The 54,543-nt window shown below is 57.9% G+C and carries 61 protein-coding genes and 1 pseudogene (1 of these 62 only partly in view); 36 read left to right on the forward strand and 26 right to left on the reverse strand.

Annotation, left to right across the window (positions count from 1 at the left end):
• Nucleotides 1–102 precede the first annotated feature (102 nt).
• On the reverse strand, nt 103–861 hold the full coding sequence (locus tag BM316_RS00330) for a glutathione S-transferase family protein (RefSeq protein WP_090202529.1): 759 nt from the start codon (nt 859–861) through the stop codon (nt 103–105).
• 157 nt (nt 862–1,018) lie between these two features.
• On the opposite strand from BM316_RS00330, the gene mscL reads away from it, so the two are divergent.
• Nucleotides 1,019–1,453: a large conductance mechanosensitive channel protein MscL gene (mscL, locus tag BM316_RS00335; RefSeq protein WP_090207276.1), complete on the forward strand. Its 435-nt coding sequence runs from the start codon at nt 1,019–1,021 to the stop codon at nt 1,451–1,453.
• 88 nt (nt 1,454–1,541) lie between these two features.
• Here the strand turns inward: mscL and ald are convergent, their stop codons facing one another.
• Nucleotides 1,542–2,660, reverse strand: coding sequence for an alanine dehydrogenase (gene ald / locus BM316_RS00340; protein ID WP_090202530.1), 1,119 nt, complete (start codon nt 2,658–2,660; stop codon nt 1,542–1,544).
• 138 nt (nt 2,661–2,798) lie between these two features.
• Here ald and BM316_RS00345 point away from each other — a divergent pair, with 138 nt between their 5' ends.
• From BM316_RS00345 to BM316_RS00355, 3 genes are all read left to right on the forward strand, one after another.
• Nucleotides 2,799–3,263, forward strand: coding sequence for an Lrp/AsnC family transcriptional regulator (locus tag BM316_RS00345; protein WP_090202533.1), 465 nt, complete (start codon nt 2,799–2,801; stop codon nt 3,261–3,263).
• Nucleotides 3,264–3,421: 158 nt separating this feature from the next.
• A complete protein-coding gene (locus tag BM316_RS00350) occupies nt 3,422–4,765 on the forward strand; it encodes a matrixin family metalloprotease (RefSeq protein WP_165606510.1) in 1,344 nt (447 codons plus the stop codon).
• Complete coding sequence (locus tag BM316_RS00355) at nt 4,762–5,559, forward strand: transferrin-binding protein-like solute binding protein (protein WP_090202537.1); 798 nt, start codon at nt 4,762–4,764, stop codon at nt 5,557–5,559. Before BM316_RS00350 ends, BM316_RS00355 begins: the two co-directional genes overlap by 4 nt.
• On the opposite strand, the gene BM316_RS00360 is transcribed toward BM316_RS00355, so the two are convergent.
• The gene (locus tag BM316_RS00360; protein WP_090202539.1) at nt 5,528–6,790 is read right to left on the reverse strand and encodes a Coenzyme F420 hydrogenase/dehydrogenase, beta subunit C-terminal domain; all 1,263 of its coding nucleotides are present in this window, start codon (nt 6,788–6,790) and stop codon (nt 5,528–5,530) included. The genes BM316_RS00355 and BM316_RS00360 overlap by 32 nt on opposite strands.
• Before the next feature lie 237 nt (nt 6,791–7,027).
• On the opposite strand from BM316_RS00360, the gene BM316_RS00365 reads away from it, so the two are divergent.
• From BM316_RS00365 to BM316_RS00375, 3 genes and pseudogenes are all read left to right on the forward strand, one after another.
• On the forward strand, nt 7,028–8,050 hold the full coding sequence (locus BM316_RS00365) for an aspartate-semialdehyde dehydrogenase (RefSeq protein WP_090202542.1): 1,023 nt from the start codon (nt 7,028–7,030) through the stop codon (nt 8,048–8,050).
• Nucleotides 8,051–8,349: 299 nt separating this feature from the next.
• A complete protein-coding gene (locus BM316_RS00370) occupies nt 8,350–9,993 on the forward strand; it encodes a DUF4139 domain-containing protein (RefSeq protein ID WP_090202544.1) in 1,644 nt (547 codons plus the stop codon).
• A 22-nt stretch (nt 9,994–10,015) separates the two neighbouring features.
• Nucleotides 10,016–10,452, forward strand: a pseudogene (locus BM316_RS00375) (c-type cytochrome).
• Between the two features lie 108 nt (nt 10,453–10,560).
• Here BM316_RS00375 and BM316_RS00380 read toward each other — a convergent pair.
• Complete coding sequence (locus BM316_RS00380; protein WP_090202547.1) at nt 10,561–12,207, reverse strand: electron transfer flavoprotein-ubiquinone oxidoreductase; 1,647 nt, start codon at nt 12,205–12,207, stop codon at nt 10,561–10,563.
• Nucleotides 12,208–12,410: 203 nt separating this feature from the next.
• Between BM316_RS00380 and greA the strand changes: the two genes are divergently transcribed.
• The 10 genes from greA to zapE are packed head-to-tail and all read left to right on the forward strand — an operon-like array spanning nt 12,411 to nt 20,678.
• Entirely contained in the window at nt 12,411–12,881 is a 471-nt protein-coding gene (gene greA, locus BM316_RS00385; RefSeq protein ID WP_090207278.1) for a transcription elongation factor GreA, read from the forward strand.
• Between the two features lie 15 nt (nt 12,882–12,896).
• Nucleotides 12,897–13,865 carry a hypothetical protein gene (locus BM316_RS00390; protein ID WP_090202550.1) on the forward strand — a complete coding sequence of 323 codons (969 nt, stop codon included), beginning with the start codon at nt 12,897–12,899 and terminating at the stop codon, nt 13,863–13,865.
• Between the two features lie 3 nt (nt 13,866–13,868).
• Nucleotides 13,869–14,798, forward strand: coding sequence for an AEC family transporter (locus BM316_RS00395; protein WP_090202553.1), 930 nt, complete (start codon nt 13,869–13,871; stop codon nt 14,796–14,798).
• A 39-nt stretch (nt 14,799–14,837) separates the two neighbouring features.
• Nucleotides 14,838–15,665, forward strand: coding sequence for an S-formylglutathione hydrolase (gene fghA, locus BM316_RS00400; protein WP_090202556.1), 828 nt, complete (start codon nt 14,838–14,840; stop codon nt 15,663–15,665).
• Nucleotides 15,662–16,108, forward strand: coding sequence for a YaiI/YqxD family protein (locus BM316_RS00405; protein ID WP_090202558.1), 447 nt, complete (start codon nt 15,662–15,664; stop codon nt 16,106–16,108). Before fghA ends, BM316_RS00405 begins: the two co-directional genes overlap by 4 nt.
• A complete protein-coding gene (locus BM316_RS00410; protein WP_090202561.1) occupies nt 16,105–17,058 on the forward strand; it encodes a DMT family transporter in 954 nt (317 codons plus the stop codon). Before BM316_RS00405 ends, BM316_RS00410 begins: the two co-directional genes overlap by 4 nt.
• Before the next feature lie 9 nt (nt 17,059–17,067).
• Nucleotides 17,068–17,691, forward strand: a complete 624-nt coding sequence (locus tag BM316_RS00415; protein WP_090202564.1) for an HAD family hydrolase — start codon at nt 17,068–17,070, stop codon at nt 17,689–17,691.
• Entirely contained in the window at nt 17,688–18,602 is a 915-nt protein-coding gene (locus BM316_RS00420; RefSeq protein WP_090202567.1) for an ornithine cyclodeaminase family protein, read from the forward strand. The genes BM316_RS00415 and BM316_RS00420 overlap by 4 nt, the downstream gene beginning before the upstream one ends.
• Before the next feature lie 36 nt (nt 18,603–18,638).
• Nucleotides 18,639–19,565, forward strand: coding sequence for an alpha/beta fold hydrolase (locus BM316_RS00425; RefSeq protein WP_090202570.1), 927 nt, complete (start codon nt 18,639–18,641; stop codon nt 19,563–19,565).
• Between the two features lie 51 nt (nt 19,566–19,616).
• Nucleotides 19,617–20,678 (forward strand): cell division protein ZapE, encoded by a 1,062-nt coding sequence (zapE, locus tag BM316_RS00430; protein WP_090202573.1) that lies wholly within the window; start codon nt 19,617–19,619, stop codon nt 20,676–20,678.
• A gap of 12 nt (nt 20,679–20,690) precedes the next feature.
• On the opposite strand, the gene BM316_RS00435 is transcribed toward zapE, so the two are convergent.
• Nucleotides 20,691–21,338 carry a carbonic anhydrase gene (locus BM316_RS00435; RefSeq protein ID WP_090207281.1) on the reverse strand — a complete coding sequence of 216 codons (648 nt, stop codon included), beginning with the start codon at nt 21,336–21,338 and terminating at the stop codon, nt 20,691–20,693.
• A gap of 114 nt (nt 21,339–21,452) precedes the next feature.
• On the opposite strand from BM316_RS00435, the gene BM316_RS00440 reads away from it, so the two are divergent.
• The 3 genes from BM316_RS00440 (at nt 21,453) to BM316_RS00450 (ending at nt 24,173) form a co-directional block, all read left to right on the forward strand.
• Nucleotides 21,453–21,872, forward strand: coding sequence for a hypothetical protein (locus tag BM316_RS00440; protein ID WP_090202576.1), 420 nt, complete (start codon nt 21,453–21,455; stop codon nt 21,870–21,872).
• A gap of 109 nt (nt 21,873–21,981) precedes the next feature.
• The gene (locus BM316_RS00445; RefSeq protein ID WP_090202579.1) at nt 21,982–23,361 is read left to right on the forward strand and encodes a leucyl aminopeptidase family protein; all 1,380 of its coding nucleotides are present in this window, start codon (nt 21,982–21,984) and stop codon (nt 23,359–23,361) included.
• Nucleotides 23,358–24,173, forward strand: a complete 816-nt coding sequence (locus BM316_RS00450; RefSeq protein WP_090202582.1) for a C40 family peptidase — start codon at nt 23,358–23,360, stop codon at nt 24,171–24,173. Before BM316_RS00445 ends, BM316_RS00450 begins: the two co-directional genes overlap by 4 nt.
• A gap of 10 nt (nt 24,174–24,183) precedes the next feature.
• Here the strand turns inward: BM316_RS00450 and BM316_RS00455 are convergent, their stop codons facing one another.
• Nucleotides 24,184–24,519 (reverse strand): DUF2794 domain-containing protein, encoded by a 336-nt coding sequence (locus BM316_RS00455; RefSeq protein ID WP_090202584.1) that lies wholly within the window; start codon nt 24,517–24,519, stop codon nt 24,184–24,186.
• A 216-nt stretch (nt 24,520–24,735) separates the two neighbouring features.
• A complete protein-coding gene (locus tag BM316_RS00460; RefSeq protein WP_090202587.1) occupies nt 24,736–25,008 on the reverse strand; it encodes an I78 family peptidase inhibitor in 273 nt (90 codons plus the stop codon).
• 109 nt (nt 25,009–25,117) lie between these two features.
• On the opposite strand from BM316_RS00460, the gene BM316_RS00465 reads away from it, so the two are divergent.
• The 3 genes from BM316_RS00465 to BM316_RS00475 all read left to right on the forward strand — a co-directional run bounded on the left by BM316_RS00465 (nt 25,118) and on the right by BM316_RS00475 (nt 27,975).
• Nucleotides 25,118–26,230, forward strand: a complete 1,113-nt coding sequence (locus tag BM316_RS00465; RefSeq protein WP_090207283.1) for an S-(hydroxymethyl)glutathione dehydrogenase/class III alcohol dehydrogenase — start codon at nt 25,118–25,120, stop codon at nt 26,228–26,230.
• Between the two features lie 119 nt (nt 26,231–26,349).
• Nucleotides 26,350–27,246 (forward strand): serine hydrolase domain-containing protein, encoded by an 897-nt coding sequence (locus BM316_RS00470; protein WP_131802525.1) that lies wholly within the window; start codon nt 26,350–26,352, stop codon nt 27,244–27,246.
• Nucleotides 27,247–27,975 carry an NYN domain-containing protein gene (locus tag BM316_RS00475; RefSeq protein WP_090202592.1) on the forward strand — a complete coding sequence of 243 codons (729 nt, stop codon included), beginning with the start codon at nt 27,247–27,249 and terminating at the stop codon, nt 27,973–27,975.
• On the opposite strand, the gene BM316_RS00480 is transcribed toward BM316_RS00475, so the two are convergent.
• The 6 genes from BM316_RS00480 to BM316_RS00505 all read right to left on the reverse strand — a co-directional run bounded on the left by BM316_RS00480 (nt 27,972) and on the right by BM316_RS00505 (nt 33,782).
• Nucleotides 27,972–28,589 carry a TetR/AcrR family transcriptional regulator gene (locus BM316_RS00480; protein WP_090207286.1) on the reverse strand — a complete coding sequence of 206 codons (618 nt, stop codon included), beginning with the start codon at nt 28,587–28,589 and terminating at the stop codon, nt 27,972–27,974. The two genes, BM316_RS00475 and BM316_RS00480, sit on opposite strands and share 4 nt — an antisense overlap.
• A gap of 431 nt (nt 28,590–29,020) precedes the next feature.
• Entirely contained in the window at nt 29,021–29,653 is a 633-nt protein-coding gene (locus BM316_RS00485; protein ID WP_090202595.1) for a GNAT family N-acetyltransferase, read from the reverse strand.
• Nucleotides 29,650–31,719, reverse strand: a complete 2,070-nt coding sequence (locus tag BM316_RS00490) for a molybdenum cofactor synthesis domain-containing protein (protein ID WP_207493651.1) — start codon at nt 31,717–31,719, stop codon at nt 29,650–29,652. The genes BM316_RS00485 and BM316_RS00490 overlap by 4 nt, the downstream gene beginning before the upstream one ends.
• Nucleotides 31,720–31,736: 17 nt before the next feature.
• Complete coding sequence (gene mobB, locus BM316_RS00495; RefSeq protein WP_090202600.1) at nt 31,737–32,228, reverse strand: molybdopterin-guanine dinucleotide biosynthesis protein B; 492 nt, start codon at nt 32,226–32,228, stop codon at nt 31,737–31,739.
• Nucleotides 32,225–32,812: a molybdenum cofactor guanylyltransferase MobA gene (gene mobA / locus BM316_RS00500; RefSeq protein ID WP_090207289.1), complete on the reverse strand. Its 588-nt coding sequence runs from the start codon at nt 32,810–32,812 to the stop codon at nt 32,225–32,227. The genes mobB and mobA overlap by 4 nt, the downstream gene beginning before the upstream one ends.
• A gap of 67 nt (nt 32,813–32,879) precedes the next feature.
• A complete protein-coding gene (locus BM316_RS00505) occupies nt 32,880–33,782 on the reverse strand; it encodes a formate dehydrogenase accessory sulfurtransferase FdhD (protein WP_090202602.1) in 903 nt (300 codons plus the stop codon).
• 43 nt (nt 33,783–33,825) lie between these two features.
• Here BM316_RS00505 and BM316_RS00510 point away from each other — a divergent pair, with 43 nt between their 5' ends.
• Nucleotides 33,826–34,548, forward strand: coding sequence for an AzlC family ABC transporter permease (locus BM316_RS00510; protein ID WP_090202604.1), 723 nt, complete (start codon nt 33,826–33,828; stop codon nt 34,546–34,548).
• A complete protein-coding gene (locus tag BM316_RS00515; RefSeq protein ID WP_090202607.1) occupies nt 34,545–34,880 on the forward strand; it encodes a branched-chain amino acid transport AzlD family protein in 336 nt (111 codons plus the stop codon). Before BM316_RS00510 ends, BM316_RS00515 begins: the two co-directional genes overlap by 4 nt.
• Here the strand turns inward: BM316_RS00515 and BM316_RS00520 are convergent.
• The 4 genes from BM316_RS00520 to BM316_RS00535 form a co-directional block, all read right to left on the reverse strand.
• A complete protein-coding gene (locus BM316_RS00520) occupies nt 34,864–35,478 on the reverse strand; it encodes a hypothetical protein (RefSeq protein ID WP_090202610.1) in 615 nt (204 codons plus the stop codon). The two genes, BM316_RS00515 and BM316_RS00520, sit on opposite strands and share 17 nt — an antisense overlap.
• An 8-nt stretch (nt 35,479–35,486) precedes the next feature.
• Nucleotides 35,487–35,621, reverse strand: coding sequence for an aa3-type cytochrome c oxidase subunit IV (locus BM316_RS00525; protein ID WP_090202614.1), 135 nt, complete (start codon nt 35,619–35,621; stop codon nt 35,487–35,489).
• 65 nt (nt 35,622–35,686) lie between these two features.
• A complete protein-coding gene (locus tag BM316_RS00530; protein WP_090202617.1) occupies nt 35,687–36,166 on the reverse strand; it encodes a DUF6173 family protein in 480 nt (159 codons plus the stop codon).
• Nucleotides 36,163–36,624, reverse strand: coding sequence for an Lrp/AsnC family transcriptional regulator (locus BM316_RS00535; protein ID WP_090202620.1), 462 nt, complete (start codon nt 36,622–36,624; stop codon nt 36,163–36,165). Before BM316_RS00535 ends, BM316_RS00530 begins: the two co-directional genes overlap by 4 nt.
• Before the next feature lie 103 nt (nt 36,625–36,727).
• Here BM316_RS00535 and BM316_RS00540 point away from each other — a divergent pair, with 103 nt between their 5' ends.
• A complete protein-coding gene (locus BM316_RS00540) occupies nt 36,728–36,967 on the forward strand; it encodes a DUF6356 family protein (protein WP_090202622.1) in 240 nt (79 codons plus the stop codon).
• 1 nt (nt 36,968) lies between these two features.
• The gene (locus tag BM316_RS00545) at nt 36,969–37,742 is read left to right on the forward strand and encodes a class II glutamine amidotransferase (RefSeq protein ID WP_090202625.1); all 774 of its coding nucleotides are present in this window, start codon (nt 36,969–36,971) and stop codon (nt 37,740–37,742) included.
• An 11-nt stretch (nt 37,743–37,753) separates the two neighbouring features.
• On the opposite strand, the gene BM316_RS00550 is transcribed toward BM316_RS00545, so the two are convergent.
• Complete coding sequence (locus BM316_RS00550; RefSeq protein WP_090202628.1) at nt 37,754–38,791, reverse strand: MBL fold metallo-hydrolase; 1,038 nt, start codon at nt 38,789–38,791, stop codon at nt 37,754–37,756.
• On the reverse strand, nt 38,791–40,494 hold the full coding sequence (locus BM316_RS00555; protein WP_090202633.1) for an acyl-CoA dehydrogenase: 1,704 nt from the start codon (nt 40,492–40,494) through the stop codon (nt 38,791–38,793). The genes BM316_RS00550 and BM316_RS00555 overlap by 1 nt, the downstream gene beginning before the upstream one ends.
• Before the next feature lie 130 nt (nt 40,495–40,624).
• On the opposite strand from BM316_RS00555, the gene BM316_RS00560 reads away from it, so the two are divergent.
• Nucleotides 40,625–41,560, forward strand: coding sequence for an L-threonylcarbamoyladenylate synthase (locus BM316_RS00560; protein WP_242649693.1), 936 nt, complete (start codon nt 40,625–40,627; stop codon nt 41,558–41,560).
• A 10-nt stretch (nt 41,561–41,570) separates the two neighbouring features.
• Here BM316_RS00560 and BM316_RS00565 read toward each other — a convergent pair whose 3' ends face one another.
• The 3 genes from BM316_RS00565 to ubiA are packed head-to-tail and all read right to left on the reverse strand — an operon-like array spanning nt 41,571 to nt 44,780.
• A complete protein-coding gene (locus BM316_RS00565) occupies nt 41,571–41,885 on the reverse strand; it encodes a hypothetical protein (RefSeq protein ID WP_090202638.1) in 315 nt (104 codons plus the stop codon).
• 9 nt (nt 41,886–41,894) lie between these two features.
• Nucleotides 41,895–43,760 (reverse strand): OmpA family protein, encoded by a 1,866-nt coding sequence (locus BM316_RS00570; RefSeq protein WP_090202641.1) that lies wholly within the window; start codon nt 43,758–43,760, stop codon nt 41,895–41,897.
• Nucleotides 43,761–43,814: 54 nt separating this feature from the next.
• Nucleotides 43,815–44,780, reverse strand: a complete 966-nt coding sequence (gene ubiA, locus BM316_RS00575; protein ID WP_090202644.1) for a 4-hydroxybenzoate octaprenyltransferase — start codon at nt 44,778–44,780, stop codon at nt 43,815–43,817.
• A gap of 12 nt (nt 44,781–44,792) precedes the next feature.
• Here ubiA and BM316_RS00580 point away from each other — a divergent pair, with 12 nt between their 5' ends.
• Genes BM316_RS00580 through BM316_RS00595 form a run of 4 tightly spaced genes read left to right on the forward strand, consistent with a single transcriptional unit; the run spans nt 44,793 to nt 48,294 of the window.
• A complete protein-coding gene (locus tag BM316_RS00580; RefSeq protein ID WP_090207291.1) occupies nt 44,793–45,515 on the forward strand; it encodes a 16S rRNA (uracil(1498)-N(3))-methyltransferase in 723 nt (240 codons plus the stop codon).
• Nucleotides 45,512–46,354, forward strand: a complete 843-nt coding sequence (locus BM316_RS00585; protein ID WP_131802526.1) for a GNAT family N-acetyltransferase — start codon at nt 45,512–45,514, stop codon at nt 46,352–46,354. The genes BM316_RS00580 and BM316_RS00585 overlap by 4 nt, the downstream gene beginning before the upstream one ends.
• Nucleotides 46,347–46,865: a hypothetical protein gene (locus tag BM316_RS00590; protein WP_090202648.1), complete on the forward strand. Its 519-nt coding sequence runs from the start codon at nt 46,347–46,349 to the stop codon at nt 46,863–46,865. The genes BM316_RS00585 and BM316_RS00590 overlap by 8 nt, the downstream gene beginning before the upstream one ends.
• Nucleotides 46,866–46,923: 58 nt before the next feature.
• Nucleotides 46,924–48,294, forward strand: a complete 1,371-nt coding sequence (locus tag BM316_RS00595) for a glutamate--cysteine ligase (protein ID WP_090202651.1) — start codon at nt 46,924–46,926, stop codon at nt 48,292–48,294.
• Nucleotides 48,295–48,364: 70 nt separating this feature from the next.
• Here the strand turns inward: BM316_RS00595 and plsY are convergent, their stop codons facing one another.
• From plsY to BM316_RS00615, 4 genes are read right to left on the reverse strand one after another with little or no spacing between them, the layout of a single operon-like run.
• Entirely contained in the window at nt 48,365–48,973 is a 609-nt protein-coding gene (gene plsY, locus BM316_RS00600; protein WP_090202653.1) for a glycerol-3-phosphate 1-O-acyltransferase PlsY, read from the reverse strand.
• On the reverse strand, nt 48,973–50,256 hold the full coding sequence (gene pyrC / locus BM316_RS00605; protein ID WP_090202656.1) for a dihydroorotase: 1,284 nt from the start codon (nt 50,254–50,256) through the stop codon (nt 48,973–48,975). Before pyrC ends, plsY begins: the two co-directional genes overlap by 1 nt.
• Nucleotides 50,257–50,285: 29 nt before the next feature.
• Nucleotides 50,286–50,807, reverse strand: a complete 522-nt coding sequence (locus tag BM316_RS00610; protein ID WP_090202659.1) for a hypothetical protein — start codon at nt 50,805–50,807, stop codon at nt 50,286–50,288.
• Nucleotides 50,807–51,763, reverse strand: coding sequence for an aspartate carbamoyltransferase catalytic subunit (locus BM316_RS00615; protein ID WP_090207294.1), 957 nt, complete (start codon nt 51,761–51,763; stop codon nt 50,807–50,809). Before BM316_RS00615 ends, BM316_RS00610 begins: the two co-directional genes overlap by 1 nt.
• Before the next feature lie 105 nt (nt 51,764–51,868).
• Here BM316_RS00615 and BM316_RS00620 point away from each other — a divergent pair, with 105 nt between their 5' ends.
• From BM316_RS00620 to BM316_RS00635, 4 genes are all read left to right on the forward strand, one after another.
• Nucleotides 51,869–52,672: a uracil-DNA glycosylase gene (locus BM316_RS00620; protein ID WP_090202662.1), complete on the forward strand. Its 804-nt coding sequence runs from the start codon at nt 51,869–51,871 to the stop codon at nt 52,670–52,672.
• Nucleotides 52,672–53,223, forward strand: coding sequence for a hypothetical protein (locus BM316_RS00625; protein WP_090202665.1), 552 nt, complete (start codon nt 52,672–52,674; stop codon nt 53,221–53,223). The genes BM316_RS00620 and BM316_RS00625 overlap by 1 nt, the downstream gene beginning before the upstream one ends.
• Nucleotides 53,224–53,230: 7 nt before the next feature.
• Complete coding sequence (gene moaB / locus BM316_RS00630) at nt 53,231–53,773, forward strand: molybdenum cofactor biosynthesis protein B (RefSeq protein WP_090202668.1); 543 nt, start codon at nt 53,231–53,233, stop codon at nt 53,771–53,773.
• A gap of 73 nt (nt 53,774–53,846) precedes the next feature.
• Nucleotides 53,847–54,543, forward strand: partial view of an efflux RND transporter periplasmic adaptor subunit gene (locus BM316_RS00635; protein ID WP_090202671.1) — the start only. 755 nt of this gene lie beyond the right edge of the window; only the first 697 of its 1,452 coding nucleotides appear in the window; it begins with the start codon at nt 53,847–53,849; its stop codon lies off the right edge, out of view.

The following is a 54,543-nucleotide window of genomic DNA, read 5'->3' on the forward strand; positions in this document are numbered from 1 at the left end:
ATGCAAACCGGAGCGCCAATTGGCGCTCCGGTCAGGATTTCTCAAAGGTTTCTTTGCTGCGTCTTGCGAGAAGGATTCGCAAGATTCGGACCCTGTCGTTGGTCAGGCCGTCTTGCGGGGTTGGGTGGGTGTGCTTGTTGCGTTCGCGGCAGTTTGATGCGCCGCAGAAGGGTCTGGAATGCGCTTCGCCTTTGCGACAGCAGGTCGTGCATAGAAACGTTCAACATACGCAGGCACGTTCTTCAGATCGTAATAACCTACCTCTTCTTTCATGCCGTAAAATTCCAGCGCATTAAGCCAAGGGGCCAGCGCGATGTCTGCAATTGAGAAATCGCCTGCAATCCAGTCCTGACCTTCAAGTGCTTCATCAATGACTGCGAGAAGACGTATGGCTTCGTCGCGGTAGCGATTACGGGGAAGCGGGTCTTCCATCTCTTTTCCGGCAAACTTCCAAAAGAAGCCCATCTGCCCGAACATTGGTCCAACACCACCCATTTGAAACATCAGCCACTGGATGATCTTTGCCTTTTCGTGCGCCGAGTTGCCGAGCAATTTTCCCGACTTTTCGGCGAGGTATATGAGGATAGCTCCGCTTTCAAACAAACCGATGGGTTCACCGTCAGGTCCGTTGGGGTCAATGATTGCCGGGATCTTGTTGTTTGGATTAAGCGACAGGAAAGCATCGCTTTTGACGTCGCTGTCGGACAGAGTCACCAGATGCGGTTCATAGTCCAGTCCCATTTCTTCAAGTGCGATCGAGACTTTAACGCCGTTGGGTGTTGGGAAAGAATAAAGCTGGATCACGGAAGGGTCTTCGGCGGGCCAGCGTTGTGTAATCGGGAAGGCGGAGAGATCAGTCATAGTGTTTGTCCATAAAAATGCTTCTGGGGCTTAAGCTATGATGCCGCAGGCCACAAAAAAGGCGTGCGACTGTGTAAGTTGGACGCTTATAGTGTGCGCAGGCGCGCATAGAGGCATCCGTCCTTGTGCGCGTGTGCGAACACGAATGGGGACAAAAATGATAAACGAATTCAAAACATTTATTGCGAAGGGCAATGTCATGGACATGGCCGTGGGCATTATTATCGGTGCTGCCTTCACGGCGATCGTGACATCGCTTGTCGGTGACTTGATTAATCCGATTATCGGACTTGTGTCCGGTGGTGTCGACTTTACGAACAACTATGCTGTTCTGGCGGGAGACGTCCCGGCAGGTGCAAGTCTTGAGGCCGCGCGAGAGGCAGGCGCGTCAATCTTTGCCTACGGTGCGTTCGTTATGGCCGTCATCAATTTTCTGATCATTGCATTTGTTGTTTTCATGCTGGTGAAAACGGTGAACCGGATCAAGGATCAAGCTGTCGATAAGGGCGAGCCTGTCCCGGAGGCGCCAAAGGGCCCGACCGAGTTGGAAGTCCTTCTGGAGATCAGGGACCAGCTGGCCAAACAAGGCTAGCGGGAACTGCTTTGGTGAAGAAAGGCCCACCCGGAAATGGTGGGCCTTTCTCTTATCGGCGTCCTTTAAAGGCGCGGCTTGCTACTCATCAGCTTTTTAGGGCCAAAGACGGTGAGATGACGTCGATCCCGAGCGCTTTGCCCACAGCGTAGTATGTCAGTTTGCCCGCGTGCACGTTTAAGCCGTTCAGCAGGTGAGGGTCATCCTCACAGGCTTTCCGCCACCCTTTGTCTGCGAGTGCGAGCATGAATGGCATCGTCGCGTTGCCGAGAGCGATGGTAGACGTCCGGGCCACGGCTCCTGGCATGTTTGCGACGCAATAATGCATGATGCCATCAACATCATAGATCGGATCCTGATGCGTTGTGGCGCGTGATGTTTCAAAGCAACCGCCCTGGTCGATTGCCACATCGACGAGTGCCGCGCCGTTTTTCAACTCTGACAGTTGTGCTTTTGAAATCAGCTTTGGTGCAGCCGCTCCGGGGATCAACACCGCCCCGATAATCAGATCGGCTTCTCTGGCAAGCTCGATGGTATTCCCCGCGCTGGCATAGCTCGTCTTGAATTGCTGGCCAAAGGTATCATCGAGATATCTCAAGCGCGGGAGTGAGCGGTCCAGCACGTTGACGTCGGCGCCCATGCCTGCCGCGATCCGTGCGGCATGCGTTCCCACAACGCCGCCACCGATGACCACAACACGAGCAGGGCCAACGCCGGGTACACCGCCCATCAGCACACCGCGTCCGCCATTCGCTTTTTGAAGGGTCCACGCGCCGACTTGGGGCGCGAGCCGCCCTGCCACTTCGGACATAGGTGCAAGCAGCGGCAGCCCACCACGGTCGTCGGTTACGGTTTCATATGCAATGCATGTGGCACCTGAGGCCAAGAGGTCATGTGTTTGATCGGGGTCCGGTGCGAGATGCAGGTAAGTGAACAGGATTTGCCCTTCGCGCAGCATCTTGCGTTCTTTAGGCTGGGGTTCCTTGACTTTGACAATCATGTCGGCAGTGGCAAAAACTTCTGCGGCGTCTGCAGCGATTGACGCGCCAGCAGACTGATAGTCCGCGTCGCTGAAGCCCGCGCCAACACCGGCTTGCGTTTCGATCGTGACTTTGTGGCCGTGGTTGACGGCCTCACGCGTCGCGTTGGGCGTCATGCCCACGCGAAATTCCTGCGGTTTGATCTCTTTTGGGCATCCAATGTGCATGGCAATACTTCTCCTTCTCCCTGAAGGGAGTGTCCTACGCGTTTTATGCAATGTCTTCGGGAATTCTCTTGGATTTCTTGCATCAGAACGGTAGCTTCTTGCGTGTCTGTAGCATTTTTTCGGAAATTATCGCGCAAAATGGATATCGATAGTATCGACCGGCGAATCCTGGAGGTCCTTCAAAAGTCGGGGCGTATGTCCAATGCCGAACTGTCTGAAAAGGCCAATCTTTCGGCGTCAGCATGCCACCGTCGGGTCCAGCGCCTAGAGAAAGAGGGTTACATCCGCGACTACGTGGCCCTGCTTGATCCGCGTAAAGTCGGGCGGCCTACCACAGTTTTTGTCGAGATCACGCTCAGTGGTCAGGCGGATGAGGTTCTTGATGCATTCGAGCGGGCGGTCGCGCGTGTGCCTGATGTATTGGAATGCCACCTGATGGCAGGAACGGCCGATTACCTGCTGAAGGTTGTTGCTGGCGATACAGAAGACTTCGCCCGCATCCATCGTAGATATCTAGCGACACTGCCTGGCGTTGCCCAAATGCAGTCATCCTTTGCGCTCAGAACCGTGCGCAACACAACAGCACTTCCGGTGGATCGTTAGACTGTTCTTCAACATTGCCCTCTAAAGACCTTGCCCAATTGGCAGAGACTCGCCGAACGCGATTTCGCGCCTCTTTCGCCATATTGCATCCATTTTGGAGATGTAATTTAGCAGGAAAGCGCTCGCTTTGCCGGCGGACATAAAAAGGAATGTTCTTTATGTGTATCTTGTGTGGATGCGACGACTGCACGGGTGAGGGGTTCTTGGCCTCTTCCGGTGGCGGTGGCACCAGCACGTCGTACCAGTTGATCACGACCTCCGCGGCAAGCAGTATTCCCAATAGCAACGTCAAATGGGGCCGCGACGTGCTTGGCACTGGCAGCGGTGAAATCACGTGGTCACTGTCATTGGCCGGTTTGCAAATGAGTGGCTATGCAGAGTCGCTTTTTGTCGCTGCTGCCGAGGCGGCGTTTGCGGCATGGGCATCCGTGGCAAATCTGACTTTTACTTACGTAGAAGGTGATGCTGACATTGATGTCGTCACGGCACGCGAAACAGATGAAGGTCTGAGCATTCTTGCCGGTGAAACAGTTGGTGTTGCTTATTATTCGTTCCAGAACGGAGAACGGGCAGGAGACGGCATCGCAGAGATCACCGAGGCCGAGATTTATATGGATCTGGCGCCAGCGTGGTCTCCAAACGGAGAAGAGGGGATTCTCAGCTACTTTGGCGTTCTGCTGCATGAGATTGGTCATACCCTCGGACTGGCCCATGTGAATGACCGCGACCAGATCATGAATACGCCGATCTCGACGAATGCATTAGGCGATGGCGACATCGCCGGGATCAGAGCGCTTTATGGTTTCCGTGAGATCGGGACGGGCGGTAACGACATCCTGACGCTGGCCTTGCAAGGGGCCGGCAACGACTTTCTGGCATTGGGTGGCGATGACCAGATTACCGGAACGTCGATTGCAGACCGGATCTTTGGCGGTGCCGGTGACGATGCGCTGAACGGTGCGGGAGGCAACGATCTTCTTGTCGATACATCCGGCAAAAACACCATTGTCGGTGGCGACGGCGGCGATACCATCATTGGCGGCCTTGGTCAGTTGGACGCCGATGGGCAGGAGGGCGCCGATATCCTGATCGGCGGGATTGGCGATGACACGCTTAACGGTGGCAACGGCAACGATGTTTTGCGGGGTGATCCATCTGGGAGCTATTTTGGCGGCTCGGATCGTCTGACAGGCGGGGCAGGCGATGATCTTCTGGAAGGTGGACGCGGCGCTGATGTCTTCGTTTTCACCTCAGGCAGCGGCTCAGATACCATTGGACGCATAACCGATATTTCGGCAAGCCCCGTAATGGAGGGGCAGGACTTTCTGCCGGGCGTCGATCAAATTGATCTCAGTGCGATTTACACCCCGGGCCAGTTCGACGCGATGTTCAGCCATTGGGCGACATCCTCGGGCGATGCCCTGTTTGACAACGGCGATATCCTGATCCGCGTGATTGGCGTTGCGCATACAGACCTGAGCGCGGGGGATTTCATTTTATGACTGCCGTTTCGTTGAAAAATGCGATCATCCTGTCGGTCTTTGCTATGGCGGCCTGTGGTGGATCGGGGTCCGGCGGAGGTGGCGCAGGTACCGGTGCCATCGGCGTGGATGAAGTCGAGTCGCTGGACTACTCCGACCTTGGTGACCGCGGCGCAGTGGGCACCGCGGCCGTGACATACGTTGTACTTGACGGCGAAATTGCGACGTCTGATGCGGATGCAACGCTTGATTACACGACAGGCCAGATTGCTGGCGGCGCCCTTGATGGTACCTCCCTTGTGACGAGTGACTATGAGAACCCTGCTGATGGTGAATACTCACGCATTATTGCACTAGATGGTGCGGAGACCTTGTTTGGTGCAGGTGGATTGATCACGAGGGTGAGCGATCTGCCGGATGCTGGCACCACGAATTACAACCTCGGTTGGGTCGGACTGACCGCAACAACCGATACAGATGTTTATACGCTCACCGGGGATGCCACCTTTGTCTCGAACTGGACGAACGGTTCGATCCGAGGGGATTTTGACAAGCTATCCGGGACAGATGCGCTTGATCAAAGCGTCAGCGACGTCGGAACGATCACGTTGCTCGTTTCTGGCGCAAGCATCAGTGGCTCATCATTTTCCGGCGGTACGGTCTCGGGCACCGGTACTTTCGCCTCATTGGATGCAGGTAGTGATACCAGCAAGTCCGCAGGTCGGTTTTTCGGGCCAGCGGCTGACGAGATCGGGGGAATCCTCGTCATTGAAGATGCAGACGTTAGTATTCTAGGTGCTTATCAGGCCGACTAGCGGCTTTAGTGTTGTCCGGAATGGCTTCGTTCTCAAGCGTTTCCGGCAACAGCCCATAAGGGGCTGCGAGGTTCCAAACATGGGCGGGGACCATATTCTTCATCTTTGCCGGTTCCTCGCGGCGCAGGTGTAGGATGGTTTCGGCTGCCTTCATCTCAAGCCGCGCACGTGCGAATTCGAGGCCGCGCGGTCCGAAGCGGGGCTGCACCCAGGCGACAATGCCGCGCAGCCAGTCAGGCATGTGGCGCAACGGTAGGCCACCAGCGGCGAGCCGTGTGTTTTCGATAAATCCTTTGACGCCGCCCTGCCGGTTGCCCTTGCTGCCCGGCGGGGCAAGGCGGACTTCGTCGGCAAGGCCTGCCAGAATCTCGGCCCCGCGGTCATTGCGGACGATCAGCCATTGATCGCCCTCGCCCGCCATATAGCCCACGGTGATATCGGCCAGCCGGTTGGTGTAATCGACGCAGGTGCGACAAGTGGTCGGGAAGAAGTCACGCGGCAGGTCCGAGAGCGGCAACCGCAGGAAGGGAATTTCGCGCTTCGTCCCGTCCTCGAAGCGTAGCTCGACGTGATAGTCGGCGCGGAATTCAAGGTAGGTGACGGTCTCCGGCCTATCGGTGAGCCGCGCGAGAAAGCCATGGAAATTGTCAGTCGTCGTGTTGTCCGAGCAGGGCGTGCCGATGACGTAGATCCGTTCGAACCCCAGTTGCGCCTCAAGTGCGCGCAGGGCGTAGATCTGGCATGGGATGCCGATTACTGCGAGCCGTTTGTAGCCCGCCTCACGTGCCGGTTCGAGCAGGGCGAGAAGGGGCGCGTAGCCCATGCGCATCCCGCGTGCCTCGGCCATCTGGGCGGGGTCAGTGATCAGCGCGGGGCGGGGGCGCCATTTGTCGTCTGCGTCGGGGACCATTGTCAGAACCGCATCAACGGCTCCCGTTTCCAGCAGGCGTTCAGCAAGGCGGGTTGTCAGCCCCGTCCATTGTGCGCCTTCGCGCGGTGGGGTGAGGGCCGCGCGGTACATTGTTTGTGCCACGCCGAAATAGGCTTCGTCGCCAGTGGTTTCGGCAGGTCGTCCGTGGATGCTGGCCTCGGCTGAGGGGTAGTCGGGTTTGATGAACTGGCAGGCGGTGCCACAGGCGCTCGGGTCGGCCATGCGCGAGACGCCGCAATCGGTGCAGAGTTTGCGCGGGATTGCGGCGCGTAATCCGGGAGTGATGTTGGAGCCGTCCATGCAGGCAGTCTAGCGGGACATGGGGGTGTGTCTAGTTTTGTTTACATTCTTGCGGTGTGAGCAACCAAAGCACCGCGCCCGCCCCGTGGGGGCGGTTCGGGCGCTCTGCGAGCTTTGCTTGCGCAATGGTCACCAGCTATGCCTTTCACGCCACCCTTCCTTGCATTCGCAGTGCGCCCCTTCCCCTTACCGCGCCCTTTCGCTAAAGGGGCCGCATTGAAACCAAGGAGTCAGCCAATGGGCTATCGAATCGTCGTCGTTGGTGCCACCGGTAACGTGGGCCGCGAAATGCTGAACATCCTCGCCGAACGGGCCTTCCCCGTTGACGAGATTGCCGTACTTGCCAGCCGAAAATCGCTTGGCACAGAAGTCAGCTTTGGCGAGACAACCCTGACGACGAAAGACCTCGACACCTTTGACTTCACCGGCTGGGATATGGCGCTGTTTGCCGTGGGCTCTGAGGCCACGAAAGTCTATGCGCCCAAGGCCGCCAAGGCCGGTTGCGTGGTCATCGATAACTCGTCGCTTTATCGCTACGACGCCGATATCCCTCTGATCGTGCCAGAGGTGAACCCTCAGGCGGTCCACGGCTATGCCAAAAAGAACATCATCGCGAACCCCAACTGCTCGACCGCGCAGATGGTTGTCGCACTCAAGCCCTTGCATGATCGCGCAGCGATCAAGCGCGTCGTTGTGAGCACCTACCAGTCCGTCTCCGGTGCCGGCAAGGAAGGCATTGACGAGCTGTGGGACCAGACCAAGAGCATCTACAACCCCACCGACGACAAGCCGGCCAAGAAGTTCACCAAGCAGATCGCATTCAACGTCATTCCCCACATCGACGTCTTCATGGAAGACGGCTCGACCAAGGAAGAATGGAAGATGGTCGCCGAGACCAAAAAGATCGTCGATCCGTCGATCAAGGTCACAGCGACCTGCGTCCGCGTGCCTGTTTTCGTGGGCCACTCCGAGGCGATCAACATCGAGTTCGAGGACTTTCTTGACGAGGACGAGGCCCGCGACATCCTCCGCGAGGCCCCCGGTGTCATGGTGATCGACAAGCGCGAGAACGGCGGCTACGTCACCCCCGTTGAGTGCGTGGGCGATTTCGCGACCTTCATCAGCCGCATCCGTCAGGACAGCACCATCGAGAACGGCATCAACCTGTGGTGCGTTTCGGACAACCTGCGCAAGGGTGCAGCGCTGAACGCGGTGCAGATTGCGGAGCTCTTGGGCCGTGAGTGCCTGAAGAAGGGCTGAGGCTACAGCTGAAGTAACAGTTTTGAGGGGCGTCCTGCGGGGCGCCCCTTCTGTTTGCGATGAGCGGTGCGGGCGGGAACAGCCCGACCTGGAGGGCTTTGAGCACCTCAGCGATGCGCTGCCATCGCCAAGAAATCGTGCGTCGGTCCTGAGAGCGAGGCTGCAAAACAGCCCTCCTGGGGGAGGTCGGGCTGTGCCCTGCTGCGCCGGGCGATTGGAAGTTATTTTGATGCTTCTCCAAGGATTACCCCACCAGAGGCGTCTTATCTCCAAAGACACCCCTGACAGGAGACATCCCGATGTTCCGCCATTTGCTTTTGACCAGCGCCATAGCACTTGCCGCCCCCGCCTTTGCCGACACCTTCACCGCTGATGCGGATGTAGACGCCGTCACCATTTACCCCGGCCTTGCAGCCGTCACGCGCCAGGTCACGCTGAATGTGCCCGCCGGTCGCCATGAGATCATCGTGCCGGGCCTGCCGCAGGGTCTTTCGACCCAAGGCTTGCGCGTCGCCGCCCCGCAGGGGGCGCAGATTGGTGCGGTTAACCTCGCCTTTGACCGTCTGCCTGTGACGCCTGACATGAGCGCGCCCGAGATCGTCGCCGCCCGCGCTGAGGTGGAACGTCTGGAAGAGGTGCTGCGCGAAAGTGCCGCCCGTATCGCCGAAATCCGTCTGCGCGTGGCTGCGGTAGAAGAACAGATCACATTCCTGCAAAGCCTCGCAAAGGCGCAAGGTGGTGAGGGGTTCGGCTCTGCGGCGGACCTTGCCGCCCTTGCCCGGATGCTGGGGGCCGAGGTGCTGTCTGCCCGTCAGGCTGCCTTTGCCGCCGAGCAAGAGGCACAGGCTGCCGACCGCGCGCGTGCCGATGATATCGAAGCCCTGCGCGATGCCAAACAGGCCTTGGCCGCGCTGGCCACGCCCGATGAGGCGGGCGCGGTCCTGACCTTCACCCTCGCCGTGGAGGTCGCAGGCGAGATCACCATCGACATCACCACGCAGGAGGGCTTTGCCAACTGGCAGCCGCTCTATGACATGCGCCTGACCACGGGCGATGCGCCGCGTCTCGATGTCGACCGCGCCGTCGTGATTTCTCAGGCCAGCGGGCAGGATTGGACCGATGTGCAGCTGACGCTCTCGACCGCGCGTCCGGGCGAGCAGACGGGGCCGAGTGGCGTCTGGCCGATCCTGCGCCGGATCGTGCCCGAGGATGAGATCGGCCGCCTGATGCCCTTGGCAGAAGGGTTGGCGGTGGAATCGCGTGCTTTCTCGGACATGGCGGTTGAGGAATTTGCCGCCGAACCAATGACCGCGCAGGCTGATTTTTCCGGAGCGACAGTGACTTACGTCTACCCCTCGCGCGTGACGATCCGCGACGGTGTCGAGGACCTGCGCCTGCCGCTCGACCGTCTGGATTTTGACGCCGATGTCTGGGCAGAAGCCGTTCCCAGCCGCGACAGCATCGCCTACCGCATGGCGGCATTCACGAACGCCAGTGACGAATTGCTACTGCCCGGGCAGGCGCTGGTCTATGCCGACGGCACAATGCTGGGGTTCAGCCATCTGCCGCTCTTGGCCGCAGGGGCGGAGACGCAGATGGGCTTTGGTCCGCTGGACGCTCTGCGCCTGACGCGCACGATGCCCGAACGGATGGAGGGTGATCGCGGGGTCTTTACCACCACCAATGAACTGCGCGAGCGCGCCACACTGACGGTCGAAAACCTGACCGGTCAGAACTGGGACGTGCTCTTGCGCGATGCGGTTCCATACTCGGAACAGGAGGACCTCGACGTCGAGGTAAACGCCAGCCCCGCAGCGACCCGTCAGGATGTTGAGGGCCAACGCGGTGTCCTGGAATGGGATATGACCCTGCCAGTAGGTGACACAGAGGTGATCACGCTGGACTATACGCTGTCATGGCCAGAGGGGTATGTTCTGCGCTGAGGATCATCACCAGAGGCAGGACATGCAGACGATCGGGATTATTGCAGCCATCGGGGCGCTCGCACTGGGCGCCCCTGCACTCGCGGACCACGAGCTTGAGGGGCGCGATATCGCGCGTGGAGAGGTGCTCTAGCAGGAGAATTGCGCGGCCTGCCATGGCGTAAACCTTGAAGGGCAACCCGACTGGCAGATCCCCAACGCCGATGGCACATTGCCTGCACCGCCCCATGATGTGACAGGGCATACCTGGCACCACGACAATGCGCTGCTGTTCGACTACACGAAATTGGGTGGTCAGGGGGCGCTCGCGGCGCGCGGGATCACCGATTTCAAAAGCGGAATGCCGGCCTTTGACGGAGTGATCTGGATGACGATATCTGGGACGTCCTCGCCTTCATCCGCTCGCGCTGGCCGGAACGGGCGCGGGAGATTCAGGCGAGCCGGAATAGGCCGCACTGACCCGCCTTCACCTTGGTAAAAAACTCCGGGGGGCCGCCGAAGGCGGTGGGGGCAGCGCCCCCCTCTTTCCAGTTTAAGAAAGCCCCCGAAAATCGGGGGCTCTTCTGATCACATGTTCGGGTAATTCGGCCCGTCACCACCTTGTGGCACTGTCCAGGTAATGTTCTGGCTGGGGTCCTTGATGTCGCAAGTCTTGCAGTGGACGCAGTTCTGGAAATTGATCTGGAACTTGGTGTCATCCCCTTCGCCAACAAATTCGTAAACGCCTGCCGGGCAGTAGCGCGCTGATGGGCCTGCATATTTCGGCAGGTTAATGCCGACAGGCACCGACGCATCCTTGAGTTGCAAGTGAGCGGGCTGGCTTTCTTCGTGATTGGTAAAGCTGAAGCTGACGTTGGTCAGCCGGTCAAATGACAGCACACCATCGGGCTTAGGATAATCAATTGGTTTGTGCTTGCTGGCTTCCTCAGTTGCGGCTGCATCTGTTTTCCCATGGCTCAAGGTGCCCAGGACGCCAATTCCGAAGGTATTCATCCACATATCAGCACCGCCAACACCCAACGAGGCGAGCAGGCCGTACTTGGACCACAGCGGCTTGACGTTGCGCACTTTCTTGAGGTCCTTGCCGATTTCACCTTGGCGCACAGCATCGTCATAGCCATCAAGCATGTCACCGCCGCGACCATCGGAAATGGCCTGGGCTGCGGCCTCGGCGGCAGCGATGCCGGACAGCATTGCGTTATGGTTGCCCTTGATGCGGGGCACGTTGACCATACCAGCCGCACAGCCCAGCAGGGCACCACCCGGGAACTCAAGTTGCGGCATGGACTGATAGCCGCCTTCGCTGATAGCGCGCGCGCCGTAGGCGACCCGCTTGCCGCCCTTGAGCAGCTCGGCGACCATCGGATGATGCTTGAACCGCTGGAATTCCATGTATGGGAAAACGTGCGGGTTCTTGTAGTTCAAGTGAACCACAAAGCCGACGTAAACCTGATTGTTCTCAAGATGGTAGATGAACGATCCGCCGCCTGCATTGCTGTCGAGCGGCCAGCCCATCGTGTGCGTGACGGTGCCTTCTCTATGCTTCTCTGGGTCGATCTCCCAGATCTCTTTCATACCCAGACCGTATTTCTGGACGTCCGACTTGGTATCGAGACCGAACTTCGCAATCACCTGTTTGGACAGGGATCCGCGCACGCCTTCGCCAAGGAACACGTACTTCCCGTGAAGCTCCATCCCTGGCTCGTATGATGGTCCTGGTGTGCCATCGGCATTCTTGCCGAATTCGCCAGCAACGACGCCCTTCACCTCTCCATTTTCGCCATAGACGACTTCGGAACAGGCCATCCCGGGGAAAATCTCAACACCCAACTCTTCAGCTTGCTCGGCCATCCAGCGGCAGACATTGCCCATTGAGACGATGTAGTTGCCATGGTTGTTCATCAGCGGGGGCATCAACAGGTTCGGGATCCGCAACTGCCCGGCTTCGCCCAACATGTAGAAGTTGTCTTCCTTTACGGGCACATTGAGCGGCGCGCCTTTTTCCTTCCAGTCAGGGATCAGCGCATTGAGGCCGATGGGATCCAGCACAGCACCTGACAAGATATGCGCGCCGACTTCGGATCCCTTTTCCAGAACCACAACGTTCAGATCCGCATTGATCTGCTTGAGCCGGATGGCGGCAGACAGTCCCGCCGGACCAGCCCCGACGATGACGACGTCATATTCCATTGCTTCGCGTTCGATCTCAGCCATTGGACATCCTTTTGATTTTCAGGGCCAACGCCCCTTTCATTCAGTTGCCGCAAGCGTTACCTCATGGGAAACACGGGGACAATCAGGACACGGCGTCAAAATGCGCAGACGCGACAACGATACGCGCATTGGCCTTGACTTTGTGCGTTCTGCCTCGCGTAAGATCGACCGGCTAACAAGAATAACCCCGGAGGGGCATGACGATGGACAAGATACCTCTGACCCGTGCAGGCTTTGAAAAGCTGGAATCCGAACTCAAGCATCTCAAGTCAGTTGAACGACCTGCCATTATCCGCGCCATTGCCGAAGCGCGTGAACACGGCGATCTGTCTGAGAATGCCGAATATCACTCTGCGAAGGAAAAGCAGTCTTTCATTGAGGGGCGCGTCAAAGAGCTCGAGGGGGTCATTTCACTTGCTGATGTGATCGACCCGTCGAAACTGTCCGGGCCTGTCAAATTCGGCGCGACAGTTGAGGTCGTCGACGAAGACACCGATGAAGAAAAGACATATCAGATCGTCGGCGAATATGAGGCTGATATCGAGGCAGGTAAGTTGAACATGAAGTCGCCTTTGTCGCGCGCCTTGATCGGCAAGGAAGAAGGCGACAGCGTCGAAGTGCGCACTCCGGGCGGCGTACGCTCATACGAGATTTTATCCATCAGTTATAAGTAGAAAGCGCGCGGTTGCATGGCGCTCAACACAGGCCAATCCAGACCGAACGACACCGCTTCATTGTCGGGTGGTGAAAAGGTCGCGTTGGCGGCATGTGTCGCTTGGCTGCTTTTCGTTGTGATTTATTTTTGGCGTTTGCTCACGGCCGAGATGGTTGTGACAGGGCTTTGGCTTGCGTTCGCGACGGCCGCCTTCATGCCGCTCTTGTTTGTTTGGTTGGTGCTCAGCAATGCGCGCGCGGCTCGGATGACCCGCGATGAAATGTTTCGGCTGCAATCTGCTTTGGATGATCTCAGGCAGATTCAACTGGCGCAGCAGGCTGAAAAACCATCTCACGCGACAGCAGAGCCAAATCGCCCTGCTGAGCAGGCTGCACCTGTCAGGACGGAAGCGCCGACAGCAAAGTTCGCGACACGGCGCGAAGTCAGCCGGCTCATAACACCCCGCGCAGCGCCACAGTCACCTGCAGATCAGCCCACGTTGGCACTTGATGTGCCAGAAGATGCGCCGCAGCCACTTGCAGGACCGGACTTGATCCGCGCGTTGAACTTTCCCGATGATGAACGTGACACAGAAGGCTTTGCTGCGCTCAGACGTGCTTTGCGCGACCGACAGGCCCGCCGCCTTGTGCAGGCCAGTCAGGATGTCCTGACCCTGCTATCGCAGGATGGCGTTTACACTGACGACTTTAACCCTGACCCGGTTGCCCCGGACCTTTGGCGGCAGTTTGCCAAGGGCGATCGCGGTAAGGATGTTGATCGGTTGGGCGCAATCAGGGATCGCGATGCGCTTGCGATAGCGGCAGCCCGAATGCGCGAGGACACGATCTTTCGCGATACCGTGCATCATTTTTTGCGGCGTTTTGACGAAATGCTCGTCACATTTGAGGCTCAGGCAACGGACACTGACCTGATTGCCCTCTCCAATACGCGCACCGCTCGCGCGTTCATGTTGTTGGCCCGCGCATCAGGGACATTCGACTGAGCCATGTGGGATATTTTTCTCCAGACCCTGCCATTTTTCATGCTGATTGCCCTCGGCTATGGATCTGGACGAACCGGATTCTTTTCGCCTGAGGCGACGGCCTACCTGACGAAATTTGTTTTCTACTTTGCATTGTCGGCGATGCTCTTCCGGTTCTCGGCCAATCTGTCACTTGCGGATATTCTCGATTGGCCCTTTGTCCTCGCCTATCTCAGTGCCACTGGCGTGGTGTATGTCTTCGCCACCATTGTTGCTTTGCGGCGCGGTGTGCCTGTGACAGAGGCTGCGGTCGAGGCGCAATGCGCCGTCATCGGAAACGTGGGTTTTCTGGGGATACCGATGCTGGTGCTGCTCTTGGGCGAAGCCGCTGTCGGCCCCGTCATGATGGTCTTGGCTGTTGATCTGATCGTCTTTGGCAGTCTGATCGTGATCCTGATCACGGGGGCACGTGATGGCCGAATGTCACCAAAGATCCTTTGGACCGTCGCGGTCGGGCTTTTGAAAAACCCGATGATTGTCTCGATCACGCTCGGTCTGCTCGTTTCCGCCTACAGTCTGCCAATCCCGGTGCCAGTGAACGATTTTCTGACTCTGCTCGGCGCAGCGGCAACACCCGGGGCGCTGTTCGCGATTGGGGCATCGCTTGCCAGCAAATCAGCCGAGCGCGTCGCCGTGGCCGGTTGGCTTTCATTCAATAAGCTGGTGTTGCATCCCGCTGCAGTCGCCGTCGCGGCTCTCTTCCTTTTTGACGTTGATCCTTACGCGGCAGGCGTGATGATCGCCGCAGCGGCGCTGCCTGTCGCCGGCAACGTCTACATCCTTGCCCAGCACTACGGCGTGGCACCCACACGAGTCTCCGCCTCAATCCTAATTTCGACGGCGGTGAGTGTCGTGACCGTCTCACTGGTGATTGCGTGGGTGACAACCTTCTGAAACCGCGCTAGCCGTTGGGGATGACCGAGGGAGGCCGCCATGAAGACCATATCCGAAAACCGCTGTTTTGGGGGCACGCAGGGGGTCTATTCCCATACCTCTGACGTCTGCAGTTGCGACATGACCTTTGGTCTATTTCTGCCTGCGGAGGCCAAGGACGGGCCGGTGCCGGTCCTATGGTATCTCTCCGGTCTGACCTGCACGCATGAGAACGCCATGACCAAGGCGGGCGCACAGGCCTGGGCGGCCGAGCAGGGGATTGCGTTGATCTTTCCTGACACCTCGCCACGTGGCGAAGGCGTCCCGGATGATGAGGCCTATGATCTGGGGCAGGGCGCGGGGTTTTACATTGATGCGACACAAGAGCCTTGGTCGCAGCATTTCAACATGTGGTCCTATGTGGCAGAGGAACTGCCTGCGCTGGTGGCCGAGAATTTCCCCCTCGACATGGACCGGCAGGCGATAACGGGCCATTCAATGGGTGGCCACGGGGCGCTGACCATGGCGATGGCGCTCAAGGGACGGTTCCGCTCGGTTTCAGCCTTTGCCCCGATTTGTCACCCGACCGCCAGCGACTGGGGCCGCAAGCAGTTCGGGGCCTATTGGGGCGATGAGAAGAACTGGAGGCCACATGATGCGACTTTGCTGATGCAGGGTGGCGAGTTTGATGGCCCGATCCTGATTGATACCGGCACAGATGATCAATTCGGCGATTTGTTGGGCACCGAGCACCTTGCGCAGGCAATGGCCGCGCAGCGGCAGGAAGGGCAGATCAGGCTGCAGAAGGGCTACGACCACTCTTACTTCTTTGTGTCCACCTTCATGGAGGATCACATCGCCTTTCATGCCGAGGCGCTCTACGGATGATCTACGTCGATGCCGATGCCTGTCCGGTGAAAGCCGAGGTCGAGCGTGTCGGCACGCGCCATAAGCTGAAGATGTTTATTGTCAGCAACGGCGGGCTGCGGCCCTCGCAGAATCCCTTTGTTGAAACGGTCGTGGTGCCGGATGGCCCTGACGTGGCCGATATGTGGATCGCGGATCGCGCGACCAAGGGTGATGTGGTGGTGACGGGGGATATTCCGCTGGCTGCGAAATGCATTGAGGCCGGCGCGCTGGTGATCAAGCACAATGGCGAGGCGCTGACGCAAGCCAATATTGGCAATGTGCTGGCGACGCGTGATTTGATGGCGGATATGCGCGCTGCTGACCCGTTCCGGCAGGGTGGCGGCAAGCCCTTTTCCAAGGCGGACCGCGCGCGTTTTCTGGATGCGCTGGAACGCGCCGTGCGGCAGGCGGCCAGACCATGAAGCAGATATCGCCCGCCGCATTGGGGGCGCTTTGTGCCACCATCGCGGTGGTGTTCTTTTCCATCAACGATGTGGCGATCAAATTCCTGAGCGGCGGTTACGCGCTGCATCAGGTGGTGCTGATCCGCTCTGTCATCGGGGTCATCATCATCGTCTGCGTGATCGCACCCTTTACAGCAGGTTGGGGGATCGCGCGGACGCAGAAATTGCCTCTGCATATGCTGCGGGGATTATGCGTTGTCTTCGCCAACATGACCTTTTTCCTTGGCCTTGCGGCGATGACCTTGGCCGATGCTGTGGCGATCTTTTTTATCAGCCCGATTGTGATCACCCTCGCCTCAGTGCTGTTTCTTGGCGAAACCGTCGGCCCGCGCCGTTGGGCGGCTATTCTGGTGGGTTTCCTTGGGGTGCTGGTAATGATGCGCCCTGGTACGCAGGCGTTCCAGCTTGCCTCGATCCTGCCGCTGGCGGCGGCGTTCTTTTATGCTGGCATCCACGTTCTGACACGCAAGATGGGCGGGACCGAGAATGCAGCGACAATGGCTTTCTACATTCAGGTGATGTTCATCATCGTGTCGCTGATGTTCTTTGTTGCCGTCGGTGACGGGCGTTTCGGCAATCAGCCCGACCCTTCGCTTGATTTTTTGCTGAGAGCGTGGGTCTGGCCGGAGGTCGCGGACTTCCCTGTCTTCCTGATCGTGGGGATCGGGATTGCCGTGGCAGGCTGGCTGATCTCTCAGGCGTACCGCGTGACCGAGGCCTCGCATGTGGCCCCCTTCGAGTACCTCGCCCTGCCCATGTCGGTGGCATGGGGCATCTTCATCTTCGACGAGTTCCCCGATGGCTGGGATTATCTCGGCATGGCGTTGATCCTTGGCGCGGGTCTGTTCATGATCTGGCGCGACGCGCAGGCCAAACGGGCTCTCTTGCGGCGTCCGCTGCGCAGATAGGGGGTGACTATGCCAAACGTCCAAGCCGTCGTGTTCGATATCGGCAACGTGCTGATCGAATGGCAGCCGGAGCGGTTCTTTGACTCTGTGATCGGCGAGGACCGCCGCCGCGAGATGTTTGCCACGATCGACCTGCACGGCATGAATGACGAAGTGGATCGAGGAGGGACCTTTCACGAGGTGATCGCCGCCACCGCCGACCGCTATCCCGAATGGCGCGACGAAGTGATGATTTGGCACGACCGCTGGATCGAGATGGCGGCCCCAGAAATCCCCCATTCGGTCCGCCTGCTGCGGGCTCTGCGTGCCAAGGGCGTGCCCGTCTTTGCCCTGACCAATTTCGGCATCCAGACCTTTGCTATCGCCGAACCGGTCTATCCATTCCTCAGTGAGTTCGACCGGCGCTATATTTCGGGCCACATGGGGGTGATCAAACCCGAAACCCGTATCTACCAGATGGTCGAATCTGATTGCGGGGTGCCGCCCGAAGGGTTGCTCTTTGCCGATGACCGCATCGACAACCTGCGCGCAGCCGAGGCGCGGGGCTGGCAGACGCATTTGTTCGAAGGTCCACAGGGGTGGGCGGACCGGTTGGTGGCCGAGGGGCTGTTGAGAGAAGGAGAGGCGCAATGACCGTGATGATCCCGTTTGAGGAAGGGCAGAAACATCTCGACTGGATCGCCCTGACCGATGCGCTGGCGGCTGGCCATGACGGACCAAAGGCAGATGTTGCGGATGTGTTTCTCTATGAGGGCGAGAATACGCTGCTCAACCGCTCGGCATGGATTGCGGGGCTGGGGCTGGCGGTGAAATGCGCCACGATCTTTCCCGGCAATAAGGCGCTCGGCATGCCTGCGATCGGGGGCGCGGTGAACCTCTTTTCTGGCAAGGACGGTGTGCTTGAGGCGATCCTTGATTTCCATCTGGTGACCAAGTGGAAGACCGCCGGTGACAGCCTACTGGCCGCGCGCCGACTGGCGCGGCCTGACAGCCGCAACATCCTGATCGTTGGTGCAGGCACCGTGGGTCATTCCCTGCGTGAGGCTTATGGCGCGGCCTTTCCCGATGCGCGGTTCACGGTCTGGAACCGGTCGGCGGCGGGCGCTGAGGCGTTCAAGGCGGCGCACCCCGATGTGGCGATTGCGGATGATCTGGAGGCGGCGGTCAAGGCGGCGGATATCGTGACTTCGGCCACGATGACGACAGAGCCGATCCTGAAGGGTGAATGGTTCCAGCCCGGCCAACATATCGACCTGATTGGTGCCTACCGTCCGGACATGCGTGAAGTCGATGACACGGCCCTGCAGCGCGCCAGTGTTTTTGTCGACAGCCGCGATACCACGGTTGATCATATTGGCGAGTTGAAGATCCCGATTGCTTCGGGCGCTTTTGCCGCCGCTGAAGTGATTGCTGATTTTTACGCGCTTTCGCGTTTCCAGCGTCATAGAACTGACGAAATTACACTGTTCAAGAACGGCGGCGGCGCGCACCTCGATTTGATGACGAGCCGCTACATCCTGGATGCTTTCCGCCGGAACGGATAGGACAATCATCCTTTACGCAAAAGAGGTCGTAGGTTGATGTGGTACTTCCTGTTTCTCGCAGGATTGACGATTGCAGTGATTGCAATCTGGCCCTTCTCGATGGAGCGGCGACGGACTGTGATTGGTCCGACGGAGCGCCACGGCGCCGCCGGTGAGTTCGCGCAGCTTTCTCAGGGTGTCACCCACTATCGATGGATGGGGTCGTCGCGTGGTCCCGTTGCTGTGGTAGTACACGGCTTGGCCACACCGATGGACTCGATGGAATCTGTCGCGGAAGGGCTAGGGACGCTCGGCTATCGCGTGCTGCTTTACGATCTTTACGGTCGCGGACTATCTGACGCGCCAGGTGGATTGCAGGATCGCGCATACTTTCATCGCCAACTTTCGGACCTGCTTGCCTATCACGGGTTGACCGAGGAATTGACCCTTGTCGGCTATTCGATGGGGGGAAGTATCGTGACGGCTTATGCGGCAGAGCATCCGTTTCTCGTCAAACGGGTCATCTTGTTTGCAACCACCGGCCTTGTGGTCAATGAGACCTGGTTTGCGCGGTTTTGCCGAAGAACGCCAATTCTGGGCGACTGGCTCCACGCCTTACTTGCCCAAAGACGGATCGAGCGAGCGATCCCGGAACGCGGACAGACCAAAGAAATTGACAAAGTTCTGCGCGCGCAGAGACGAGAGTTGCATCGGCGAGGCTACCTGCCCGGCATCTTATCGAGCAGACGGGGCATGCTGAGCGAGGTGCAACATTACGAACACACCCAGCTTGGGAAGAAAGGCATTCCGGTCATCGCAATCTGGGCGGAGTCCGACTCGATCATTCCGCTTAGCGCCTTGGGCAAACTTGCGGAATGGAATCGTAATGCGCGGCACGAGGTGGTGCCACATGCTGATCACGCCCTGCCTTATTCTCATGGACGCGAATTGATCGAAGCGCTCCGTGATGCATTACGAAACTAGCCAAACGGCTTCTGTCTTCCCAATGTTGCTGCTGCGCGGTATCCACCGCCCATGACCACCGTCCAACAGGCATATCAAGACGCGATAGATGCGGGCCGACTGCGGGCAGATGATGCCCAGATCGCTGTCCTGCCTGAACTGGAACGCATTCGCGCGGCCTTGCTCGTGCCTGCCAAACGCGGGCTTTTCCGCAAGGCACCCGAACCGGTCAAAGGCCTCTACATGTGGGGCGGGGTCGGGCGCGGAAAATCCATGCTCATGGACCTGATGTATGATCTGGTCGCTGTGCCGAAGCAGCGGCGGCACTTTCACGCCTTTATGCAGTGGGTTCACGCAGAACTCGATCTTGCGCGCAAAAGCGGCGTCGAGGACGCTTTGGCACCGGTTGCGACCAAGCTGGCCGGCGAAGTCAGGTTTCTGGCATTCGACGAAATGCAGATCACCGATATTACCGATGCCATGCTTGTCGGACGACTGTTCGAGGCCCTTTTCGCCGCAGGTGTGACCGTCGTCACGACATCCAACAGGCCGCCTGATGATCTCTATAAGAACGGGTTGAACAGGCAGTTATTCCTACCCTTCATCGCATTGATCAAAGAGCGCATGGTTGTGCATGAGTTGATCAGTCCCACCGACTACCGTCAGGACCGCCTGGCTGGCGAGCAGACATACTTTAGTCCGAATGATCAGACTGCCAGAGCTGCGATAGATGAGATCTGGAACCATCTCAGCAATGGGAAGTCAGAGACCCTCACACTTCATGTCAAAGGCCGAGAGGTCGTTCTGCCACAGTTCCACAATGGCGTTGCGCGCGTAAAATTCTTCGATCTTTGTGGTCGGCCATTGGGGCCGGCGGATTACCTTGCACTTGCCGCTGCCGTCCGGGTTTTGATCCTTGAGGATATCCCGACACTGTCGCGACACAACTTCAACGAAGCCAAGCGGTTTGTGACGTTGATTGACGCGCTTTACGAAGGCAAGGTGCGTTTGATCTGCTCTGCGGCTGCAACGCCGGAGATGCTTTATGTCGAAGGAACTGGCACCTTTGAGTTCGAGCGCACGGCAAGCCGCTTGAGAGAAATGCAATCAGCGGACTGGGCCGGAAAAGACTAGCTTATTCGTGGTCTAAAGCGGTCTGAAGCTGTCGCTGGCGGGGTCGTAGCCCTCCAGCACACCCTCGCCGATGTCGTTCCAAAGCCCGTGGATTGACAGTCGATCAGCCTCGATCGCCGATTTCACGAACGGGAACGTCATCAGGTTCTCAAGCGAAATGACAACGGAGCGTTTCTCCAACTGGCGTTTGCGCTCCTCGTCGGTGCCATCTTCAAGCGCGGCAAAGCCGGGGCGAAGAATATCCATCCAGCGGCCGACGAAGCTTGATGCCTCTTCCAATTCCGGCGCTTTGCCCGAACACATATTGTAACAGCCTTCGACGCCACCACAGCCGGAATGGCCCAGAACAATCAGATGCGCGACCTTCAAGCCGGTGATGGCATACTCGACCGCAGCAGAAGTGCCGTGATGATGCCCGTCGGGATTAAACGGCGGCACAAGGTTTGCGATATTGCGGTGGATAAAGAATTCGCCCTGATCGGCACCGAAAATCGAGGTGACATGCACGCGGCTGTCACAACATGAAATCACCATCGAGCGTGGCTGCTGACCGGCCTCTGCCAAACGATGATACCAACCGCTGTTTTCGGCATAGACGGTCGCTTTCCAGCCCCGATAACGGTTGACCAGATATGAGGGGAGAGGGCGCGCATGCTGCATAGGGTCGTCTTTCGGTCGTTGGCCCATGCTTAGTTTGCATTTTCAGGAATTTCGAGAGGTTTTTCCCGCTGGCATCAACCTTCTGGGAAGTATGTCGCGCTATTGCTGCGCTCTATGTCGAATGTCGTTTATCTCAGCCGTGCCGCTGCTATCACCCAAGACGTGCCGGACGCCAATAAAGCTGTCCCGGCGAGCCGGCATTTTGATTCAGGTCCCATCAGGTCACTTTACGATCAGATGCCGGTCTGTGAGGCAGAGAATCAAATCTGCGATTGCCTCGAACAGATTGCTGCGGATCTAGACCTTTTACAGCAGGGGCTATCGTCTGCGCAGCCAAAGATGATGGAGCAGGCTTCAACCCGGATTGCCTCGCGTGCACGTAAGATCGGCTTATTGGAAGTCGCGCTGAGCGCGGAACATGTCCGCCGATGTGTCGCACAAAGAGACGGCGTCGCAACAGAAGCGACGATTGCCCGACTGGAACGCAGTTTCGATTTTGCCGTCAACGCGGTTTGGACTTTTCGCGGCCTCTGAATTTATTGCCGCTCACGCGAACTTCGCTCTGGCATACGAGCGGGGCTGCACTTGCGGCGGGCGGGGCAGGCGCTAGTGTGGCGATAAATCCCTCACCAGCGGAGCTTTTATGCCACTCGCCTTTGCCGATCCAGCCGATAAGGCCATCCCAATCCATGTCATTGCGTCCGAAGAACTAGATAGCGCATTAGCCAGACTGTCGGATGACGAGAAAGCGTGGGCCAATGCCCAGAATTTTTCAGCAGGTCTCGGCCAGATCATCCTTTGTCCCGGAAAGAGCGGTGAAATTGCGAAGGTGCTGGTCGGTTTTGGCACTAAAGGCGCGCGGGCGCGCGGTCGGTTTCACATGGGAGCGGTTGCGACGAAGCTACCGTCAGGAACTTACCGGATCGCAAACGGGCTTGAAGGCGATGCGCTTGAAGAAGCAGCACTTGCGTGGCTTTTGGCAGGCTACAAATACACCCGATTTTCCGGCCCGGTTTCCGAAGGGGCTAGACTGGTCGCACCCGAAGATGTCGATGCCCAACGGTTAGAGATCATCGCAAATGGCGAAGCCCTGACGCGTGAGCTAATCAACACGCCCGCCTCAGATATGGGGCCATACGAATTGGAAGAAGCCACCCGCGCGCTGGCCAACGAACACGCAGCCGTTGTAAATTCAATTGTGGGCGATGATCTCATCCCGGCGAATTTTCCAATGATCCACACGGTTGGCCGTGCTTCTGACAGGGCGCCACGTTTGCTGGATTTGCGGTGGGGTGACAGCGGTCCGAAACTCACGTTGGTCGGCAAAGGCGTGTGTTTTGATACCGGCGGCCTGAATATCAAGCCCGGCGGGTCAATGGGCCTGATGAAAAAGGATATGGGCGGAGCTGCGACGGTCTTGGGCTTGGCGCATATGATTATGGCGCTCAAACTGCCTCTCCAGCTACGCGTCCTGATTCCGGCTGTCGAAAATAGCATCAATGGCAACGCATTTCGTCCACAAGACATTCTTACCTCGCGCAAAGGATTGACTGTCGAAATCAACAACACTGATGCCGAGGGCCGTCTTGTTCTTGCTGATGCACTGACGCTTTCAGACGAGGACGAGCCTGATCTGGTGGTTTCGATGGCGACCCTGACCGGTGCGGCCCGCGTCGCGGTTGGGCCCGACCTCGCACCTTTCTACACCGATGACGATGCAACCGCTGCGGCGCTCAGCGCCGCCGCCGCCAAAGTCGCCGATCCGGTGTGGCGGATGCCGTTCCATGCGCCCTATGAGGATATGATCGAGCCCGGAATAGCCGATCTGGACAACGCGCCATCAGGTGGAATGGCAGGAAGCATCACGGCGGCCTTGTTCTTGCGCCGCTTTGTGGAAAGCCCTTACGTGCATTTCGACATTTATGGCTGGCAGCCTTCAGCAAAGCCGTCGCGCCCAAAAGGCGGTGTCGGTATGGGTGCGCGCGCACTGCTTGAGGCGCTACCTGCCTTACTCAAGCTCTGATGGACCGCCGTTTGACACCAGCAAACGGGCGCGTTGCTGCGCTGCACCTTGCGGGGGCGGTTGAGGCCGAAAGATACGTGGCCGGGGTGCCGATGTCGGTTGGCGATCCGGTTGTTGATCTTTGTGCAGAACCTGACGGACCGAGGGACAGGCAGCTTCTTCTTGGCACTCGCGTCACAGTTTTTGAAGAACGCCAAGGGTGGTCGTTTGTGCAGGCTGAGGACGACTATGTCGGCTATGTCGCAGCCTCTCACCTGATCCCGGAAGCCACGCCAACCCATTTCGTCGCGACCCTTGCGACACACGCCTACGAGGCCGAGGAGTTCAAGTCGCGCGATGTTCTGCACCTACCCTTTGGTGCGCGTGTCACTGTGGTTAACGAACGACGGCGCTTCTTTGAGACCACCGTTGGTTTCGTTTCCAAAAGCCATCTTCGTCCGCTTGATCGGCCGATGAACGATCCTGTGACTGTGGCACAGATCCATTTTGGTGTGCCTTACCTCTGGGGTGGGAACTCCAGCCGCGGGATTGACTGCTCCGGTCTGGTATCCACTTCGTTCAGGGCATGTGGTTTGCCGTGTCCCGCTGACAGCGACATGCAGCGCGATGGATTGGGTGCTGAGGCACAAACGCCATACGAACGTGGCGATCTGGTGTTCTGGAAAGGTCATGTCGGGCTAATGGTCGACGACGCGACGCTGATCCACGCCAACGCCCATCACATGGCAACCGTCTATGAACCTATTGAAAGGGCGGTTTTGCGGATTGCTGCACAGGGTGACGGGGATGTCATCGCGCACAAACGACTTTAGCAGTCGGGGGTCAGTCAACAGCGCGAATGAGTTTGCGTTCAAGCATGCGCAGGACCTGTCGCAGATCATTGCCGCGTTTCAGGATCTGGCCGTCCATCCCGATCACCGCATATTGGCCCTGTCGGAGGCGCAGCTTTGGACGTTTCTCTATCCTGTAGAGCGGGTTTTCAGCTGTTCGCCGGAACACCGAAAAGACGGCAACGTCCCGAAGATGCGACAATCCGTAGTCGCGCCACTCACCTGCGGCGACCATCCGACCATATAAACCCAGAATCAGATTAAGCTCTTTGCGGTCAAAGGCCGTCTGTGGTGGGGCCTGAAACTGCGACGGAAATTGTGCTGTCATGCATCAAATTTGACGCCTGCCAGTTGAAAATCAAGCCAATTCGTCTGCCTGCCATGCTTCCGCCGCAAAAACACCATGGCCGTGCCGCGCGCCAAGCCAACTGGGAACACATGTCAAAGCGATGCTCAACAGCATAGCGAAAAGCTAAACCCCCGGTGCTGCGGTCAGTAGCCCCCACCCAGTTCGTGGCATCGGGGACCTTCCAAACCAGACCGATCAGCCACATGTGATGCGGGAAATCGCGTTTTCGTCATCAATCATGAAATTGATGCGCTCAGGTCTGAAATCCATCGTGACGGCATCATCAGGTCGAATGACGCGCACCTGTCCAAGGATCAGCACGCGTTCAAGCGCTGTCGCGCCGCGCCCCACAAGGTCGGCATAGGTATTTGCGTTGCAGGTATCGTCCTGCACCTCAGGTGTCGCTGGCAATTGCGGAGCAAGCTCGGCACAGGCGCCAAGCACTAAGACCAAGAGTATGCGCTTCATATCGCTGATTGTTGTGAGTTCCGGTCAGATTACAAGTCCCGAAAACTGCGAGGTTGAAATCACGTCCTGTTTCATTGATCGTCGGATCAACACAAAGGGAGAAGAAATGATGCGTACCCGTGCAGCCGTGGCAATCGAAGCGGGTAAGCCGCTTGAGGTGATGGAAGTCAATCTTGACGGACCGAAGGCCGGAGAGGTTCTGGTCGAGATCAAAGCGACCGGCATCTGCCACACAGATGAGTTCACGCTGTCCGGTGCGGACCCCGAGGGCATGTTCCCTGCGATCCTTGGGCATGAGGGCGCTGGCGTTGTGGTGGAGGTTGGTGAAGGTGTGACAAGCCTGAAGCCCGGCGATCATGTCATTCCGCTCTACACACCAGAGTGCCGGGAGTGCGAATACTGCCTCAACCCCAAGACAAACCTATGCCAGAAGATCCGTAGCACACAGGGCCAAGGTGTGATGCCGGATGGCACGTCACGGTTTTCGATGCTCGATGGCACGCCGATCCTGCACTACATGGGCTGCTCGACATTTGCCAACCACACGGTGCTTCCTGAGATCGCTTTGGCCAAGGTTCGCGACGATGCACCCTTCGACAAGATTTGCTATATCGGTTGCGGTGTTACCACTGGCATTGGCGCGGTGATCAACACTGCCAAGGTCGAGATTGGCAGCCGTGCAATTGTTTTCGGTTTGGGTGGCATCGGCCTGAATGTCATCCAAGGCCTGCGTTTGGCTGGCGCTGATCAGATCGTTGGTGTCGATCTGAACCCCGGCAAAGTCGAGATGGCCAAACATTTCGGCATGACTGATTTCGTCAATCCCGAAGAGGTCGATGGCGATATGGTCGCTCATCTGGTCGAATTGACTGGTGGCGGTGCCGACTACACATTCGATGCGACGGGGAATGTTGACGTGATGCGTACAGCTCTTGAATCCGCCCACAAAGGCTGGGGAGAAAGCATTATCATTGGCGTTGCCCCTGCTGGTGCAGAGATCTCGACGCGACCATTCCAGCTTGTCACTGGGCGTTCGTGGCGCGGAACGGCGTTCGGGGGCGCATCTGGCAGAACCGATGTGCCAAAAATTGTCGATTGGTACATGCAGGGCAAAATCGAGATTGATCCGATGATCACGCACAAACTGAGCCTTGATGAGATCAATAAAGGTTTCGATCTGATGCATGAGGGTAAGTCGATCCGCGCCGTCGTCGAATTTTGAGTGTTGAGAAACTGGATGCGTTGGCCCAGCAGATCGCTGGGCCTTTTGCCTTTTGCGGACTGGCCGCATGCTGTCGCGGCAAAAGGGATTTTGCTATCGCGCATCAATCATTTCTGGATGTGGATCGTTTTCGCATGTTTCGCGTGGCGTCCATCTCGAAGATTGTCATCGGACAGACACTCGCGCAGCTTTGCACGAAACATCGGGTAGCATGGGACAGCGATGTCTCTTCGGTTCTCGGGTGGCCGCTCTGCAATCCTGAGTTCCCTGACATTCCCATCTCGATCGGCGCGCTCGCGGCACATACGGCCGGGCTCGACGATCAAAAGGGCTATCTTTTGCCCCCTGACCAGACACTTCAGGCGTTTTTCACAAGCAACCGTTTCGGAGCGAGACCAAGTGGGACTTATTTTGACTACGCCAATCTTGGCTATCTGGTTCTGGCCGAGGTTATCGAAAAACTTTCCGGGACCGACCTTCCGCAGGCCTGCAGTCATATGATCCCTGACGACGGTGGCTTCAATTGGATCGGAGTGCCTGACACAAGACGCGCAGATGCTTTGCCGACCTTTCGCCACGACGGTGATGGCTTCGCTGCGCAAATCGACGATCCGGCTGTCATGCCACCGCCGGCAGTAAGTGTGGGCCGGTTCTCCCCTCAGGGTGGGTTGCGCCTTTCGTTGGACGGGATGCTGACCTTGGCAGAGGCGCTCCGCGATGCAGACAAAACCGTTCTCTGGCGTGATGCGCAAACGGCGGGCAACGATCTTGGCGGTGTCTTTGAGCAGTACGGTGCGGGGCTGCAAATCTTCCAGAACCCGGCCTTCTATCCGCGCCCGCTGATCGGACATTTCGGCAACGCCTACGGCTTCAAGGGAGGGGTCTGGTATGATGCAAAGGCTGACCTTGCCTTTGCCTATGCGCTCAATGGGTTGGAACTTGGCGACGAAGATGACAGTTTCTCTGAGACCGAGCGAAAGATATTCGCATCGTTTGCCATGATGGGGGATGAATAAATGCCTGACGGACGCATGTTGCTGGCTGTGCTGATTGACGCGGACAATATTCCTGCAAAACACGCCAGCGCGATCATGCGCGAGATCACGACCTACGGCGAACCTGCTCTGCGACGGGTCTATGGTGATTGGTCCAGTTCCTCCCTTTCGGCATGGAAAAAGGAGGTCGTCGAACTTGGTATGGTTGCAAATCAGGAAACGGCGAACACCAAGGGCAAGAATGCCAGCGATATCGGATTGGTGATTGATGCCATGGATATCTTGCATACGGGCCGTTTCGACGGCTTCGTCATTGTGTCGTCCGACAGCGATTTCACCGCGCTTGCCAACCGGCTCAGAGAAGATGGAGTCGAAGTCATTGGGATCGGTGAAGGCAAAGCGCCTGCAAGCCTGCGCAATGTTTGCAATCGGTTCATCCTGATTGAAAATATCATCGGCGAGGAAAAATCGGATAAACCGAAGAAATCAAACAAGAACGAGCAGGCGTCCAATGACCGTCAGCCGCCATCAAAGGCCATCCCGCTTGTGATCAAGGCAATGAATAGCATTGATCCCGAAGGTGAGTGGTACTCCTTGGGTCAGCTTGGCCAATACATCATCCGCGCGCATCCCGACTTTGACCCGCGTACCTATGGCAGCCCCAAACTGAGCGAGTTACTGGTCAAGACCGGCCGTTTTGAGACACAGAAAAAACCGGGGCAAAACCTGCAGGTGCGCCGGCTAGACTAGCTGCCGTAACGGGCCATGAACATCCGCACGGCCCCTTTCGTGACGCGCCGTTTTTCGTCGACAGTAAAGTCATCGGCGATGTTGAACATCATCCGCGGGAAAAGATCAGCTTTGCAAAGTTCCTGAAATTGCTCGGCTGCAAGCGCAACATCGTCAATCTGTAACTCGCCCCGTGCGATCGCCTTTTCCAGATAAGACATCATCCGCTCGCGGACCAATTGCGGTCCACTTTCATAGAATTCGCGCGCAAGCTCGGGAAACCTTTCGCTCTCGCCTACACAGATGCGAAAGATACGCGTGCCAAATTCTGATGTGATGAACGCGACAATCTCGTCAGCAATGGCCTGAAGAACGTCTGCCGCAGGCGCGTCCATGTCGATGGTCTCGATGGCGTGATCAGCTTGTCTGGCACACTCTGTTTTGGCCACTTGCAGGAAAAGAAACCGCTTGTCTGGAAAATAGCTGTAGAGCGTCGCCTTCGACACGCCGGCAGCTTTTGCGATATCATCGACGGATGCGCCCTCAAAACCGTCTGACAGAAAGACCTGTCTGGCACCGGCAAGCACCTGATCAAACTTTCGGCCTCGTTTTGGCTGTGTTGTGCCATCTGGCATCTCAGGTCCTCCGATGGAGTTGATCATAGACCGAGCGGTTCAATTTCAGCAAGGCGATTGCAGCGATGGGGCTGGGAGGGATGAACGCCCCATCGCTGTGACGCCTTGTCTGCCTTGACGTGGCAGACGGGCATTTGCGCGTCTTAGGATCGCGCGATCTGCACACCAGAGGGGAGGACGTTGGTGCGCAGTTTTTCGTCGGAAATTCCGCGAGGATTGACACTTCCGTCATGCGCGAACTGACGGTTCGCGAAACGGCTTCGGGATGTCATCTCAGAGGCATTTCCTGAATATGAACTAAACTGTATAGTTTAGAATGCAAGCCCGAAGCTGAATAATTGTTCAGGGAGGCAGCTACGTCGCCTTGTGCGGTGGTGGCTTTCTCCAAGGTCAATTGAGGATCTGCATCAGCCCTCGGCGATCTCCAGGCGCTACCTTGCTCTTTGCCCGCCACTTCTGTTGCGGGGTTTCTGTTCTGGTTCAGGGTAGATGTCCCTGACCATGGCAGTCGTCGATTTGAACCCGAAAATAAAACGCAGCAAGCCAATCCGCTGGGTTTTAACATCTCGAAACCCCTGCCGCAGATACAGCGATTTCGCACGTGTGTTGGTATCGACCACATCAAGACGCACCTGATGATACCCCCGACGCTTGGCCTCCTGCGTGATCGCATTCAGCAGTGCGGTACCAACACCCTGCCCACGGGCGTCCTCAGCGACAAATAGTCCATCCATCAAAAAGCGTTCGTTTTCGATGTCGTTTTCCAAAGCCGCCAAGAGGCTGGTCCTGAAAGCTGCACTCGCCCAACCATAAATTTGCTTGAGGTCATGGAAAGCTCCACCCACAAGCGCGCCTTTTGACGTCTTGAAGCCCGCAACGCCAATCAGGCGCCCGTCATCATCATGTGCGCAGACCCCATGGTCTTGTCGCATGACTGCGGTGACAAACTGCAACGCAAGATGCTTTGGCCCAAGCGCGAAACCGAGTTTCTCGCCGAACGCATCCCAGTAAAGCCGCGCCGCGGCCTCCCGGTCTTTGTCAGGGATGCCGACAGTGATTTTCATCTACCGAAATCAGCAAACGGGATGTAGCGCACAGGGTCGCCGGGTGCGATTGTTTGCGCAGGCGCAGAGAGGGCGACGAGACCGGTCGCCCACGACAGTCCCGAGACCCGACCTGACCCTTCGGAGGGAAAGACTTCGACGCACCCATTTTGGATGCGGGCGCGAAGGTATTCTGTGCGACCTTCCTTCTTTGATTTTGAAAATTCAGCCGGAAGCAGATAGCCCTCGGGTTTGCGCCAGCCGCCGCCTGCCATGACCCTCAGTGCGGGCGCGCTAAACACCAGCGCGCAGACCATGGCTGCAACCGGATTGCCAGGCAGGCCAAACACGGGGGTTTCATTCCACATGCCAAGCACCAAAGGGCGCCCGGGTTTCATTGCAATCCGCCAGAGGGCGAAGCTGCCTGTGTCCGAAAGCAAGGCCGAGACATGATCCTCGGCCCCAGCTGATGCGCCGCCCGAAGTCAGGATGGCGTCACAAGATCGGGTTGCGTCGTTCAGCATCTCGCGCAAAGCATCCCTGTCGTCTGGCGCGCGTCCCAAAGGGATCACGTCGTGGCCCCACTCGGCCGCCAACGCCGCCAGCATGGGTCCATTTGCGTCAAAAATCTGCGCGTCACGCGCGCTTGCCCCGGGGGGCACAAGTTCGTCTCCTGTTGACAGGACGCCGACGCGCAGTGGCCTGCGGACGGTCACCTGCCCAACTCCGGCAGCAGCAATCATACCGATGTCGCCTGGCGTCAATTTTCGCCCTGCAGCAAGGATTGGCTGGCCAATGGTCATGTCTTCACCAGCGTTACGGGCATTGGCGCCTTTCTTCAGCGGCCCGTAAAAGCGCAGGGTATCTTCATCGACTGTCGTATCTTCCTGAAGGACGACAGTATCGACACCATCAGGCACATTCGCCCCAGTCAGGATGCGTATGGCATGTCCGTCTGGAACTGTTCCCTCATAGGGCACGCCCGCCGCAGAGCGCCCTTGGACGAGCGGGAGTTCATTCAAACCTTCAGGTGCAGGACCGGCAAAGGCATAGCCGTCAACGGCTGCATTCGGGGCAGGGGGATGGGATCGCGCCGCCATGACATCTTCCGCGAGGATCAGACCTGATGCATCAGCAATCGAAACGCTTTGCGTTCCTGTGACAGGATGCAGGTGGGCCTCTAGATGGGCAAGTGCCTCGTCCACAGGCGTCCAGTAGGCACCCTGAGGCATGGCAAAACAGTCGTTTTTCAGGCGTGGTGGTAATTTGTCGAGAGCCTTGCGCAACACCTCGGTTTCTCCTGCGCCAAGGACCCAGCCCTCCGAGGTTGCCTGCACTGCCATCAGATCGGCGGTGGCCTTGCCTGAGAGCGCCGAGAACACACGTGCATAAAGTGAAACTTGGGCTGCGTCCTTGATCTGATGTGGTTCGTCTTGCACCAGATCAGGCAAGAGTGAGAAATAAGTCTCGGCAAGAACGATCTGTGTGTCTGGGGCTTCAAAGGGCCAGACTGAAAGGGCGTCCGTAAACCGCTTTCTCAGTCGCGCAAGCATCGGCAGCCCCATGATGACTTGTCCGCCAACTGCTCCGGCACCCGCTAACTGCCAGGGGGAAAAACTGCCTTTGATCGCAAGATCGGCCGCACGTTTTTCGGGCAGGCCGTGCCCGGCTCTCTGTGTGCCTTTGCGCGGAAGATGAGAAATGTCACGGGGTAGTCCGTTAAACCAGAACGGGCCGACGCCAGGAAACTTGGCGTTGATCTCTCCGGCAAGGTCAAATCTGTTGTTCTTCGTTGGGCTGTCTTCAACTTTTGCCTCAAACCAGTCCCACAGCGCGAGTGTGTCTTCGCGCCCGATGAGTTTCGCTGCGAAACCCTTTGGGTAGGCAAAACAGAGGTCAAAACCGACAAGAACCCGCTCACCGCGCGCACGAAAATCCGTCAGCGTGTCAATCAACCATGCCTCTGCGACCTGGCGGTTGCGTAGATAAACCGGTTCACCGGCTTGCCCGCCAGACCCGATTGCGGCCCAGATTGCATCCTTGACGGGCTTGGGGCCGCGATCGTTACCGCCCGACCAATCGACCATAATGACCTTGTCGAAGTTCAAAGTCCGACCTCGGCAAGTATGAAATCGGCAATGGCTTTTGTGTCGTCGAGGTCAAGAACCGGCTGCTTGGCCTGAATGGTTGTGTCACTGGCAATCGCGCGGATCGTATCGTCTTCAGACCCAATCAAGGGGTGGTTCATCTCGCCGCGGAAGGCTTCGATCTTGGGGTGGCGATCCCTTTTGTAACCTTCGACCAACACCAGATCGACTGGCGCAAGTTGCGCGAGCAGGTCTTCGAGGCTCGCCTCTTCGGCACCGCGCAGTTCGGTCATCAGCGCCCATCGTTTACGCGACGACAATAGCACCTGACTGGCACCGGCCTGCCGATGCCGATAGCTGTCTTTGCCTTCGTGATCGACATCGAAGCTGTGATGCGCGTGTTTGATTGTCGAAACCGTGAAGCCGCGCCCCGCAATTTCGGTCACGAGTCTTTCCATCAATCCGGTCTTGCCGGCGTTCTTATAGCCTGTGACGCCAAAGACTTTCATAGCATCGCCTGTGCTTTTGTGAGGTCGTCAGGAGTATTGACGTTGAAAAACGCGAGATCGTCCGGAAACATTGCCGTGGTTCCACCGTGTTTGTCCGTCCACAGAATCACTTTGCGTAGTCCCTCCGTCAGCGCCTGACGTAAATCGTGTCGCAAGGACACGGGCCATAGGCCGAAGGTCGGGTGGCGTCCGTCTGGTGTCTTGGCAAGGGCAATTTCGCTGCCTGCCTCTTCAGCGGCCAGCTGCAACCGCGGCACCAGATCACAGGGAAAGAACGGTGTGTCAGCTGCCGCAGTGACAATGTCATCCGCCCCTTGTGTTGCAGCCCAGTCAAGACCTGCAAGCACCCCGGATAGCGGGCCTGCAAAACCTTCCACCGTATCGGCAATGACCGGCAGACCCAGATGCGCAAACCGCGCCGGATCGCCGTTGGCGTTGAGCGCCAATCCTGCCACCTGCGGTGATAGCCGTTCCACAACGTGATCAATGATCGTCCTGTCGCCCAAAGACAGGAGCCCCTTGTCACCACCACCCATACGGGTCGCCTGGCCACCGGCCAATATGACGCCAACGGGCTGTTTCACGCGCAGACCTGCGCCAGTTGGTCCGACAGGAGCCTCCGGCGGGAGTATTTTCGGCAAAATGATGGGATCATTGTGCCGCCCCTTTCCGACCCGACTTGCGCGGGTCATCGGCGATTTTTGACGGGTCCGCATCGCGGATCAGGCGATCCTCACCGGAGAGGCAGACAAATCGCTGGCCCTTCATGCGCCCGATCAGCGTCAAACCGACCTGCTGCGCGATCTCGACCCCCCAAGCGGTAAAACCTGATCTGGAGGCCAATACAGGGATCCCCATCATTGATGTTTTGATCACCATCTCCGAGGTCAGCCGTCCGGTGGTGTAGAGAACCTTGTCATCGGCCGGTACCTTTTCAGAAAGCATCCAGCCTGCAATCTTGTCCACGGCGTTATGCCGGCCAACATCTTCCATGTAGACGAGCGGGCGGTCCTGTTGGCACAGAACGGTGCCATGGATCGCGCCAGCCTCAAGATAGAGCGAGGGTGTGCGGTTGATAGTGGCGGCCAATTTGTAAAGATCAGAGGTTCTGACGGATGTCGCAGGAAGGGTGATCCCCTCAAGCCCCTCCATCATGTCACCGAAAACTGTGCCGACGGCGCACCCGCTAGTGCGTGTCTTTTTCTTCAGCTTTTCTTCAAATGTGGTGTGGGTTTTCGTTCTGACCACGACGGTCTCGATTTCTTCGTCGTAATCGACACCAGTAATATCGTCGCCAGCCTTCAGCATGCCCTGATTGCGCAGGAAACCCAGAGCGAGATACTCTGGATAATCACCAATTGTCATGGCTGTCACGATTTCCTGAGCATTGAGGTAGATCGTCAGCGGGCGTTCTTCCACCACATTCAAGGCGACTGTCTTGCCGTCCTGATCGGTGCCCTGAACACCGCGTGTCAGCCTTGACGCATGTGGAGACGGCGCGATGAGATAAGCAGAAGTGTCGTCGATCCGCGCCAATTGTCTTTCTTTCTCCATTTGCGTAAAGCCTGAGGCAACGGTCTCAGGCTAGGGCAAAGCAATGACGGTTTCCACAGCGAAACGACCAGCAAAATCCGCCTATTGGGCAGGTGTGCGCGACGGAACGCCTTTCCTGCTCATGGCTGTGCCATTCGCGACCCTTTTCGGTGTCATTGCCACCGATGCAGGCCTCACTCTGGCGCAGGCGATGGGCTTCACAATCCTTGTGATTGCCGGTGCCGCACAGTTCGCGGCGATCCAGTTGATGGTCGAGAATGCGAGTATTGCCTTCGTCCTATTGGCAGCGCTGGCAGTGAATCTACGGATGGCGATGTATTCGGCGTCACTGGTGCCTTACCTGGGTGCGGCGCCGCTGTGGAAGCGCGCCTGTGTGGCCTATCTCAACTTCGACCAGACCTACATCACATCGATCGCGCGCTATGAGGCAAGGCCCGAGATGAGTGTCGCGGAGCGGGTGCAATACTTTTTCGGGGTGGCGACACCGATCACCCCTTTCTGGTTCGGCATGACATTCGTTGGGATCGTTGCAGGGCAGGCCATTCCGGACGCTTGGGCGCTCGATTTCATTATGCCGATCATGTTCCTTGCGATGGTCGCACCGATGATGAAGTCGCTGGCGCATGTTGCGGCCGCCGCGGTTTCGGTCAGTGTGGGAATTGCGCTGGTGAACATGCCTGCCGGAACTGGCCTTTTGATCGCGGCGGGCGCGGCCATGCTGACCGGTGCTTTGGTGGAAATCTGGCAGGAAAGGCGCACGTCATGACCTACACCGCAGCCGAAATCTGGACGATCATCATCGTGATGGGGATCGGGACCTTTCTGATCCGGTTTTCCTTTCTGGGTCTGATCGGTGACCGGCCCATGCCGCCATTTGTCTTGCGCCTGTTGCGCTATACGCCGGTTGCCGTGTTGCCTGGGATGGTGGCGCCGTTGGTGATCTGGCCAGCCGCAACAGGTGGTATTTTTGATCCTGTTCGCGCATCGGCGGCCATTGCGACCGTTCTGGTCGGCATTTGGACGCGCAACGTTTTGTGGGCGATTTTCGGTGGCGCTGTGACGCTTTACGGATTGATGGGCGTCACTGCCCTTCTCTGAGCATTTCCGAAATCTCGCGTGCCGCGATGGTTTTGTCGTCAGCGTCAAATTCGCGGTACTCCTCGCTTGTGACACCGGGCAATTTACCAAAATCGTCTGACAGACGGTTCGGCCCCCAGGTCTGGCGGATGCTGCCGAAACCGGGAAGCTGCCGCAGCAGGCGGGACGTCACGCGCGCGCAGTTGGCCTGTGCCACGGGGCCAGAGACCAGAGCGAGGTTGAGTGCTTGTTCGGCAACCTCCGGGCGGACCTCGATGGTCTGTCCGATGACATAGTAGCTCACGCGTGCATGAAAACTGATATAGAGCCGCTCAAGCTGCGGGGTCACACCGAAAAGAACGTCATTGCGTTCCGGCATGATCGACTGGCTCCATGATCCTGCCGGATCAAACATCACACGTTGGCTTGCATTGATCAGCAAGGCTGTGTGCGCCCCGTTGCCGGAGCCCACATTCTTCATCGTATAAAGCGTCAGATAAGACCGGCCGGGTTCGCGATAGATCGCCCGTGCGACCACATCGTCGGGCGCCCAGACCTCTTGCGCGCCACAGCCCGCAAGGGCCAGTGGCAGTCCAATAAGAAAGTTGCGGCGCTGCAAGGCTGCTTTTAGGCCGCGATCAGAGCCAGAAAAACGAGAAACACCAGAATACCGATGGTCGCCTTTGTGGTCATGCTCATGAAACCAGCGAAGGTCTTTTCCTGCGTTGTGATATCCATTTCGCCGTGCTTGTGCTCAGCCATCTCATTGCTCCCTCAAAGTGAGAATTTCGGAACCCTTAGACGATTCATATAGCCTTGTCACGCGGTCAGGAGGTCACATCTTCGCTGCGATCCAGTGCCGTGGCGAGCTGGAAGCCGATCCGCTTGGGTTCCGGCTGGTCAATATGCTTTGGGCTGGCAACCAGCGAGACATTCAACTGGCTGACATGCTGGATCAACTGCGTTTTTGCACCTGACTGATTGGTCCCGTAATAGGTGATGATGTCAGGATCATAGTAGCCCAAGCCTTCGATCCTGATGACACCGGTGTCGCTGCCGGTCAGCCCCATCCCGACCTCATGGTCGTTGTCGAGCTGTTTTTCAAAGTTCTGGATGTAAAGGATAATGCGCTCATATGCCCATTGCGCGGGGCTTTTTTTGGTAGCGGGTTCAGCCAGTGCGCGCGGCAGTTGGCCTTGCGTGACAGGTTTTGCGTTCGGGTCGGTGTGGACTTCGCGCGTTTGAGGCAGCGCGTCGTTCTCCATCAGCTCGGCTGACGTGTCGATCGTCATCTTGTCATCTGTCATAGTGGCACCGCGGTTGTTTCCTTGATCTCTTCCATAACGAAACTGGCCGAGATATCCGAGACTGATATCCGTGATGTCAGGCGTTTGTAAAATGCGTCATAGGCAGGAACATCCGCGACGCGGACCCGCAGCACGTAATCAAGGTCCCCTGTCATGCGGTAAGCACCCACGACCTCGGGGAAAAGTTGCAGTGCTGACTGAAAGTCCTTCATCCAGATATCATCATGCTTGCTGGTCCGGATCAGCACCATCGCTGTCAGCGGAACGCCGACACTTGCCGCGTCGACGAGGGCGACCCGCCCTCTTATCACCCCGCGCTCTTCCAGAGCTTTGATCCGCCGCCAGCAGGCGTTTCGTGAAAGATTGACGGTGGCACTCACGTCATCGACCGAGAGGCTGGCATCTTTTTGCAAGATGCTAAGGATTTTGCGGTCTATATCGTCTATATTTTCGGTCATGCATGAGAAATTATCCCAAAATTGTATCTTATGGCAATATCATTTGAGACATTTGTTGTGGCGACTTGGGATATGTTGATCCAAACCAGTAAGGGAGCCACTCATGTCCGATTCAACGCACACACCCGCAGCAAAATCAGTTTTCGCCAGCCTGTTCACCGATCATCCTGCGACAGTGGATGAGACATACTTTCAGCATATGCGCTTTGCTTTGACATTTGCATTCTGGTTGACGGTCGCTGGATTGGCCGCGCTCGTGCACGCGATTATTCCTGCTGCTTGTGAAACCACCGTCAGCCGTATCCTGCGCCGGATGGTCGCCAAGATGGACGCGCGCCACTGATATGTGCCGTATCGCCGCCTATGCGGGCCCTGCTATCCCGCTTGAAAACATCGTTGTCCGTCCAGTGCATTCGTTGCTGGAGCAGAGCCAGCATGCGACCGAGGCCAAACTGGCAGTCAACGGCGACGGCTTCGGCATCAGCTGGTATGATGATCGCGGGGCGCTGGGCCTTTATCGCGATGTGCTGCCTGCCTGGGCGGATGACAACCTGATCAACCTCTGCCGAATGGTACGTTCACCGCTCTTTATTGCGCATATCCGGGCCTCGACCGTGGGAGAGACCACGCGGGTGAATTGCCATCCCTTTGCCTATGGTCGATGGTCATTCTGCCACAATGGCCAGATCCCGCATTTCAGGGTGATCCGCCGTCGTCTGATGGCCGCGCTGCCGGAACATCTGTTTGAACAGATGCGCGGGACCACCGATAGCGAGATGATTTTTCTGACGCTTCTGGCAAACGGGCTAGAAGCTGATCCGGAGCACGCGCTGGCGTTGACGCTAGATCAGATCGGAACAGCAGGTGATGAAGGACCGATCAAGCTGACGTGCGTGTTCTCTGATGGTGAAACGCTCTATGGCTTCAGGCATGCCTCAACTGGGCCCGCGCCAACGCTCTACGTGTCTGAGGTGCTGGAACATGGTGGCCGTGCTGTCGCATCAGAGCCACTTTGCGGAATGGCCCAGCGATGGACCGCCGTGCCGCCGGACACGCTGTGCAAGGTCACGCCGGAGGGTTTCGAGCTTTGCCCTTTGACGGCGGCGCGCGCCGCGTAAGAACACCCTGCCTAAATACGTTGAAAGACATAGGCACCGTTTTCACGCAATGTGCGTGTGACCAGCCCTGCCTGATGAAGGTGGTTCAGGTGCGCGACAGCCTCGACCAATGCCAAACCGTACTCCCCGCGACCGATGTTCCGTTTAAAGAGCGGCAGAAAACAATCTCCTGCGGCTTGCGGTTCTGAAAGATGGTCGAGCAGTCGCGCGAGCGCGCCCTCATGGTTTTCGATCAATTGCCGCAGCCGCGTGGGAAGTCCGGTAAAGGGCAGTTTGTGTCCCGGTAGGATCAGTTGCTGGTCATCTGCGAAAGTGCAGAATTTCTCGCATGACGCGATCCAGTCGCTCACAGGATCAGCGTCGGGCTCGGTTGGGTAAACACCCAGGTTTGGGCTGATCGACGGCAAGAGCTGATCGCCGCCAATGACAAGATTGTCGTCGCGGCTCCAGAAGGTCGCATGTTCCGGCGCGTGACCATTGCCCATGCGGATGTCCCAAGTGCGTCCGCCCATTTTGATGGTGTCGCCCTCGACAAGACGTGTGTAACCCAACGGGAGTGGCGCGACGCAATCAGCAAAGTTGAAGGGGCGCTCCGTTCGCCGTTTTTCAAGCTCGGCAGGGTCCATGCCAGCATGCGTATAAAACGTTATGGCCTCGGCGTTTGGCGCCTCTTGCACATCAAGCGTCAGCATCCGGGCCATGAGCCAACCTGTGCGTGGCATCGCAAGGCTGGCGCCGTTTTGCATGAACCAGCCAGCCAGACCCACGTGATCAGGGTGATGGTGCGTGACGACCACGCGGCCAACTGGTTTGCCAGCGAGCGGCCCGTCAAGCAGTGCCTGCCAGATGCGTTTGGAGGTTTTCGATGCAAAGCCTGTGTCGATCACCGTCCAGCTCTCGCCGTCATCGAGTGCATAGACATTCACATGATCAAGCGCCATTGGAAGTGGCAACCGCATCCAAAGGATACCGCTTGCCACTTCGATCGCTTCGCTGCTGCCGGGCGCATCCGGGAACGGGTAGCGGATGCCCTTAATCTGATCTTTCATCAGGCCGCTAAATCATCCGCGGTAATTGACATCAAGTCCCCTGCGCCTTCTCGGACATGGGCCAGAAGACCGGTGTGCTCAGGCAACATCCGTTTGATGTAGAAGGTCGCGAGGCGCTGGCGTGATGCATCGCCTGCCAGTGCGCTTTTGAGATAGACATAACCACCCAGAACGCGGGCAAAGGCACGCAGGAACGGCACGGCACCGGCAAACCGTTCGTTCAGATCCTGTTGCGCGACAAGCCACTCTGTCGTCTCGCGCAGGTTCTCTGCTGATTGCCAGACCGCACCGGCCAATTCAGGGTGCGTCGCCTTGGCAGCATCAGCGCCCTGTTCGATTTCATCGAGAAGGCGGAACGCGGCCTCGCCGCCGTCCATCAATTTGCGCGCGACCAGATCCATTGCCTGAATGCCGTTTGTGCCTTCGTAGATCGTGGCAACACGCACGTCACGGGCGTATTGGGCGGCACCGGTTTCTTCAATGAAACCCATACCACCGTGAACCTGAATCCCCGTTGCGGAGACTTCGCAGCCCACGTCAGAGCCGAATGCCTTTGAGATCGGCGTCAGGAAAGCGGCACGCGCCTCCCAGACGGCATCGCCAGTGGCAAGTGCCATGTCGATAGCAACCGCATTCATCAGGCAAATCGCGCGTGCCGCGTAGGTGTCGGCCTTCATGGTCGTCAGCATCCGGCGAACATCTGCATGTTCGATAATCGTGCCGCTGCCGCCCGCGCGCCCTTGTTTGCGATCCTGTGCGTATGCCAAGGCGTGCTGGTAGGCACCTTCGGCAACCCCGACGCCCTGTGCTGCCACCCCAAGCCGCGCGTTGTTCATCATCGTAAACATTGCAGCCATGCCGCCATGCTCTGCGCCAACGAGCCAGCCTTTGGCGCCCGCGTATTCCATCACAGCAGTCGGTGAGCCGTGCAGACCCATTTTGTGCTCAAGGCTGACAACGCGCAGGCTGTTGCGTTCGCCGGGGTTTCCGTCGGCATCGGGGATCAGTTTCGGTACCATAAAAAGGCTGATGCCTTTCGTGCCTGCAACGCCATCGGGGAGGCGGGCGAGAACCAGATGACATACGTTTTCTGTGAAATCGTTGTCGGCCCAGCTGATGTAAATCTTCTGGCCGGTGATACTGTAGGTCCCGTCACCGTTCGGTTCGGCTTTTGTGCGCAAGGCACCGACATCTGATCCCGCCTGAGGCTCGGTCAGGTTCATCGTGCCGTTCCATTCGCCAGAGACCATCTTGGGGATGTACAGATCCTTGATCTCGTCAGAGGCGTGGTGCTCCAATGCCTCAATCTGGCCTTGGGTCATCAACGGGCTGAGTTGCAGTGACAGACACGCGCTTGCGATCATTTCGTTGACCGTCGTGGTCAGCGACATTGGCAAACCAAGTCCACCGACCTCTTGGCTGGCAGACATGCCGATCCATCCGCCCTCTGCGATTGCGCGGTAACCGTCAGCAAAACCGGGTGAGGTGCGCACAACACCGTTGTCGAGATACGCGGGATGCAAGTCTCCTTGCCGGTTGAGGGGCGCGAGAACCTCTTCGCACATTTTTCCGGCTTCCGTCAGAATCGCCTGCGTCATGTCTGGTGTTGCTTCGGCAAAACGCTCGGTCGCGGTGACGTCGCTGAAGCCGACCACATGGTCTAGCAAAAACTGGAAATCGCTGACGGGTGCGCGGTAAGGCATTTGGTTTACTCCAAGTGGACCGATTGCTTGGCAAAGCACGGTCCGAGGGCTATGCAACTGTGAACACGGGCCAAACTACCTGCCATGGCCTACCCATCAACTGAAACGCCACGTCATGAGCCAGGATGCGATGAGAACGCTACGACCCGACGATGCGGGACTGGTTGAGGCCGCCGTGATTCTGCGTGATGGTGGGCTTGTTTCGTTTCCGACGGAAACGGTTTACGGACTTGGGGCAGATGCGCGGAATGATCGCGCGGTCGCCGCAATTTATGCAGCTAAAGGCCGGCCCAGTTTCAATCCGTTGATCGTGCATGTTGCAGACTCGGTGGCCGCACAGCGCTTCGTGACGTTCAACGATGCAGCCTTGCGCCTCGCAGGCGCTTTTTGGCCTGGCGCGCTGACCTTGGTGCTTCCGTTGAAGGCAGATGCAGGTATTTCCAAACTGGTCACTGCCGGACTTGAAACGCTGGCCGTCCGCGTCCCGGATCATCCGGTGGCGACCGGACTGCTCGACAGGTTCGGCGGCCCGGTTGCAGCACCGTCGGCGAACCCGTCCGGGCGGGTGAGCCCGACGCAAGCGGGGCATGTTCAGGCAGGTTTGGGCTCGCGGATCGATGCGGTCGTCGATGGCGGCAACTGCGCCGTTGGTGTTGAGTCGACAATCGTGTCCTGTGTGGGTGCGCCAGCCCTTCTGCGTGCGGGCGGTATCCCGGTCGAAGCGATTGAGGCCTGTCTCGGGCAACCGCTTGTCGTGAGCGACGACCCTGAAAGACCGGTCTCGCCAGGACAGCTTGAGTCGCACTACGCACCCCAAGGAAGCGTCAGGCTGAATGTGACCTCGCAAAGGGACGATGAAATATTTTTGGGTTTTGGGCCGATGGAAGCAGACCTCAATCTTTCTGAGGCTGGCGATCTCACGGAGGCGGCAGCAAACCTTTTTGCGTTGCTACATCGTCTGGACGAAATGGGCGCTAGGGCAATCGCAGTTGCACCGATCCCTGACAAAGGATTGGGGCTTGCGATCAACGACCGGCTTCGGCGCGCGGCTGCGCCGCGCCCCTAGCCGATAAGCACTAGGCCTCGTATTTGGCACGCAGTTCCTCTGCGTCCTGCCGTGCTTCACGCAGACCATCCATCGCCGCCCGCAATTCCGCCTCTGTCTGTGCAAGCTGGTTTGTGATTTCCGCCTCGCGCTGTTGCAGATACGTGATGGCTTGATCGCGTGTTTCCTCTGCCTCGTGCAGGGCTTGCGCCATGCGATCAAGTTCGCCGATTTCAGCCTTGGTCACACGGGTAAAGCGGTTCACCAGCCAGCTTGCAAACCAGCCCAGCATGAAAGCGACAAAGAGAATGACTGCCGTCGCGAGGATAAATTCTGATCGGTTCATGGGTCTGCCCTAGTCGCTTTCGGCTTCGGTGTCGGTTTCAGTTTCAGAGGTCTCTTCGCCATCTTCGACTTCAGTGATCAAGCTGAATTCGATGCGGCGGTTCGCCTCGCGGCCCTCTTCGGTGTCATTTGAGGCGATGGGATCCTGTTCGCCAAAGCCTACGGATTCAAATGTGCCAACCGGAACGCGACGCGCGCGCAGGGCGGTCAGCACCGCATCGGCACGGGCCTGAGACAGTTGTTGGTTCATTTCTTCGCGGCCCTGGCTGTCCGTATAGCCAGACACGCGGATTGGCAGGTCGCCACACTCGCGCAGGATCTCTGCAATCGCATCTACGACTGGCTGCGTTGCGGCGGTAAGCTGCGCTGAACCTGGATCGAAAAGGATTTTGTTGGCGTCTTTGACGGCATTGATGCGGCCGATGCATTCCTCCGGCGTCGGCAAGCTGGCAATCGGATCAAGTTCTTCGACATACGTGATGTCGATGTCAAAATCTGCGGCCTGTCCCAGCTTCTGGATCAGAAGGCGCGCGACCTCCGCGCTTGCGTCCGGGTTTCCAGTATTGCCACGCACAGAGAAGCTGGTCGGCTCGACTGAGACCACGCCATTGGAAAGGGCAGACAGAGCTTCGACACCTGCAAGAACGCGGACCGACCAGTTGCTTGGCAAACCTTCTGTCAGGCGTGTGCCCATCGTGATGTTGTCTTGCCCGAATTTTGCCTGCGCGAAGTTCTCAACCACGGTATTTGTGACATCATCGGGAATGCGTCCACGGAGCTGCACCATGCCTTCTGGGCTGAGGGTGGCCGTAAATGACGGGGTCTCATCGCCATCGGCCTCTTGCGCGACGGGCAGTTCGGCGCGCAGCGCGAAGGCATCGGGCAGATCGTTTTCCAAACGCCCGACCGCATTGTCAAAACCGCCCTGATCAGCACCTTCGCGTGCGACGAGCGTTACGTCCGTATCGGAGATCGTCACTGTTCCGCCACCAACGCGTCGCAGGGTATCAATGGACAGTGCAACCGCCTCGCCCCATTGCCGCGACGGCGCCCCGAGCGCGAACACGCAAGGGGCACGGTTCTGGAACCCGGCAGCAGAGGCGGCTTCCATGATGGCGTCGAGCGCCTCAGGCGTATCAACGGCGCAGGCATCAAACCGCGCACCATCTTCGTCAACGATGAACCGCGTCGTGAACGGAGAAATCACTGGTCGTGGCGCCCTGATATCAATCGCTAGGCGAACACCTTCGGGGGTGTTGCGTGCAAGCGCTGTTTCCAGTCGGCGGCGTTCTTCGATGCTATCGGCAATCGCATCGACGATCACGCGTTCCGCATTGACCGAAATTTTGGACTTGTTGAGGGTCTCAAGTGCACGCAACGCGTAATTCAGGGCCACGCGCCAGTTTTGCGGGGCCGGGTAGTTTCCGACTTCAAGAAGGTCCGTGACCGTTCCACCATCCGCGATGTCAGTGATACGGGCGGCCAAGGCCTCACGATCAGTTGAAGCGGGAATGAGGCCGATCAGGGAAACACCTGCGTCATTGCGAAGGATTTCGATGGAAAATTCAGGGGGTGCGATCTGTTCCGAATCGAGGACTGTCAGGTTGTCGATGACACGGCTTGCGTCCACCATTGTTCCCGCAGCCGACATGGCGCGAAAGCGTAAGGCCTCTGTCGGGGCATCGCCTTCGAGGATGACTTGCAGGCCGTCGCCAAGCACATTGGCCCAAGTATAGCCTTGATCGACAAGCGTTTCTTGCACCGCTTCAACAGAGCGTTCTTCGACCTGCTGGACCAAAGACTGGGCTGAGACAAAGGCGAGCGCCCCGGCTGCCGCAAAGACAATTACACGAAGAAATAAAGCAGAGATGCGCATAGTGCTCCGGTGTCAGTTCACGCACTCCATAGGACGAAGGTGTGAAAGGTTCAATCAGACCAGCATAGCCACGGCAAAAAATGGCAAAGGGATGAGGCCGGCGTCGCGGTTTGAACGGAAGATTTTCAGAAGGCTCCTACCGTCGTCCGGATCAAACCGGCCCAGTTGCCACGTCAGATGCCAACCAAGCGCCCAAGGTCCGCCGATTGCGATGACGAGCGACAAGACCGACCTGTCATGCGCGGCCAGAACAACCGCAAGCCCGAAAAGCAGGATTGTCAGCGTCAGGAACAACCGTAGCCATTTACGCGATTCATCGCCAAACAGTCGTGCGGTTGATTTGATTCCGATCAGTGCGTCATCCTCAGCATCCTGATGGGCGTAGATCGTGTCATAGAACAAAGTCCAGGCGATCCCCGCCATATAGAGCACGATGGGAACAGGTCCGATGCTGTTGGTATGGGCCGCCCAAGCCAGTAGCGCGCCCCAGTTAAAGGCTATGCCAAGAAAGACCTGCGGCCACCATGTGAACCGCTTGGCAAAAGGGTAGATTGCGACTGGAAGCAAAGCCAGCACACCCAAAGCGATGGCTGTCGGGTAGAATGTGATCAGGATCAGGAAGGCGAGCAGCGCCTGGATGATCATCCAAAGCACGGCACCGCGCACACTCACCTGTCCTGAAGGTATCGGCCGTGAGCGGGTTCTCGCGACGGCCCCGTCGAATTCGCGATCTGTGATGTCGTTCCATGTGCACCCTGCACCTCGCATCAGGAACGCACCAATGCCGCAGCCGACAATCGTCCAAAGGTCGTGTTGGCTGTAGCTGTCGGTTGCAAGGATCGCCAGTGACAAACCCCAGAGACACGGCACATAGAGCAGCCATGTTCCGATCGGCCTGTCCGCCCGGCTCAGGCGCAGATAGCCGCGTGTGGCTGCCGGAGCATAACGGTCCACCCAATTGTCCGGCGGGGCATCGGCGACACTGCCGATCTGATCTGGCCCTTCGTGATCTTCGGTCATATGGTCCGCTTCATGGCATCCAAGGTTCGGCTTTATGTAGAGCACCCATTGGGGGAAGGGCAATCTGTTCCGCTGACGCGCGAACAGGCGCATTACCTCTTTGGGGTAATGCGGCTCGGCGAGGGCGATGTGATTTCGCTGATCAATTCCCGCGATGGCGAATGGGATGCAAGCGTTGAAAAGGCGGGCAAGAAGGGTGGAATCTTACTGTGTCAGGCGCAGACTGCGCCTCTGCAATTGCCGCCTGACCTGTGGTTTCTTTTTGCGCCGATCCGTAAGGAACGCACGGCCTTCATCGTCGAGAAGGCGGTGGAAATGGGTGCGGCAAAGGTCATGCCTGTGCAGACCGATTTTACCCAGTCTGTAAACCGTGTCCGGCAGGACAAACTGCAGGCCCATGCGGTCGAGGCGGCCGAACAATGTGGCGGAACATTTGTGCCGCCGGTGGATGATCTGGCCAAGCTCTCTGCCGTGCTGAAAGATTGGCCTGCCGACCGGCAAGTCATGTTTTGCGATGAATTGCTGATCGGTGATCCGGTGGCCTTACCTGACTTGCGGGGGCCATGGGCGATCCTGATCGGGCCGGAGGGTGGGTTCTCGCCTGCTGAGCGCGAGATGCTGCGCGGTTTGCCCTTTGCGCATCCCGTCAGCCTTGGTCCACGTATTTTGCGTGCCGATACGGCGGCGGTGGCAGCCTTGACTGTCTGGCAACAGGCGTTGGGGGATTGGACGTGATCGAGGCAACGCCTGAAGATCAAGAGGCGATCGAAGCGTTCCTGACCTCTCGCATCACCACGTCGATGTTTCAGCTTTCCAACCTACGCCGCTACGGGATGGCAGGGGGTCATCCCCGAGCAATGCGGTTTTGGCTGTCGTTCAGGGATGGAAAGATCACAGATGCCTTGGGCGTGAGCCAAGAAGGCATGGTATTTCCCCAGTGTCCTAGCGGCCCATGGGGCGAGGCCGCGGTCGTGCTGGCTGGGCAAACAGTGAAGGGAATGCTCGGAGAAGCGGGTCAGGTCGCGGTGCTCAGGCGTTTCTTGCAATTGAACCCGGATGCCAAGGCATTAGATACGGTCGATCCACTTTTCACATTGCCTTTGAGCGATCTGGTACTGCCTGACATTGCGGGATTTGCGCTTATTCCGATTGGTGCAACCCACCGCGACATTGCTGTGAGCTGGCGGCGTGCCTACATCGAAGAAGTGATGCCGATCCCAGGTGAAGATCCTCAGACAAAGGCGGAAGCTGATATCGCGATGTATATGCAGGGAGAGTCCCACCGTATCTTGCTCAGTGACGGAGCACCTGTTGCGATGACAGGTTTCAATGCTGTCATGGACGAAGCGGTTCAGATCGGCGGCGTGTACACACCCCCTGATCTGCGGTGTCGTGGCTATGCACGACGCGCTGTTGCAATGCATTTGCGCGAAGCGCGGGTCAAAGGCGCGCAGATGAGTGTCTTGTTTGCAGCGTCAGACAACGCCTCACGCGCTTACGAGGCCGTTGGGTTCAGGCGCGCGGGCGATTACGCGGTCCTTGTCTACGAGACGCCTCAGGTGCCCTGTGGCTGATTTCCTGCGCCCTGAGGCCAAGGCGCAGCTTTGGCGGTTTCGCGATGTGATCGCGGGGGCTGGTGTGGCCTCGCTTGGCCTTTACTGGGGGCTGACCCGCTTTGGCATCCTGGGTTGGATCGGGTGGATCATGGTGGCGGTCGGTGTGATCTGGGCATTGGGTGGTGCCCAGCGTGCGCGATTTAGGCAAGGTGACGGCGGACCAGGCGTGGTGCAAATCCGAGAACGTCGCTTTGCATATTTTGGCCCGCTCGACGGTGGCGTGATGGATGTCGATGATCTGACCGTGCTGCAACTTGATCCAACAAGCCATCCGATGCCCAGCTGGATCTTGAGCGGCGTCGGAGGCCAAAGACTGGCAATTCCGGTTAATGCCAAAGGTGCTGAAGAGCTCTTTGATGTGTTTGCTGCGTTGCCAGACATAAAAACGGAAGCCGTGCTTGACGTGCTTTCACGCACACCTGATGCGCGTGTGACGGTATGGCAACGCAATAAGCCACTCTTGCATTGACACCTGCAGTCGGGCAGGTCACCGATAACGTCTTATGACTTCTGCGGAGTAACTTTCCATGTCGATCCCACAGTCCGGCGGCGCGCCTATCGAAGACTACAGCCAGCTGGCCGAGCTTTTGGAAAAGGGCTGCAAGCCGAAAGAGGATTGGCGGATCGGTACCGAGCACGAAAAATTTGGCTACTGTCAGGATTCGCTGCTCCCGCTCCCCTATGAGGGCGAGCGTTCGATCAAAGCGGTGCTTGAAGGTCTCGAAAGCCGGTTCGGTTGGGACCGGATCGAAGAAGAAGGCAAAATCATCGGTCTCAAGAAAGACGGTGCAAATGTCAGCCTTGAACCGGGAGGGGCGCTTGAGCTTTCGGGTGCGCCGCTTGAAACGATCCACCAGACCTGCGACGAGGTGAACACCCACCTTGCCGAAGTGAAAGCGGTTTCTGACGACATCGGCGTCAAGTTTATCGGTTTGGGTGCAGCCCCGGAATGGACGCATGAGCAAATGCCGCTGATGCCCAAGGGCCGCTACAAATTGATGAACAACTACATGGAAAAAGTGGGCACCATGGGAACGGCGATGATGCGGCGGACATGTACGGTGCAGGTCAACCTCGACTTCGGGTCAGAGGCTGACATGGTTCAGAAAATGCGTGTGGCGCTGGCGCTGCAACCGGTTGCTGTCGCATTGTTTGCCAACTCGCCGTTCTTTGAGGGCAAGATCAACGGTCACAAGTCATGGCGCAGCCGGATTTGGCGGTCCCTTGATGATGCCCGGACAGGTATGCTCCCTTTTGTATTTGAAGACGGTTTCGGATTTGAGGCTTGGGTGGAGTGGGTTCTCGATGTGCCGATGTATTTTGTCTATCGCGATGGGAAATATATTGATGCGCTGGGCATGTCTTTCCGCGATTTCCTGAAAGGCGAATTACCTGCGCTGCCTGGCGAGAAACCCCTTCTTTCTGACTGGGCCGATCACCTGACAACCGTATTCCCCGAAGCCCGCGTCAAGCAGTTTATCGAAATGCGCGGCGCTGATGGTGGTCCCTGGCGGCGTCTTTGCGCTCTGCCTGCGTTCTGGACCGGATTGATGTACGACCAGACGGCCCTCGATGCTGCGTGGGACCTCTGCAAAGGCTGGACTGCTGAACAGCGTGACGCCTTGCGCGTGGCGGCTTCGGTCGATGGGCTGCAAGCCGAAGTTGACGGCATCAAGATGCATGATCTCGCCCGTGAGGTCGTGGCAATTGCGGATACCGGTCTTGTCAATCGCGCTCGCCCCGGTGCTGGCGGCTTGGTGCCCAATGAAACGCATTTCCTTAACGCGCTGAAAGAAAGCATCGAAACGGGTGAAACGCCTGCCGACGAGCTTTTGCGACACTACAAGACTGACTGGGATGGCGATCTGAAGCGCATTTACGCGGAATACAGCTACTGACCAAAGTGATGCTGCTGAGGTCCGATGCCTCCGGCGGGGATATTTACGGGCCGATAATGACGACCGTCTGTCAGCTTTTCGTGCCGATCTTGCTTTCTGTTCCTGCCCGCAACCGCTGAATATTGCCCCAGTGCCGCCAGTAGAGAAGCGCGGCCAAAAGCACGGCCAGAGTGACCATATTTGTATATCCAAGAAGCGGCATCAGGACTGGCATCGCGCCGGCAGAGACCAGCGCGGCAAGAGATGAAAAGCGCGTGAGGAGTGCAACAACCAGCCAGATCAGACAGGCGACAGCGCCGGTAGGCCATGCCAATGCCCAAAGGATGCCCAGATAGGTTGCCACACCTTTACCGCCCTTAAAGCCCAGCCAGACGGGAAAACAGTGCCCGAGAAACGCTGTGAAGGCAGCGATTTGTGCCGCGTCCTCGCCGGCAAACGCACGCGCCAGCAACACGACAACCGCACCCTTTCCGGCATCAAAAACAAGCGTGACAGCGGCAGCCTTTTTGTTGCCGGTGCGCAAGACGTTCGTGGCGCCAATGTTGCCCGAACCGATCTCGCGCAGATTGCCAAGGTTCATCAGCCTCGCAACGATCATCCCGCCGGAAACAGACCCGATCAGATAACCAAACGACGCCCATAACGCCAGAATAGCCATGGAATTTTCGATGACCGGCATCACTTCGCACCCCAGACTTTTGCACCATCAACCCAGGTTCCGATGACCTTACCTTGCAAGCGCGCCCCGTCGAAAGGGGTGTTTTTCGATTTCGAGAGCAAGGACGTGCGGTCGAGCTGGAAGGGTGCATCGGGATCGAAGAGGATCAGGTCAGCGGGTGCACCTTCCGACAGTCGCCCGCCGCCAAGCCCTAAGAGCCGCGCGGGGTTCAGCGCAAGCGCCCTGAAAAGCCGCGGCAAATCGATCATCTCGGCATGGTAGAGCCGCAAGGCTGCAGGTAGCAGCGTTTCCAATCCAACTGCGCCACTTGCCGCCTCTTCAAAAGGAAGCCGTTTGCTTTCCTCATCCTGCGGTGTGTGCATTGAACAGATGATATCGATCAGCCCTTCTGCGACAGCTTGCACCACCGCAAGGCGATCCTCTTCGCTCCGCAGCGGTGGCTTGAGTTTGAAGAAAGTCCTGTAGTCGGCAACATCCAGTTCATTCAGCGTCAGGTGATGCACGCCGACACCGGCGGTGATGCGCAGACCGTTGCGTTTGGCCCGTTCGAGCGCCGGAAGAGCCCTTGCCGTGGTGATCTGATCGACGTGGTAGCGTGCACCCGTCATCTCAAGAAGACTGATATCGCGGTCGAGGCCCATGCGTTCCGCCATCGGGCTGACAGCGGGCAATCCTCTGAGTGATGCGAACTTGCCAGACGTGACAGCTGCACCGTCGGACAGAAGGGGTTCCTGCACATGGCCAATGACCAGCGCGTCGAGGGAACGCGCGTATGTCAAGGCGCGCGCGTAAACCTTGGTGTTGGTGACCACACTGTCGCAGTCGGTGAAAGCGACAGCGCCTGCGTCCTGCAGGAAACCGATCTCTGTCATCTCGCGCCCCTGCCGACCTTTGGTCAGTGCGGCCATCGGCAGGACATGTACGGGCGCATCAGCCTGTGCGCGGCGTTCGACAAACTCGAGTGTTTCAGGGGTGTCGATAGCAGGCAGCGTGTCTGGCCGTGTCACGATTGTCGTGACGCCACCTGCAGCAGCAGCGCGTCCCGCCGAGCGGAAGCTTTCCTTGTGCCGCTCCCCGGGTTCGGAAACTTTTACGCCGATATCGATAATGCCGGGTGCAAGGCAGAGACCTTGGCAATCAATGACTGTTGCATCAGAGGCCGCTGGATTGGCGTCTTCGAATATCTCGGCAATCTTGCCGTCACGCACGAGGATCGCACCTTCACCGTCTGTCAGGGCGACAGGGTCAATCAGGCGCGCATTGGTGAAGAGGGTCGCGGTCATGCAACGAGGTCCTTTACGAAACTACCCATTCAGCCGGCCACGAGGATGATGAGGCCAACAAGCGCAAACATCGCCAAAAGCGCATACATTGCGACCATACCGCTCATCCGCGCATTCGACTTCGCAGGCTTTGTCTTGGGGCCCTCCAGCGTACCTTGGGCGCTTTTCGCAGGCAGCGGGTCATGTGCAACCATGTCAGGTGCCGGGCGATATGTTGTGATATGCCGCAGGCCAAATCCGGGGTGAAGTTCTGTTTCGGCACCGCCGGTTGCCCGCGAAAGGACAAGCACCGCTGTTCCCTTGATCTGGTCCACCACCGCCGCATCCACGAGGTCAGGGGCCATATCATAGCCCTCGGCGATATAGCGCGTCAGAGACATACCGCCCAGATCAGCGATTTTGACCACGTCAACAAAATCGGGGTTCAATGCGACACCAAAGAGCGCAATCATCCCTGCTTCGGTCTTTGAGATTGCTTCCTCTGGAAGATCCATTTCCGTCGCAAAAACCCTGATCTGTCCATGATCGTTGGCTGGAATTGTGAGTGGCATCAGACCATTACCTCCTTGGGACCGCGTGCCTGTCGCAGATTACGCGCCAAGAGATCCATGGCTGCCATCCGGACAGCAACACCCATCTCGACCTGTTCCTGAATCACACTGCGGTTGATGTCATCTGCAATTGTGCCGTCGATTTCGACCCCGCGGTTCATCGGCCCCGGGTGCATCACGATTGCATCTTCTTTTGCGTGGGCGAGCTTTTCCGCATTCAGACCATAGCGGTGAAAATACTCGCGTTCCGACGGAATGAAGCCGCCGTCCATGCGCTCTTTCTGGAGGCGCAGCATCATGACAACATCGACGTCTTTGAGGCCTTCCTCCATATTCTCGAAAACCTCGACGCCGAATTCATCCATGCCCGATGGCATCAATGTGGCGGGTGCGATCAGACGGATCCGGTTCTCCATCTTGCCAAGGAGCATGATGTTTGAGCGCGCGACCCGGCTATGGGCGATATCGCCGCAAATCGCGATCGACAAGCGATGCAGCCGGCCTTTGGCCCGCCGGATTGTCAGCGCATCAAGCAAGGCCTGTGTCGGGTGCTCGTGTTTGCCGTCGCCTGCGTTAAGCACTGCGCAGTTCACTTTCTGTGAAAGCAGGTCAACTGCGCCGGAATGTGGATGACGGACAACCAGCAGGTCTGGCCGCATCGCATTGAGCGTGAGTGCTGTATCAATCAGGGTTTCCCCCTTTTTGATTGATGACGCCTGCATTCCCATATTCATCACATCAGCGCCCAAACGCTTTCCGGCAAGTTCAAAGCTGGCTTGCGTGCGCGTCGAGTTTTCAAAAAACATATTGATCTGCGTCATGCCTGAAAGAACGTCGCGGTGGGCGATACCCTTGCGATTATGATCAGCGTAGCTGTCAGCGAGATCGAGAAGTGCCGTGATTTCCGTCGGGTGGAGATGCTCTATTCCAAGGAGATGTCTGGCACGGAATGTCATTTGGCCCTCATTGAGACGGTTCGCGCCCTTATATGCGGCAGGGGATGATGCTTCAATGCCGGAGGGAGTGCACATTCTTGAACGATGGGCTTAAGGTGCCAGACGATGGAATCGGGCAATACATACTGGCGTGACCGCGCCTTGCTGGAGTGGCAAATCGAGCTTGGTGCAACGGACGCAATCCTTGATGCGCCAGTGAATCGCTACGCGCTGGAACCCGTGAAAGCTGCATCGAAACCAGCGCCTGCAGTGGCCGATACCCCAATGCCGCCAGAGCTGCCCGTCAAAGAAGCCGTCAACGCCGTCCTGGTTGCGCGTGAGGCCGCTGCAATGGTGCAAGACCTTGCCTCATTGGCGACAGCGATGGAGGCCTTTGATCATTGCGAGCTCAAACGTGGCGCGCGCAGTTTCGTTTTCTGTGACGGGGACGCAGCTGCCCGAGTGATGATTGTCGGCGAGGCGCCCGGGCGAGAAGAAGATCGTGCCGGTCGTCCTTTTGTCGGCCGCGCCGGCCAATTGCTCGACAAGATGTTCGATGCAATCGGGATCGGACGCACGAAGTCCGAGGCGGCACAGGGACTTTACATCACGAATGTTTTGCCATGGCGCCCACCCTCAAACCGAACACCTGACGCTGCCGAGATCGCCATGATGCTGCCATTCCTTGAACGGCATATCACGTTGGCCGATCCCGATATTGTTGTGCTGATGGGCAACACACCCTGTCAGGCGCTTTTGGGGCGGACAGGGATCACGCGGATGCGTGGGCAATGGCATGAAGTCTTGGGAAAGCCGTGTTTGCCCATGTTCCATCCTGCCTATCTGCTTAGAAACCCAATCGCCAAGCGGGAGGCGTGGTCTGACCTGTTGTCACTGCAGGCCCGTTTGCGTGATGTAAAGGAGACCTGATGCGCCGATTTCTTTTGGTGGCCGCTTTTGCTGCTGCCCCAGCCTTTGCAGACCCGCTCGATCTGATCGATTACGAGGGAATTTTTGCGCGCGAGGCAGGCGCTGTCGAAGACGTGTCAGAAAGCCGACAGATCCTACGCGTTGGTGATGTGACGATCCTTTACGACCGTCTTGAGGCGAATCCTTACACGGGATTGGATGAAAGCGGCGAGGGTGCCGTCGGATGCTTTGTCAGTATCCTTGCAACCATCGAAAGTGCTGTGCTTGCCTGCGAGGTCACATTGCCCGACGAACAACTTGCTATTCAGACGGATTACCGCACAAGAGTGCTCGATTTCTATGCGGCAAACGTCGATGGCGCAGATCGTCAGACAGTCACGGACAGGTTCGAGGCGCTTGTTGCCTCCCAGATCGCGACGACCCGTCCCTTTTGCGCGAATATTGATCTGGTGACCGATCTGGCGGATCGTATCTTTGCGCCGCAAAGCGCTGAAGAGATCAACGGCATGCTGTCTGTGCCGCGTTTGCCTGTTTCAAACCCCTGCCTTTGAGGACACCATGAGCCGCATTGACGAAACCAAAGACTTTGTGCCCGTTCGGATCGCTGTCCTGACTGTGAGCGACACGCGGTCCCTAGACGATGACAAATCGGGCCAAACCCTTGTCGATCGGATCGCTGGGGCAGGGCATACCGTCGCCGATCGCATGATACTCCCCGATGAACGCGACCAGATCGCAGGACAGTTGCGGACGTGGTGTGCTGATCAAAGCGTCGATGTCATTATTTCTACCGGGGGGACCGGCCTCACGGGCCGTGATGTGTCGGTTGAAGCGCACCGTGATGTCTACGAAAAAGAGATTGATGCGTTCGGAACCATCTTCACTATTGTGAGCATGCAAAAGATCGGGACGAGCGCCGTGCAAAGCCGCGCGACTGCCGGCGTGGCGCTTGGGACATATCTCTTTGCGTTGCCCGGTTCGCCCGGAGCCTGCAAAGACGCCTGGGACGAAATTCTATCCAAACAGCTTGATTACAGGCATCGGCCCTGCAACTTCGTCGAGATCATGCCGCGTCTTGATGAGCATCTACGCCGGAAGTAACGGCTTTTTGCGTAGAAGTGGAAAGCAATGTCCGGCAGGCTAATTCTCAGCTAGTCGTCAAAAGGGTTTCTTCATGCGCTTCCTGCGTCGCAGCCTTACAGGTGTTTTCCTGCTTGCGGTCACTCTGGCGCTTGTCGCTTGGGCGGGTGAAATGGTGCGCGGTGCAATTGTCGCGCGGATGAATGAAGAACCGCGGAGCTTTCCCCAGCGAGAGCGCGTCATTGCCGTCAATGTGATCACGTTGGAACCGCAAAGACTGATCCCCGAATTGACGGTGTTCGGTGAGTTGCGAAGCCTACGCACCCTGGACCTCAGAAGTGCGACAGGTGGCATTGTACTTGAGGCAAGCCCTGACCTGGTTGAGGGTGGCACAGTCACAAGCGGTCAACTGCTTCTGAAGATCGATCCTGCACAGGCAGAAGCTGCGCGGGATCGCGCGTCCGCTGACTTGCAAGATGCAGAGGCTGAATTGCGCGACGCTGAGCGGGCCGTGACTTTGGCTGCTGATGAACTTGCAGCCGCACGCGCGCAGGCCGACCTCCGGGCACAAGCGTTGGTCCGTGCGCGTGACCTCGAAACACGCGGCGTCGGCACTACTGCTGCGGTTGAAACAGCAGAACTCGCGGCCTCGTCCGCTGATGCAACGGTCCTGGCCCGCCGTCAGGGTCTGGCCTCTGCGCAGGCGCGCATTGATCAGGCACAGACGCGATTGGCGAGAGCCGAAATTGGTTTGGCTGAGGCAGAGCGCGACCTGGCCGAGACCGAAGTAA

It is taken from the genome of Yoonia litorea, assembly GCF_900114675.1.
Taxonomy (GTDB): domain Bacteria; phylum Pseudomonadota; class Alphaproteobacteria; order Rhodobacterales; family Rhodobacteraceae; genus Yoonia; species Yoonia litorea.

Excerpts from the sequence above, each read along its gene's own strand:
- BM316_RS00330 (WP_090202529.1), bottom strand. The coding sequence starts at position 861 with ATGACTGATCTCTCCGCCTTCCCGATTACACAACGCTGGCCCGCCGAA.
- mscL (WP_090207276.1), top strand. The coding sequence starts at position 1,019 with ATGATAAACGAATTCAAAACATTTATTGCGAAGGGCAATGTCATGGAC.
- ald (WP_090202530.1), bottom strand. The coding sequence starts at position 2,660 with ATGCACATTGGATGCCCAAAAGAGATCAAACCGCAGGAATTTCGCGTG.
- BM316_RS00345 (WP_090202533.1), top strand. The coding sequence starts at position 2,799 with ATGGATATCGATAGTATCGACCGGCGAATCCTGGAGGTCCTTCAAAAG.
- BM316_RS00350 (WP_165606510.1), top strand. The coding sequence starts at position 3,422 with ATGTGTATCTTGTGTGGATGCGACGACTGCACGGGTGAGGGGTTCTTG.
- BM316_RS00355 (WP_090202537.1), top strand. The coding sequence starts at position 4,762 with ATGACTGCCGTTTCGTTGAAAAATGCGATCATCCTGTCGGTCTTTGCT.
- BM316_RS00360 (WP_090202539.1), bottom strand. The coding sequence starts at position 6,790 with ATGGACGGCTCCAACATCACTCCCGGATTACGCGCCGCAATCCCGCGC.
- BM316_RS00365 (WP_090202542.1), top strand. The coding sequence starts at position 7,028 with ATGGGCTATCGAATCGTCGTCGTTGGTGCCACCGGTAACGTGGGCCGC.
- BM316_RS00370 (WP_090202544.1), top strand. The coding sequence starts at position 8,350 with ATGTTCCGCCATTTGCTTTTGACCAGCGCCATAGCACTTGCCGCCCCC.
- BM316_RS00380 (WP_090202547.1), bottom strand. The coding sequence starts at position 12,207 with ATGGCTGAGATCGAACGCGAAGCAATGGAATATGACGTCGTCATCGTC.
- greA (WP_090207278.1), top strand. The coding sequence starts at position 12,411 with ATGGACAAGATACCTCTGACCCGTGCAGGCTTTGAAAAGCTGGAATCC.
- BM316_RS00390 (WP_090202550.1), top strand. The coding sequence starts at position 12,897 with ATGGCGCTCAACACAGGCCAATCCAGACCGAACGACACCGCTTCATTG.
- BM316_RS00395 (WP_090202553.1), top strand. The coding sequence starts at position 13,869 with ATGTGGGATATTTTTCTCCAGACCCTGCCATTTTTCATGCTGATTGCC.
- fghA (WP_090202556.1), top strand. The coding sequence starts at position 14,838 with ATGAAGACCATATCCGAAAACCGCTGTTTTGGGGGCACGCAGGGGGTC.
- BM316_RS00405 (WP_090202558.1), top strand. The coding sequence starts at position 15,662 with ATGATCTACGTCGATGCCGATGCCTGTCCGGTGAAAGCCGAGGTCGAG.
- BM316_RS00410 (WP_090202561.1), top strand. The coding sequence starts at position 16,105 with ATGAAGCAGATATCGCCCGCCGCATTGGGGGCGCTTTGTGCCACCATC.
- BM316_RS00415 (WP_090202564.1), top strand. The coding sequence starts at position 17,068 with ATGCCAAACGTCCAAGCCGTCGTGTTCGATATCGGCAACGTGCTGATC.
- BM316_RS00420 (WP_090202567.1), top strand. The coding sequence starts at position 17,688 with ATGACCGTGATGATCCCGTTTGAGGAAGGGCAGAAACATCTCGACTGG.
- BM316_RS00425 (WP_090202570.1), top strand. The coding sequence starts at position 18,639 with ATGTGGTACTTCCTGTTTCTCGCAGGATTGACGATTGCAGTGATTGCA.
- zapE (WP_090202573.1), top strand. The coding sequence starts at position 19,617 with ATGACCACCGTCCAACAGGCATATCAAGACGCGATAGATGCGGGCCGA.
- BM316_RS00435 (WP_090207281.1), bottom strand. The coding sequence starts at position 21,338 with ATGCAGCATGCGCGCCCTCTCCCCTCATATCTGGTCAACCGTTATCGG.
- BM316_RS00440 (WP_090202576.1), top strand. The coding sequence starts at position 21,453 with ATGTCGAATGTCGTTTATCTCAGCCGTGCCGCTGCTATCACCCAAGAC.
- BM316_RS00445 (WP_090202579.1), top strand. The coding sequence starts at position 21,982 with ATGCCACTCGCCTTTGCCGATCCAGCCGATAAGGCCATCCCAATCCAT.
- BM316_RS00455 (WP_090202584.1), bottom strand. The coding sequence starts at position 24,519 with ATGACAGCACAATTTCCGTCGCAGTTTCAGGCCCCACCACAGACGGCC.
- BM316_RS00460 (WP_090202587.1), bottom strand. The coding sequence starts at position 25,008 with ATGAAGCGCATACTCTTGGTCTTAGTGCTTGGCGCCTGTGCCGAGCTT.
- BM316_RS00465 (WP_090207283.1), top strand. The coding sequence starts at position 25,118 with ATGCGTACCCGTGCAGCCGTGGCAATCGAAGCGGGTAAGCCGCTTGAG.
- BM316_RS00475 (WP_090202592.1), top strand. The coding sequence starts at position 27,247 with ATGCCTGACGGACGCATGTTGCTGGCTGTGCTGATTGACGCGGACAAT.
- BM316_RS00480 (WP_090207286.1), bottom strand. The coding sequence starts at position 28,589 with ATGCCAGATGGCACAACACAGCCAAAACGAGGCCGAAAGTTTGATCAG.
- BM316_RS00485 (WP_090202595.1), bottom strand. The coding sequence starts at position 29,653 with ATGAAAATCACTGTCGGCATCCCTGACAAAGACCGGGAGGCCGCGGCG.
- BM316_RS00490 (WP_207493651.1), bottom strand. The coding sequence starts at position 31,719 with ATGGTCGATTGGTCGGGCGGTAACGATCGCGGCCCCAAGCCCGTCAAG.
- mobB (WP_090202600.1), bottom strand. The coding sequence starts at position 32,228 with ATGAAAGTCTTTGGCGTCACAGGCTATAAGAACGCCGGCAAGACCGGA.
- BM316_RS00505 (WP_090202602.1), bottom strand. The coding sequence starts at position 33,782 with ATGGAGAAAGAAAGACAATTGGCGCGGATCGACGACACTTCTGCTTAT.
- BM316_RS00510 (WP_090202604.1), top strand. The coding sequence starts at position 33,826 with ATGACGGTTTCCACAGCGAAACGACCAGCAAAATCCGCCTATTGGGCA.
- BM316_RS00515 (WP_090202607.1), top strand. The coding sequence starts at position 34,545 with ATGACCTACACCGCAGCCGAAATCTGGACGATCATCATCGTGATGGGG.
- BM316_RS00525 (WP_090202614.1), bottom strand. The coding sequence starts at position 35,621 with ATGGCTGAGCACAAGCACGGCGAAATGGATATCACAACGCAGGAAAAG.
- BM316_RS00530 (WP_090202617.1), bottom strand. The coding sequence starts at position 36,166 with ATGACAGATGACAAGATGACGATCGACACGTCAGCCGAGCTGATGGAG.
- BM316_RS00535 (WP_090202620.1), bottom strand. The coding sequence starts at position 36,624 with ATGACCGAAAATATAGACGATATAGACCGCAAAATCCTTAGCATCTTG.
- BM316_RS00540 (WP_090202622.1), top strand. The coding sequence starts at position 36,728 with ATGTCCGATTCAACGCACACACCCGCAGCAAAATCAGTTTTCGCCAGC.
- BM316_RS00545 (WP_090202625.1), top strand. The coding sequence starts at position 36,969 with ATGTGCCGTATCGCCGCCTATGCGGGCCCTGCTATCCCGCTTGAAAAC.
- BM316_RS00550 (WP_090202628.1), bottom strand. The coding sequence starts at position 38,791 with ATGAAAGATCAGATTAAGGGCATCCGCTACCCGTTCCCGGATGCGCCC.
- BM316_RS00555 (WP_090202633.1), bottom strand. The coding sequence starts at position 40,494 with ATGCCTTACCGCGCACCCGTCAGCGATTTCCAGTTTTTGCTAGACCAT.
- BM316_RS00560 (WP_242649693.1), top strand. The coding sequence starts at position 40,625 with ATGAGAACGCTACGACCCGACGATGCGGGACTGGTTGAGGCCGCCGTG.
- BM316_RS00565 (WP_090202638.1), bottom strand. The coding sequence starts at position 41,885 with ATGAACCGATCAGAATTTATCCTCGCGACGGCAGTCATTCTCTTTGTC.
- BM316_RS00570 (WP_090202641.1), bottom strand. The coding sequence starts at position 43,760 with ATGCGCATCTCTGCTTTATTTCTTCGTGTAATTGTCTTTGCGGCAGCC.
- ubiA (WP_090202644.1), bottom strand. The coding sequence starts at position 44,780 with ATGACCGAAGATCACGAAGGGCCAGATCAGATCGGCAGTGTCGCCGAT.
- BM316_RS00580 (WP_090207291.1), top strand. The coding sequence starts at position 44,793 with ATGGCATCCAAGGTTCGGCTTTATGTAGAGCACCCATTGGGGGAAGGG.
- BM316_RS00595 (WP_090202651.1), top strand. The coding sequence starts at position 46,924 with ATGTCGATCCCACAGTCCGGCGGCGCGCCTATCGAAGACTACAGCCAG.
- plsY (WP_090202653.1), bottom strand. The coding sequence starts at position 48,973 with ATGCCGGTCATCGAAAATTCCATGGCTATTCTGGCGTTATGGGCGTCG.
- pyrC (WP_090202656.1), bottom strand. The coding sequence starts at position 50,256 with ATGACCGCGACCCTCTTCACCAATGCGCGCCTGATTGACCCTGTCGCC.
- BM316_RS00610 (WP_090202659.1), bottom strand. The coding sequence starts at position 50,807 with ATGCCACTCACAATTCCAGCCAACGATCATGGACAGATCAGGGTTTTT.
- BM316_RS00615 (WP_090207294.1), bottom strand. The coding sequence starts at position 51,763 with ATGACATTCCGTGCCAGACATCTCCTTGGAATAGAGCATCTCCACCCG.
- BM316_RS00620 (WP_090202662.1), top strand. The coding sequence starts at position 51,869 with ATGGAATCGGGCAATACATACTGGCGTGACCGCGCCTTGCTGGAGTGG.
- BM316_RS00625 (WP_090202665.1), top strand. The coding sequence starts at position 52,672 with ATGCGCCGATTTCTTTTGGTGGCCGCTTTTGCTGCTGCCCCAGCCTTT.
- moaB (WP_090202668.1), top strand. The coding sequence starts at position 53,231 with ATGAGCCGCATTGACGAAACCAAAGACTTTGTGCCCGTTCGGATCGCT.